The organism is Natronoarchaeum rubrum (genome assembly GCF_024494695.1).
In genome coordinates this window covers 1-54,649 of record NZ_JANHDP010000004.1, presented here as the reverse complement: position 1 = coordinate 54,649, position 54,649 = coordinate 1, and the positions used below count along the sequence as shown (strand labels likewise).

The 54,649-nt window shown below is 67.0% G+C and carries 57 protein-coding genes, 2 tRNA genes, 1 rRNA gene and 1 pseudogene (1 of these 61 cut by a window edge); 28 read left to right on the top strand and 33 right to left on the bottom strand.

Annotated features, from left to right (window positions below):
• The 10 genes and pseudogenes from NO931_RS10945 to NO931_RS10900 form a co-directional block, all read left to right on the top strand.
• Positions 1-367: the 3' portion of a NuoI/complex I 23 kDa subunit family protein gene (locus NO931_RS10945; RefSeq protein WP_256392373.1), read on the top strand. It extends 95 nt beyond the left edge of the window; the window shows 367 of its 462 coding nt (coding positions 96-462); its start codon lies beyond the left edge, outside the window; its stop codon occupies positions 365-367.
• Between the two features lie 141 nt (positions 368-508).
• Positions 509-583: pseudogene (locus NO931_RS10940) on the top strand (NuoI/complex I 23 kDa subunit family protein); the annotation flags it as partial.
• A gap of 282 nt (positions 584-865) precedes the next feature.
• Positions 866-1,141: an NADH-quinone oxidoreductase subunit J gene (locus tag NO931_RS10935; protein WP_256392372.1), complete on the top strand. Its 276-nt coding sequence runs from the start codon at positions 866-868 to the stop codon at positions 1,139-1,141.
• Between the two features lie 33 nt (positions 1,142-1,174).
• The gene (locus NO931_RS10930; RefSeq protein WP_256392371.1) at positions 1,175-1,525 is read left to right on the top strand and encodes an NADH-quinone oxidoreductase subunit J; all 351 of its coding nucleotides are present in this window, start codon (positions 1,175-1,177) and stop codon (positions 1,523-1,525) included.
• Positions 1,522-1,827, top strand: a complete 306-nt coding sequence (gene nuoK, locus NO931_RS10925) for an NADH-quinone oxidoreductase subunit NuoK (protein WP_256392370.1) — start codon at positions 1,522-1,524, stop codon at positions 1,825-1,827. The genes NO931_RS10930 and nuoK overlap by 4 nt, the downstream gene beginning before the upstream one ends.
• Positions 1,828-1,830: 3 nt before the next feature.
• The gene (gene nuoL / locus NO931_RS10920) at positions 1,831-3,879 is read left to right on the top strand and encodes an NADH-quinone oxidoreductase subunit L (protein ID WP_256392369.1); all 2,049 of its coding nucleotides are present in this window, start codon (positions 1,831-1,833) and stop codon (positions 3,877-3,879) included.
• Positions 3,876-5,417, top strand: a complete 1,542-nt coding sequence (locus NO931_RS10915; protein ID WP_256392368.1) for a complex I subunit 4 family protein — start codon at positions 3,876-3,878, stop codon at positions 5,415-5,417. The genes nuoL and NO931_RS10915 overlap by 4 nt, the downstream gene beginning before the upstream one ends.
• A gap of 2 nt (positions 5,418-5,419) precedes the next feature.
• The gene (locus tag NO931_RS10910; RefSeq protein WP_256392367.1) at positions 5,420-6,952 is read left to right on the top strand and encodes an NADH-quinone oxidoreductase subunit N; all 1,533 of its coding nucleotides are present in this window, start codon (positions 5,420-5,422) and stop codon (positions 6,950-6,952) included.
• Positions 6,953-7,153: 201 nt separating this feature from the next.
• Complete coding sequence (locus NO931_RS10905) at positions 7,154-8,713, top strand: DHH family phosphoesterase (RefSeq protein WP_256392366.1); 1,560 nt, start codon at positions 7,154-7,156, stop codon at positions 8,711-8,713.
• 73 nt (positions 8,714-8,786) lie between these two features.
• A complete protein-coding gene (locus tag NO931_RS10900; RefSeq protein ID WP_256392365.1) occupies positions 8,787-9,584 on the top strand; it encodes a CBS domain-containing protein in 798 nt (265 codons plus the stop codon).
• 29 nt (positions 9,585-9,613) lie between these two features.
• Here NO931_RS10900 and NO931_RS10895 read toward each other — a convergent pair whose 3' ends face one another.
• The 3 genes from NO931_RS10895 to NO931_RS10885 form a co-directional block, all read right to left on the bottom strand.
• Positions 9,614-10,870: a Glu/Leu/Phe/Val family dehydrogenase gene (locus tag NO931_RS10895; RefSeq protein ID WP_256392364.1), complete on the bottom strand. Its 1,257-nt coding sequence runs from the start codon at positions 10,868-10,870 to the stop codon at positions 9,614-9,616.
• A gap of 243 nt (positions 10,871-11,113) precedes the next feature.
• Positions 11,114-11,974 (bottom strand): HpcH/HpaI aldolase/citrate lyase family protein, encoded by an 861-nt coding sequence (locus tag NO931_RS10890; RefSeq protein ID WP_256392363.1) that lies wholly within the window; start codon positions 11,972-11,974, stop codon positions 11,114-11,116.
• A gap of 92 nt (positions 11,975-12,066) precedes the next feature.
• Complete coding sequence (locus NO931_RS10885; protein ID WP_256392362.1) at positions 12,067-13,146, bottom strand: S1C family serine protease; 1,080 nt, start codon at positions 13,144-13,146, stop codon at positions 12,067-12,069.
• A gap of 107 nt (positions 13,147-13,253) precedes the next feature.
• On the opposite strand from NO931_RS10885, the gene NO931_RS10880 reads away from it, so the two are divergent.
• From NO931_RS10880 to NO931_RS10870, 3 genes are all read left to right on the top strand, one after another.
• Positions 13,254-13,433, top strand: a complete 180-nt coding sequence (locus NO931_RS10880) for a DUF7331 family protein (protein ID WP_256392361.1) — start codon at positions 13,254-13,256, stop codon at positions 13,431-13,433.
• Positions 13,434-13,523: 90 nt separating this feature from the next.
• Positions 13,524-13,838 (top strand): DUF7322 domain-containing protein, encoded by a 315-nt coding sequence (locus tag NO931_RS10875; protein ID WP_256392360.1) that lies wholly within the window; start codon positions 13,524-13,526, stop codon positions 13,836-13,838.
• 103 nt (positions 13,839-13,941) lie between these two features.
• Positions 13,942-14,367 (top strand): DUF7346 family protein, encoded by a 426-nt coding sequence (locus tag NO931_RS10870; protein WP_256392876.1) that lies wholly within the window; start codon positions 13,942-13,944, stop codon positions 14,365-14,367.
• 28 nt (positions 14,368-14,395) lie between these two features.
• Here the strand turns inward: NO931_RS10870 and rad50 are convergent, their stop codons facing one another.
• Both rad50 and mre11 read right to left on the bottom strand, forming a co-directional pair.
• Positions 14,396-17,110 carry a DNA double-strand break repair ATPase Rad50 gene (gene rad50 / locus NO931_RS10865; protein ID WP_256392359.1) on the bottom strand — a complete coding sequence of 905 codons (2,715 nt, stop codon included), beginning with the start codon at positions 17,108-17,110 and terminating at the stop codon, positions 14,396-14,398.
• Positions 17,107-18,534, bottom strand: coding sequence for a DNA double-strand break repair protein Mre11 (gene mre11, locus NO931_RS10860; RefSeq protein ID WP_256392358.1), 1,428 nt, complete (start codon positions 18,532-18,534; stop codon positions 17,107-17,109). The genes rad50 and mre11 overlap by 4 nt, the downstream gene beginning before the upstream one ends.
• A gap of 252 nt (positions 18,535-18,786) precedes the next feature.
• Here mre11 and NO931_RS10855 point away from each other — a divergent pair, with 252 nt between their 5' ends.
• Positions 18,787-19,977: a hypothetical protein gene (locus NO931_RS10855; protein ID WP_256392357.1), complete on the top strand. Its 1,191-nt coding sequence runs from the start codon at positions 18,787-18,789 to the stop codon at positions 19,975-19,977.
• A 120-nt stretch (positions 19,978-20,097) separates the two neighbouring features.
• On the opposite strand, the gene NO931_RS10850 is transcribed toward NO931_RS10855, so the two are convergent.
• Entirely contained in the window at positions 20,098-20,367 is a 270-nt protein-coding gene (locus NO931_RS10850; RefSeq protein WP_256392356.1) for a MarR family transcriptional regulator, read from the bottom strand.
• 174 nt (positions 20,368-20,541) lie between these two features.
• Between NO931_RS10850 and pan1 the strand changes: the two genes are divergently transcribed.
• Positions 20,542-21,756: a proteasome-activating nucleotidase Pan1 gene (gene pan1 / locus NO931_RS10845; RefSeq protein ID WP_256392355.1), complete on the top strand. Its 1,215-nt coding sequence runs from the start codon at positions 20,542-20,544 to the stop codon at positions 21,754-21,756.
• Between the two features lie 296 nt (positions 21,757-22,052).
• Complete coding sequence (locus NO931_RS10840) at positions 22,053-23,486, top strand: hypothetical protein (RefSeq protein ID WP_256392354.1); 1,434 nt, start codon at positions 22,053-22,055, stop codon at positions 23,484-23,486.
• A 20-nt stretch (positions 23,487-23,506) separates the two neighbouring features.
• Here the strand turns inward: NO931_RS10840 and NO931_RS10835 are convergent, their stop codons facing one another.
• The gene (locus tag NO931_RS10835; RefSeq protein ID WP_256392353.1) at positions 23,507-23,647 is read right to left on the bottom strand and encodes a hypothetical protein; all 141 of its coding nucleotides are present in this window, start codon (positions 23,645-23,647) and stop codon (positions 23,507-23,509) included.
• 194 nt (positions 23,648-23,841) lie between these two features.
• Here NO931_RS10835 and NO931_RS10830 point away from each other — a divergent pair, with 194 nt between their 5' ends.
• Together NO931_RS10830 and NO931_RS10825 are read left to right on the top strand one after the other, a co-directional pair.
• Positions 23,842-24,393, top strand: coding sequence for a GMP synthase subunit A (locus NO931_RS10830; RefSeq protein ID WP_256392352.1), 552 nt, complete (start codon positions 23,842-23,844; stop codon positions 24,391-24,393).
• Positions 24,394-24,551: 158 nt separating this feature from the next.
• Entirely contained in the window at positions 24,552-25,043 is a 492-nt protein-coding gene (locus tag NO931_RS10825; protein WP_256392351.1) for a hypothetical protein, read from the top strand.
• Positions 25,044-25,121: 78 nt separating this feature from the next.
• Here NO931_RS10825 and NO931_RS10820 read toward each other — a convergent pair whose 3' ends face one another.
• The 11 genes from NO931_RS10820 to pth2 all read right to left on the bottom strand — a co-directional run bounded on the left by NO931_RS10820 (position 25,122) and on the right by pth2 (position 32,613).
• A complete protein-coding gene (locus NO931_RS10820; RefSeq protein ID WP_256392350.1) occupies positions 25,122-25,361 on the bottom strand; it encodes a DUF3194 domain-containing protein in 240 nt (79 codons plus the stop codon).
• Between the two features lie 7 nt (positions 25,362-25,368).
• Positions 25,369-25,761 carry a prefoldin subunit beta gene (locus NO931_RS10815; protein ID WP_256392349.1) on the bottom strand — a complete coding sequence of 131 codons (393 nt, stop codon included), beginning with the start codon at positions 25,759-25,761 and terminating at the stop codon, positions 25,369-25,371.
• A 213-nt stretch (positions 25,762-25,974) separates the two neighbouring features.
• Complete coding sequence (locus NO931_RS10810; RefSeq protein WP_256392348.1) at positions 25,975-26,253, bottom strand: KEOPS complex subunit Pcc1; 279 nt, start codon at positions 26,251-26,253, stop codon at positions 25,975-25,977.
• Complete coding sequence (locus NO931_RS10805) at positions 26,254-26,388, bottom strand: DNA-directed RNA polymerase subunit P (protein WP_256392347.1); 135 nt, start codon at positions 26,386-26,388, stop codon at positions 26,254-26,256.
• 2 nt (positions 26,389-26,390) lie between these two features.
• Positions 26,391-26,672, bottom strand: a complete 282-nt coding sequence (locus tag NO931_RS10800) for a 50S ribosomal protein L37ae (protein WP_256392346.1) — start codon at positions 26,670-26,672, stop codon at positions 26,391-26,393.
• Between the two features lie 101 nt (positions 26,673-26,773).
• The gene (locus tag NO931_RS10795) at positions 26,774-26,986 is read right to left on the bottom strand and encodes a DUF8015 family protein (RefSeq protein WP_256392345.1); all 213 of its coding nucleotides are present in this window, start codon (positions 26,984-26,986) and stop codon (positions 26,774-26,776) included.
• Positions 26,987-27,520: 534 nt separating this feature from the next.
• Complete coding sequence (locus NO931_RS10790) at positions 27,521-28,753, bottom strand: orc1/cdc6 family replication initiation protein (protein ID WP_256392344.1); 1,233 nt, start codon at positions 28,751-28,753, stop codon at positions 27,521-27,523.
• 641 nt (positions 28,754-29,394) lie between these two features.
• Entirely contained in the window at positions 29,395-30,114 is a 720-nt protein-coding gene (locus NO931_RS10785; protein WP_256392343.1) for a DUF2103 domain-containing protein, read from the bottom strand.
• Between the two features lie 159 nt (positions 30,115-30,273).
• Positions 30,274-30,765 carry a zinc ribbon domain-containing protein gene (locus tag NO931_RS10780; RefSeq protein ID WP_256392342.1) on the bottom strand — a complete coding sequence of 164 codons (492 nt, stop codon included), beginning with the start codon at positions 30,763-30,765 and terminating at the stop codon, positions 30,274-30,276.
• A 142-nt stretch (positions 30,766-30,907) separates the two neighbouring features.
• Positions 30,908-32,275, bottom strand: coding sequence for a tRNA pseudouridine(13) synthase TruD (gene truD, locus NO931_RS10775; protein WP_256392341.1), 1,368 nt, complete (start codon positions 32,273-32,275; stop codon positions 30,908-30,910).
• Positions 32,275-32,613: a peptidyl-tRNA hydrolase Pth2 gene (pth2, locus tag NO931_RS10770; RefSeq protein ID WP_256392340.1), complete on the bottom strand. Its 339-nt coding sequence runs from the start codon at positions 32,611-32,613 to the stop codon at positions 32,275-32,277. Before pth2 ends, truD begins: the two co-directional genes overlap by 1 nt.
• Positions 32,614-32,864: 251 nt before the next feature.
• Between pth2 and dcd the strand changes: the two genes are divergently transcribed.
• Positions 32,865-33,452, top strand: a complete 588-nt coding sequence (dcd, locus tag NO931_RS10765) for a dCTP deaminase (RefSeq protein WP_256392339.1) — start codon at positions 32,865-32,867, stop codon at positions 33,450-33,452.
• Between the two features lie 194 nt (positions 33,453-33,646).
• On the opposite strand, the gene NO931_RS10760 is transcribed toward dcd, so the two are convergent.
• The gene (locus NO931_RS10760) at positions 33,647-34,543 is read right to left on the bottom strand and encodes an ABC transporter permease subunit (protein ID WP_256392338.1); all 897 of its coding nucleotides are present in this window, start codon (positions 34,541-34,543) and stop codon (positions 33,647-33,649) included.
• Complete coding sequence (locus NO931_RS10755) at positions 34,540-35,601, bottom strand: ABC transporter ATP-binding protein (protein WP_256392337.1); 1,062 nt, start codon at positions 35,599-35,601, stop codon at positions 34,540-34,542. Before NO931_RS10755 ends, NO931_RS10760 begins: the two co-directional genes overlap by 4 nt.
• 162 nt (positions 35,602-35,763) lie before the next feature.
• On the opposite strand from NO931_RS10755, the gene NO931_RS10750 reads away from it, so the two are divergent.
• The 4 genes from NO931_RS10750 to NO931_RS10735 all read left to right on the top strand — a co-directional run bounded on the left by NO931_RS10750 (position 35,764) and on the right by NO931_RS10735 (position 39,948).
• A complete protein-coding gene (locus NO931_RS10750; protein WP_256392336.1) occupies positions 35,764-36,660 on the top strand; it encodes a thiamine-phosphate synthase family protein in 897 nt (298 codons plus the stop codon).
• Positions 36,661-36,663: 3 nt separating this feature from the next.
• A complete protein-coding gene (locus NO931_RS10745; protein ID WP_256392335.1) occupies positions 36,664-37,410 on the top strand; it encodes a class I SAM-dependent methyltransferase in 747 nt (248 codons plus the stop codon).
• Between the two features lie 121 nt (positions 37,411-37,531).
• Positions 37,532-38,851 (top strand): hypothetical protein, encoded by a 1,320-nt coding sequence (locus NO931_RS10740; RefSeq protein ID WP_256392334.1) that lies wholly within the window; start codon positions 37,532-37,534, stop codon positions 38,849-38,851.
• Between the two features lie 68 nt (positions 38,852-38,919).
• On the top strand, positions 38,920-39,948 hold the full coding sequence (locus tag NO931_RS10735) for an LLM class flavin-dependent oxidoreductase (RefSeq protein WP_256392333.1): 1,029 nt from the start codon (positions 38,920-38,922) through the stop codon (positions 39,946-39,948).
• Positions 39,949-40,011: 63 nt separating this feature from the next.
• Here NO931_RS10735 and NO931_RS10730 read toward each other — a convergent pair whose 3' ends face one another.
• From NO931_RS10730 to NO931_RS10715, 4 genes are all read right to left on the bottom strand, one after another.
• Positions 40,012-40,935 (bottom strand): sulfide-dependent adenosine diphosphate thiazole synthase, encoded by a 924-nt coding sequence (locus tag NO931_RS10730; protein ID WP_256392332.1) that lies wholly within the window; start codon positions 40,933-40,935, stop codon positions 40,012-40,014.
• A gap of 124 nt (positions 40,936-41,059) precedes the next feature.
• Positions 41,060-41,635: a DUF7978 family protein gene (locus NO931_RS10725; RefSeq protein ID WP_256392331.1), complete on the bottom strand. Its 576-nt coding sequence runs from the start codon at positions 41,633-41,635 to the stop codon at positions 41,060-41,062.
• Between the two features lie 68 nt (positions 41,636-41,703).
• Complete coding sequence (locus NO931_RS10720; RefSeq protein WP_256392330.1) at positions 41,704-42,456, bottom strand: 4-phosphopantoate--beta-alanine ligase; 753 nt, start codon at positions 42,454-42,456, stop codon at positions 41,704-41,706.
• Positions 42,457-42,529: 73 nt separating this feature from the next.
• Positions 42,530-45,340 carry a DUF1508 domain-containing protein gene (locus NO931_RS10715; RefSeq protein ID WP_256392329.1) on the bottom strand — a complete coding sequence of 937 codons (2,811 nt, stop codon included), beginning with the start codon at positions 45,338-45,340 and terminating at the stop codon, positions 42,530-42,532.
• A gap of 185 nt (positions 45,341-45,525) precedes the next feature.
• Between NO931_RS10715 and NO931_RS10710 the strand changes: the two genes are divergently transcribed.
• On the top strand, positions 45,526-46,299 hold the full coding sequence (locus NO931_RS10710) for a YihY/virulence factor BrkB family protein (RefSeq protein ID WP_256392328.1): 774 nt from the start codon (positions 45,526-45,528) through the stop codon (positions 46,297-46,299).
• A 129-nt stretch (positions 46,300-46,428) separates the two neighbouring features.
• On the opposite strand, the gene NO931_RS10705 is transcribed toward NO931_RS10710, so the two are convergent.
• Positions 46,429-46,501, bottom strand: a tRNA-Arg gene (locus NO931_RS10705).
• 21 nt (positions 46,502-46,522) lie between these two features.
• Positions 46,523-46,816 (bottom strand): twin-arginine translocase TatA/TatE family subunit, encoded by a 294-nt coding sequence (gene tatA, locus NO931_RS10700; RefSeq protein WP_256392327.1) that lies wholly within the window; start codon positions 46,814-46,816, stop codon positions 46,523-46,525.
• 220 nt (positions 46,817-47,036) lie between these two features.
• Between tatA and NO931_RS10695 the strand changes: the two genes are divergently transcribed.
• Both NO931_RS10695 and NO931_RS10690 read left to right on the top strand, forming a co-directional pair.
• A complete protein-coding gene (locus NO931_RS10695; protein WP_256392326.1) occupies positions 47,037-47,531 on the top strand; it encodes a redoxin domain-containing protein in 495 nt (164 codons plus the stop codon).
• 108 nt (positions 47,532-47,639) lie between these two features.
• A complete protein-coding gene (locus NO931_RS10690; protein ID WP_256392325.1) occupies positions 47,640-48,449 on the top strand; it encodes an HD domain-containing protein in 810 nt (269 codons plus the stop codon).
• A gap of 21 nt (positions 48,450-48,470) precedes the next feature.
• Here the strand turns inward: NO931_RS10690 and NO931_RS10685 are convergent, their stop codons facing one another.
• Positions 48,471-48,713 carry a TrmB family transcriptional regulator gene (locus NO931_RS10685; protein WP_256392324.1) on the bottom strand — a complete coding sequence of 81 codons (243 nt, stop codon included), beginning with the start codon at positions 48,711-48,713 and terminating at the stop codon, positions 48,471-48,473.
• A 373-nt stretch (positions 48,714-49,086) separates the two neighbouring features.
• A tRNA-OTHER gene (locus tag NO931_RS10680) sits at positions 49,087-49,184 on the bottom strand.
• 113 nt (positions 49,185-49,297) lie between these two features.
• Between NO931_RS10680 and NO931_RS10675 the strand changes: the two genes are divergently transcribed.
• On the top strand, positions 49,298-49,495 hold the full coding sequence (locus tag NO931_RS10675) for a XapX domain-containing protein (protein WP_256392323.1): 198 nt from the start codon (positions 49,298-49,300) through the stop codon (positions 49,493-49,495).
• On the opposite strand, the gene NO931_RS10670 is transcribed toward NO931_RS10675, so the two are convergent.
• From NO931_RS10670 to NO931_RS10650, 5 genes are all read right to left on the bottom strand, one after another.
• Positions 49,489-51,318 carry an FAD-binding protein gene (locus NO931_RS10670; protein ID WP_256392322.1) on the bottom strand — a complete coding sequence of 610 codons (1,830 nt, stop codon included), beginning with the start codon at positions 51,316-51,318 and terminating at the stop codon, positions 49,489-49,491. The two genes, NO931_RS10675 and NO931_RS10670, sit on opposite strands and share 7 nt — an antisense overlap.
• 15 nt (positions 51,319-51,333) lie before the next feature.
• A complete protein-coding gene (locus NO931_RS10665) occupies positions 51,334-52,221 on the bottom strand; it encodes a succinate dehydrogenase/fumarate reductase iron-sulfur subunit (RefSeq protein WP_256392321.1) in 888 nt (295 codons plus the stop codon).
• Positions 52,218-52,589, bottom strand: coding sequence for a succinate dehydrogenase hydrophobic membrane anchor subunit (locus tag NO931_RS10660; RefSeq protein ID WP_256392320.1), 372 nt, complete (start codon positions 52,587-52,589; stop codon positions 52,218-52,220). The genes NO931_RS10665 and NO931_RS10660 overlap by 4 nt, the downstream gene beginning before the upstream one ends.
• Positions 52,589-52,984, bottom strand: coding sequence for a succinate dehydrogenase, cytochrome b556 subunit (sdhC, locus tag NO931_RS10655; protein WP_256392319.1), 396 nt, complete (start codon positions 52,982-52,984; stop codon positions 52,589-52,591). Before sdhC ends, NO931_RS10660 begins: the two co-directional genes overlap by 1 nt.
• A 162-nt stretch (positions 52,985-53,146) precedes the next feature.
• A complete protein-coding gene (locus tag NO931_RS10650; RefSeq protein WP_256392318.1) occupies positions 53,147-53,728 on the bottom strand; it encodes a transcription initiation factor IIB family protein in 582 nt (193 codons plus the stop codon).
• A gap of 609 nt (positions 53,729-54,337) precedes the next feature.
• Between NO931_RS10650 and NO931_RS10645 the strand changes: the two genes are divergently transcribed.
• A 16S ribosomal RNA gene (locus tag NO931_RS10645) occupies positions 54,338-54,649 on the top strand; the annotation flags it as partial.

Here is a 54,649-nt window from a genome sequence, read left to right as displayed (position 1 = left end):
GTCGCCGCGGTTCCGCGGCGTCCACAAGTTCAGCCAGGAGCGGTGTATCTGGTGTCGACAGTGCGAGAACGTCTGCCCGAACGACACCATCCAGATCGTCACCGACGAGCAGCGCAACGGCGAGCAGTACAACCTCCACATCGGGCAGTGCATCTACTGCCGGCTGTGCGAGGAAGTCTGCCCCGTCGACGCGATCCTGTTGACCCAGAACTTCGAGTTCACCGGCGACACCAAGGACGACCTGGTGTACAACAAAGAGCAGCTCAAGTCGGTGCCGTGGTACAAGGACATCGACCCGCTGAACTCGCGCGAACCCGACCGGGACGCCTGGATCGGGGAAGGCGAAGGCGAAGTCGACTACCAGTAGCGTTCGCCCGGAAGTATTCGCGAACGAAGTGAGCGATTCGCCGCGCCGAACGGAGTGAGGCGCGGGGTTTTTGGCCCAGATTTTTCGAGGAGCGGTGCCGGAGCGTAGCGACGGCACCCGACGAAGAAAAAGGTGGTATCCGACCCGCTGAACTCGCGCGAACCCGACCGGGACGCCTGGATCGGCGAGGGCGAGGGCGAAGTCGACTACCAATAGCGCGGTCCCGTTTTCTCACCAGAGTAGTGCGGTTTCGTTTTTCTCACCAGTACCGACGCCATCACGTTTTCAGCCTCGGCTCTTCGAACGCGAGATAGGACTGTTTTAGCGCGCGCGAGCGACGTCGAGGGGCATCGGCATCGCTCGGCCGACCTGACACGGCGATATCGCCCCCGAGTTCCCGCTCTGAGCCGGGACAGTCGACCGAAACTCGGCCGTCGCGGGGTCGCTCTCCGAACAGTCTCGAAATCTTCAAAGGGCATCCGCGACGAGAGGGTACTAATGGCACTTGATTACATCGCGTTCGCGCTGTTCGCGCTCCTGACCGTCGGGAGCAGCGCCGGGGCGGTGCTGGTACGTGACGTGTGGCACGCCGCACTGTTCCTCGGCGTCGCGCTGGTCAGCGTGGCGGGGTTCTACATAATGCTGCAAGCCGAGTTCCTTGCAGTGATCCAGATCCTCGTGTACGTCGGCGGCGTGTTGATCCTGATCACGTTCGGCGTGATGCTGACCCGCGGGCGCGAATCGGACGAGGAGGTGATGCGGCATGGTAGCTGACGGGACCAGCGGCCGCCGCCGGAGGTGGTGTCGGTGACAAAGCCCGAGTTCCGCGTCGGCTCGCACCTGCTTCCGGGCCTCGTCGCGGTGGCGCTGTTCGCCGTCATGGCGACGGTGTTTCTCACCGCCGGCTTCGCGGCCCCTGCCGGGTTCGGCGACGCCTCGGTGATGGAAGCGATCGGCTACGCGCTACTGAACATCGACGTCGACAACGGCATCCCCGTCGAGGGGTTCCTGTTCGCGTTCATCCTGATCGCGGTCGCGCTCGACGCCGCGCTCGACGGCGCGATCATGCTCGCGCGCCGCGAGGAGGACGACTCGCTCACCTCGGCGCTGCAGACCGACGGTGGCGACGACCGCACCGAGCGGGGTGAGGATCGATGACGGTTCCGATGAACTACTACCTGGTGCTGTCGGCCGCGGTGTTTTGCATCGGGCTGTTCGGCATCCTCACGCGCGAGAACGCGCTGATGTTCCTGATCTCCGTCGAGCTGATGCTCAACGCCGCGAACATCAACCTGATCGCGTTCTCGTACTTCCACGGAAACCTCACCGGACAGGTGTTCGCACTGTTCACGATCGGGCTGGCCGCCGCGGAAGTCGCCATCGGCATCGGGATCATCCTGGTGCTGGTGCGGAACTTCCGCGACGTGGACGTCACGAAAGCTACGACAATGAGGTGGTAACAGATGGCTTACGAATACGTTCCGGCGATCGCCGCGCTCCCGTTCGTATCGTTCCTGCTCGCGCTGGTCGCGGGTAAGTACATGCCCAAAGGCGGTGCGTTCGGGGGAATCGCCGCCACGGCCGGGTCGCTCGTGCTGTCGGTGCTAACGTTCGTACAGGTTCGAGGGAACGGCTCCCACCAGGAAACGCTGTACACGTGGGTTAGTCCGGACGCCGCCGGCGCGCCGGAGTTGACCTTCGGCATCCTGGTCGATCCGCTGTCCTCGCTGATGCTGGTGATCGTCTCGCTGGTCGCGCTGCTGGTCCACGTGTTCAGCCTGGGCTACATGAACGACGAGGGCGAGACGGGCCTGCCCCGGTACTACGCCGGGCTGGGCCTCTTTACGTTCAGCATGCTCTCGTTCGTGTTCGCTGACAACCTGCTGATGGCGTTCATGTTCTTCGAGCTGGTGGGCCTGTGCTCGTTCCTGCTGATCGGGTTCCACTTCCGGACCGAGAGCGCACCGTCGGCCGCGAAGAAGGCGTTCCTGGTCACCCGCTTCGGTGACTACTTCTTCCTGATCGGCGTCGTCGGCATCCTGGCGACGTTCGGCACGACGCAGTTCGCGGGCGCCGAGTCGTTCCCCGCGCTGGCCGAGCAGGCGCTGAACGGTGAGGCCGAGGGAATCACCACGTTCCTCGGCTTCGACGTTCAGACGTGGTTCACGATCCTCGGGCTGCTGGTGCTGGGCGGCGTGGTCGGCAAGTCCGCGCAGTTCCCGCTCCACACCTGGCTCCCCGACGCGATGGAGGGCCCGACGCCCGTCTCCGCGCTGATCCACGCCGCGACGATGGTCGCGGCCGGCGTCTACCTGGTCGCGCGGATGTACGGCTTCTACGCGCTGTCGCCGACCGCGCTGGCGATCATCGCCTTCGTCGGCGGCTTCACCGCGCTGTTCGCGGCGACAATGGGCGTCGTCAAAAACGAGCTCAAGCAGGTGCTGGCGTACTCGACGATCTCGCAGTACGGGTATATGATGCTCGCGCTGGGATCGGGCGGCTACGTCGCCGCGGTCTTCCACCTGATGACCCACGCGTTCTTCAAGGCGCTGCTGTTCCTCGGCGCCGGGTCGGTGATCATCGCGATGCACCACAACGAGGACATGTGGGACATGGGCGGTCTCAAGGACAAGATGCCCGTGACCTACGCGACGTTCCTCGCTGGCTCGCTCGCGCTCGCGGGCATCTTCCCGTTCTCGGGCTTCTGGTCGAAAGACGAGGTGCTCTACGAGGCGCTCGCCCACGGGCTGGGCGGCTCGCCGCTGCTGTTCGCCGCCTGGGGGATGGGCCTGCTCGCCGTATTCTTCACCGGCTTCTACACCTTCCGCATGGTGTTTCTCACCTTCCACGGCGAACCGCGCTCGGACACGGCGCGTGATCCCCACGGCGTTCGCTGGAACGTCAAGGGTCCCCTGACCGTGCTCGGGACGCTGGCGGTCGTCGCCGGCTTCGTCAACATGGTGCCGGTCCAGAAGGTTCTCGGCATCAAGGGCATCGACTACCTCCACGGGTGGCTCGACAGCCAGTCCGGCGAGTTCGCCGCGCTGTCGGCCCACCACTACGGGGACCTGCTCCACGACTTCGCGAACTATTCGTCCGGCACGATCCTCGGTGGCGTGGTGCCGACCGTGCTGATCTCGGCGGGACTCTCTCTGGGACTCGCGCTGGCCGGCGTCGGTCTGGCGTACTTCCTGTACAACGTCGCCAGCCCCGATCCCCACACGGAGAACCTCGGTTCCGTCCGGGAAGTGCTCTTTAGCAACTACTATCTGGACGAGTTCCAGGTGTGGCTCGCGGAGGGTGTGACCCTGTCCGCGGCCCGCAGCGCTGACACGTTCGACCAGGGCGTCGTCGACGGCGTCGTCAACGGCGCCAGCAGCGTCAGCCTGTTCAGCGGCGAGCGGATCCGTCGCATCCAGTCCGGTATCGTTACCAACTACGCGGCGCTGCTCGCGCTGAGCCTCGTCGTGCTTGTGGTCGCCTTCGGCCTCGCCGGGGGGTGGTTACTATGATGATCGAAGCGCTCATCGCAGTCTGTCTGGTCGGCGCGGCCGCGGTGTTCCTGGCTCCGGATAGGTACGCCGGCCGGCTGGCCTTCGGAATCAGCGTGCTCCCGCTCGTCGGGAGCCTGTTCATGTACAGCCAGTTCGACGCCAGCGGGAACGCCCTGCTCGCGTCGTCCGAGAACGTCGCGTTCTACACGCGCACGACCTGGATCGAGGTGGGCGAGCTGTTCCGGCTCGACTGGCACGTCGGGCTGGACGGCATCAGCATGCCGCTGCTCGCGCTCACGACGATCCTGACGACGCTTGCGATCGTCAGCGCGTGGACGCCGATCGACGAGCGCCAGTCCCAGTTCTACGGGCTGGTGCTGTTCATGGAGGCGGCGCTGATCGGCGTCTTCTCGGCGCTCGACTTCTTCGTCTGGTTCGTCTTCTGGGAGGCCGTCCTGATCCCGATGTACTTCCTCATCGGCGTCTGGGGCGGCCCGCGCCGGAAGTACGCCGCGATCAAGTTCTTCGTCTACACGAACATCGCGTCGCTCGTGATGTTCATCGGCTACGTCGCGCTCGTGATCGGGCTCGGCATCGACACGTTCGACATGGCCGACGTGGCGACGGCGCTGGTCGTCGACGGCGCCGCGCCGAGCGCGTTCCCGGGCGTCTCCGCGGACGCGCTGAAGACGATCGCGTTCTTCGCCATGTTCGCCGGGTTCGCGGTGAAGGTCCCAGTGGTTCCGGTCCACACGTGGCTGCCCGACGCTCACGTCGAGGCGCCGACCCCGGTGTCGGTGCTGCTGGCGGGCGTCCTCCTGAAGATGGGGACGTACGCCCTGCTCCGCTTCAACTTCACGATGCTGGCGGACGTGGCCACCGAGTTCGCGTGGCTGCTGGCCGGCCTCGCCGTGATCTCGGTGATCTACGGCGCGATGCTGGCACTGGCCCAGCAGGACCTCAAGCGGATCGTCGCGTACTCCTCGGTCTCCTCGATGGGGTACGTGATCCTCGGACTGGTCGCGTACACGACCTACGGCGTCGGCGGCGCGACGTTCCAGATGGTCAGCCACGGCCTGATCTCCGGGCTGATGTTCATGGCGGTCGGCGTCATCTACAACACGACGCACACCCGGATGGTCACGGACATGTCCGGGCTGGCCGACCGGATGCCGATCACGACGGGCATCTTCCTGGCCGGCGCGTTCGGCTACATGGGTCTGCCGCTGATGAGCGGGTTCGCGGCGGAGTTCTACGTGTTCGCCGGGGCGTTCGAGGCGACCGAGTCGATCGGGACTTACGCCCCGATCTTCACCGCGCTGGCGATGTTCGGCATCGTCATCGTGGCGGGCTACCTGCTCTTTGCGATGCAGCGGACCCTGTTCGGACCGTTCAGTCTGGAGACAGACTACGAGGTCACGCGAGCGCCGGTCCACGACGTGTTGCCGCTGTTCGCGCTGCTCGGGCTCGTGATCCTGCTGGGCGTCGCGCCCGAACTGGCCTTCGAGATGATTCGTGACGCCGTCGGGGCTATCCCGGCGGTGGGAGGTGCATAACAATGGCTGAAGTCGCAATCACAGACCTCGACACGTACAGGGTGCTCGCCCCGGTGTTGCTGCTGGTCGGGACCGCCTTGGTGGCGTTCCTGATCGACAGCATCGACCCCGATTCGACGAACTACCGCCTGATGGCCGGCACGTCGATCGCCGGCACGCTCGCCGCGCTCGGCTACGCGATCTGGTATCTCGCAATCGGCGTCGGTATCGCCGGCGACCCCGCAGAAGAGGGCGTCCAAGGCCTGTTCGAGCTGTTCGGCGGCGCGCTGGTCGTCGACCAGATGGCGCTGCTGTTCATCGTCGTGGTCACCAGCGTCACCGCGCTGGTGCTGATCGCCAGCTACGACTACCTCGAAGACCAGCCCCACGCCGGCGAGTTCTACTCGCTGGTGTTGCTGGCCGCGACCGGGATGGCGACGATGGCGATGGCCGACAGCTTCGTCACCGCCTTTATCGCGCTGGAGCTGGCGAGCCTGCCGTCGTTCGCGCTGGTCGCGTTCCTCAAGGACAACCGCGGCAGCGTCGAAGCAGGACTGAAGTACTTCCTGATCGGTGCGCTGTCGTCGGCGATCTTCCTGTACGGCATCAGTCTGGTGTACGTCTCGACCGGTCGACTCCAGTTCGGCGACGTCGCGACGTCGGTCGCCGAGGGTGGGTTCGATCAGGGCATCTTCGCCATCGGCGTGCTGATGATCGTCGGCGGGCTGGCCTACAAGACCGCCTCGGTGCCCTTCCACTTCTGGGCGCCGGAGGCCTACGAGGGCGCGCCCGCGCCGATCAGCGCCTTCCTGTCCTCGGCGTCGAAGGCCGCCGGCTTCGTGCTGGCGTTCCGCGTGTTCGTCGAGGCGTTCCCGATCGCGTCGGTCGCGAACGGGATCGAGTGGATGCTCGTCTTCCAGGTGCTGGCCGTCGTGACGATGGTGCTCGGTAACTTCGCAGCGGCCGTCCAGGAGAACGTCAAGCGGATGCTGGCGTACTCCTCCGTCGGCCACGCCGGCTACGCGCTGATCGGACTGGCCGCGCTGACCAGCGGCGGCGCGTACAACGAGGCCGTTCTCGGCGGCGCCATGCTCCACCTGCTGGTGTACGGCTTCATGAACACGGGTGCGTTCCTCTTTATCGCGCTGGCCGAGCACTGGGAAGTCGGCCGCACGTTCGAGGACTTCAACGGGCTGGCGACGAAGGCACCGGTCGCGTCGCTGGCGATGACGGTGTTCCTGTTTAACCTCGCGGGGCTACCGATCGGTGCCGGCTTCCTCAGCAAGTACCTGCTGTTCGGGTCGGCCGTGTTCAACGGCGTCTGGTGGCTCGCCGCGGTCGGCGCGATCACGAGCGCACTGTCGCTGTACTACTACTCGCGGCTGGCCAAGGCGATGTGGATCGAGGATCCCGCCGACGACCTCCGGATCGAGAGCCAACCGGTCGGTCTCTACACCGCGGTGATCGCCGCGGCGGTCGTGACCGTCGTGCTGCTGGTGGCACTCAACCCCGTCGTCTCGACGGCCGTCGACGCCGCCGGCGCGCTGCTGGCCTGACGCCGCCGGCGCGATTACGGCGTTTCGTCGCCGCAGTCGGTTATTTTTGCGGTCGGTTGTTGCCTGCACGGTCGGCTTCGCGCACTGTTGGAGATTCCGCAGTCGGGCGTCCATCGTTGCGTCGAATCGGGGACCCCGTGCAGGCAGTTCGTCGCCGCGGGAGACGGTAGGTTTTAACGACAGGCCCGGATACGACCGGGTATGGTCACCCGGCTCGTCCTGGGGAGCGGCGCCGTCTGTCAGGCGCTCGTCGAACGAGCCGTCGAGAGCGGCCGGTCCCTCCACATCGTGACGGACGACGCCGGCCGCACGGACACGCTTCGAGGGGACGATCGGCGCGTCACCGAGCGCGATCCGACCGATCCCGACGCGCTCGAAGCGGCGCAGCCGACCGCCGACGTGGTGTTCGTCGGCAGCGACGAGCCGACCCGGAACGCCGCGATCGCGCGGGCGGCTCGCACCGTCTACCCGGGCGCGATGATCGTCGCGTACACGGGCTACCGGCCGAGCGACGCCGACCGCCGACGGGTCGAGCGCCACGCCGACCGGCTGATCGATCCCGGGTCCGCCACCGCGGCACGGGTGCTCGACGTCGTCTCCGGGGAAACGGGCGAGCGCACTCGGAAGCTCCGTCGCACGCTGCGGGCCGTCGACGGCACGGTCGCCATCGTCGCCCACGACAACCCAGATCCGGACGCCATCGCCAGCGCGCTGGCGCTCGCCCGGCTTGCCGATGCCATCGGCGTCGACGCGCAGGCCTGTTACTACGGCGAGATCACCCATCAGGAGAACCGCGCGCTGGTCAACCTGCTCGAGTTGGACCTGCGTCAACTCGACGCCGACGACCCGGACCACTTAGAGGAGTTCGCCGGGTTCGCACTGGTCGATCACAGCCGGGCGGGCGTCAACGATCAGCTTCCCGAGAACCTGCCGATCGACGTCGTCGTCGACCACCACCCGCCGCGAGGGGCGGTGAACGGGGACTTCGTCGACATCCGGAGCACCGTCGGCGCGACGAGCACGCTGCTGACCGAGTACTTCGCGGACTTCGGCGTCGAGATCGACGACACCGTGGCGACCGCGCTGCTGTACGGCATTCGGATCGACACCTGGGACTTCTCGCGGGAGGTCGCCCAGTCGGACTTCGAGGCCGCGGCGACGCTCGTCCCCCACGCCGACGTGGGACTACTCGAACGCGTGGAGTCGCCGAGCATCTCGGGGGAGACCCTAGAAACCGTCGCCGGCGCGATCAGGAACCGCGACCGACGCGGGTCGATCCTGACGAGCTTCGTCGGCGACCTGTCGGACCGCGACGCGCTGGCCCAGGCCGCCGACAGACTGCTCGACATGGATGGCGTGACGACGACGGTCGTGTTCGGGCTGCTCGACGGCGTCGTGTACGTCTCCGCGCGAGCGCAGGGATCGGAGCTGGACCTCGGCGAGACGCTCCGACTCGCGTACAATCGGATCGGAAGCGCCGGCGGTCACACCGACATGGCCGGCGCGCAGATCCCCGTCGGGATGCTGGCGACGGCCGACGAGGACGGCGAAGCGACCCACGACGCGATCGAGTCCGTGTTGCGGGATCGCTTTTTCGACGCGTTGCGGGAACGCCCCTTCGAACTCCCCAACGAGTACCTCTCGGCGGTTTCGGAGTTCGAGTTCCCGCTTCGATCCGAGGACGGCCACGGGGAACTCGCCCCAGAGGAGTCCGACCGGAGCGGCACCGAGGCCGCGGGCAAGCGATCCGACGGCGAGTGAGCGCCGGGGCCCACCGGCGGCGGTCCGCCGAGCCCGAGACAGGTTTTTCGGTCGTGGAGTCGTGATGCCGGGCATGGGCGTAGCTGGCACCACCGGAAACGCGCGGGTGCGCGAGTACATGACTCAGGACGTCGCGACGGTGACCCCCGAAGACACGGTCGGGGAGGTCTCCGTTCGCATCGCCGAGAGCGACGAGCACAGCGGCTTTCCCGTCTGCGAGCGTCGTCGGGTGGAGGGCTTCGTCAGCGCCAGAGACCTGTTGCTGGCTGACGACGACGCGCATCTGTACGAGGTGATGACGACGGATCTGATCGTCGCCCACCCCGAGATGAAAGTCAACGACGCCGGGCGCGTGATCTTGCGATCGGGGATCCAGAAGCTCCCGGTCGTCGACGACGCGGGCCACCTCGTGGGGATCATCAGCAACGCCGACGTGATCCGCAGCCAGATCGAGCGCGCGACGCCCGAGAAGGTGGGCAAGCTGATGCGGACCTTAGAGAACATCCACGGCGTCGAGCTGCGACAGGAACGCCGCGAAGTGGCCCTCGGCGCCCTGACGCCGACCCAGGGAAAGGTGTACGCCGACGAGCTAGAGGGGCGGCGCTACGAACTCGAACGCGGGCTGGCCGAACCGCTGGTCGTCATCGACAACGCCGGCGAGCTGCTGCTCGCCGACGGCCACCACCGCGTGCTCGCGGCCCACCGGGTCGGCGTCGACGAGATGGACGCCTACGTGATCGTGATCGACGACGAGCTCGATCTGGGGATGCAGCGAACGGCCGATCGCGAGGGGCTGGCCTCGCTCACTGACGTCGAGGTCGTCGACTACGCGCGGCATCCGCTGGTCGAGACCACCGAACGGCTGCAGTAAAAACGGGATCCGCCGGTCGAGAGCCGAACTCAGGGCCAGTTGCCGGACTGTTCGTAGGAGTCGACGACGCGCTCGATCGCCACGACGTACGCGGCGACGCGCAGGCTCGGGAGGTCGTGGTCCTCGTAAGCGTCGACGAGGGTGTCGAACTGGTTGACGATGATGTCTTCGAGTTCCTCGTTGACGCGCTGCTCGTCCCAGTAGAAGCGCTGGCGGTTCTGCACCCACTCGAAGTAGCTCACGGTGACGCCGCCGGCGTTCGCGAGAATGTCCGGCACGATCAGGACGTCCTCGTCTTCGAGCACGTCGTCGCCCTCGGGCGTGATCGGGCCGTTGGCAGCCTCGGAGATCACGTCGGCCTGGATGTCGTGGGCGAGTTCCTCGTCGATGGCGTTTTCGAGCGCGGCGGGGACCAGCAGGTCGACGTCGAGCGTCAGCAGTTCGTCGTTGCTGATCTCCTCCCCTGCCTCGCTGTAGCCGACGACGCTGCCGGTCTCGCGCTTGTGCTGCTTGGCGTCGACCGGGTCGAAGCCGTCGGCGTTGTAGATGCCGCCGCTGGAGTCGGAGACGGCGACGACGTCTGCGCCCATCTCGTCGATGAGCTTCGCGGTGATCCAGCCGGCGTTCCCGTAGCCCTGGACGGCGACGGTGGCGCCCTCGACGTCCTTGTCGAGATAGTCGAAGGCCTCGCGGGCGGCGATGACCGTCGAACGGCCGGTCGCCTCGACGCGGCCCGCGCTACCGCCGCTGGAGATGTCCTTGCCCGTGATGACGCCGGGCTCGGTCGTGTTCTCGAGGGTCTCGTAGGTGTCCTTGATCCAGTTCATCTCCCGCTGGCCCGTGTTGACGTCGGGCGCGGGGACGTCCTTGTCCTCGCCGATCAGGGGCGTGATCTCCTCGGCGAACGCACGGGTGATGCGCTCGAGCTCGCTCTCGGAGTACTCGTCGGGGTCGATGATGATGCCGCCCTTGCCGCCGCCCAGCGGGATGCCGACCGTCGCGGTCTTGTAGACCATCCAGCCCGACAGCGCGCGTACCTCGTCGCGGGAGACCTGCGGATGGTAGCGGATGCCGCCCTTGTAGGGGCCGCGGTCGCCGTTGAACTGCGAGCGGAACGCCTTGAAAACCTCGATGGAGCCGTCGTCCATCTCGACCGAGAGGTTCGTCTCCAGCACTCGCTCGGGGTGCTTGAGACGCTCGATCACGTCGTCGCCGACGTCGAGGTACTCGGCGGCCTCGTCGATCTGTTCCTGCAGGCTCTCGAACGGGTTGACTTCCTCTGCCATACGTTCGGTTCTTCGGAGACGAGGGTTAAGCCTAGCGGTGTACAATGCTCCTTGATAGTATATATATACCCAAAGAGGGTATTATGATATATGCATATTCAAAGATCTAAAGCCCGGTTATACACTACCCATGACTTGCCACCGGGACGACTCCAGAACTGTCGGCGCTCTCGCTGGATGCGGCCGTAGGGTAGTTCCCGAGACCGGCGGTGCGAAGAGGGAGCGTCTGTCGTGTGCGGAGTGTCACGGATCTTCGCTGACGAAGTCTTCGGGGGCTCGCTCCAGAACGCGCTCGGCCTGACGGAGCAGCGGCGCGTCGATCATCTCGCCGTCGACCTCGAACGCGCCGACCCCCTCGGCGTCGTCAGGTCGCTCGTCCAGAATTCGCCGAGCCCACTCGATTCGATCGCGGTCGGGCGTCATCGCGTCGTGGATCGTCCCCACCTGGTCGGGATGGATCGCCAATTTTCCGTCGAACCCCAGTTGTCGGGCGACGGCGGCGTCCTCGCGCAGCCCCCGGTCGTCGTCGATCGCAGTGTAGAGCGTATCGATGGCGTCGACGCCGCCGGCTCGCGCAGCCACGACGACGCGCTCGCGGGCGTACAGCACCTCAGTCCCCTCCTCGGTCCGGGTCGCGCCGAGGTCGGCGGCCAGATCCTCGGCGCCGAATAGCAGCGCGTCGGTCGGCTCCGCGCTGGCGATCGCCGGCGCCGCCAGGACGCCGGCAGCGGTTTCGACGAGCGCCAGCACCGGCAGGTCGCGCCCGCGGTCGGCGGCGGCCGCGGCGAGATCCGTCACCGACGCGGCGTCCGACGCTTTCGGCAAGAGGAGAGCGTCGACCGACGCCGCGCTCTCGCCGTCGAGGACGACCTCCAGATCGGTCCGGCCCTCCGGGAACGGATTCACGCGGACGCAGACCTCGCAGTCCGGATCGAACTCGGGATCGGCCAGCGTTTCGGCGACCGCCCGTCGGGCCTCGTCCTTGCGCGTCGGTGCGACGGCGTCCTCCAGATCGAACACGACGGTGTCGGCGCCCGCCGCGGGCGCCTTCCTGAGCATCGACGGTCGATCGCCGGGCGTGAACAGCACGCTCCTCCGAGCCATGCCCCCAGTTGACGCGGAGCGGTGAAAAGTGTGCGTTCGGTCGCCGCGACGACCGACCGGATACGGCGTCCGTCGCCGGCGTGTCGAGTCGGCTACAGAGCGTCGGACGGTCTCGCGGGGCGAACGCCGAGTTCGACCTCGACCGTCCGCTCGGCGCCGTCGCGGAGGAGCCGGCAACTGACCGTGTCGCCGGGAGCGGCGTTCAACGCGAGGTAGCTCCCGAGATCTTCGGCGGTCACGACCTCGACGTCGTCGACCCCGACGAGCACGTCGCCGCCCGTCCGGACGCGGGCACCGTCGACCACCGTCGTCCCGGTCGGTGGCTGGAACGTCCCGGCGGCCGGACCGCCCGGGGCAACGTCGGTCACGAGAATCCCGCGGGGATCGTCGAGTTCGTTCGCCGCGGCGACGGCCGGCGTGACGGCGGCGAACGCGGCGCCTATATACGGATGCCGATAGCTTCCCGACTCGATCAGCTCGGGAACGACCCGATTTACGAGCGGCGCCGAGATGCCGAAGGCGATGTTGTCGCCGCCGCCCGAGTTGACGACCGCGAGCACGTCGCCGTCCAGCGACACCAGGGGACCGCCGCTGTTGCCCGGGTTCACCGCGGCGTCGGTCTGGATCCCGTCCGGAATCCGGAATCCCGTCGGCGCCGGGATCGAGCGGTCGACGCCGCTGACGATGCCGGCCGTGACGCTCCCGTCCAGCGAGTACGGGCTACCGATCGCGACGACTTCCTGACCGACGACGGCGGGCTCCTCGGCCAGCGAGAGCGGTTCGGTGCCGTCGGGGAGATCGTCGAGCGCGATCGCTGCCAGGTCGCTGTGCGGATCGATGCCGACCACCTCGCCGGCGTGCCACTGCCCGTCCTCGAACTGCACGTCGGCCGAATCGGCCGATCCGACGACGTGGGCGTTGGTGACCAGATGTTCGTCGTCGTACGCCCACCCCGTCCCCTGTCCGCCCCGCGTCCGGACCAGCGCGACGGCGTCAGCGACCTCGCGGTACACCTGGCTGTAGGGGCTGTCTACCGACGGCTGTGCCGTCTGTCCGGGTTGATCGGGAGGCTGTTCGGCCTCGGTCCTCGATCCACACCCGGCGAGAGCGGTCGTCAGCGCGACGCCGCCCAGCGTTAGAAACTGTCGCCTGTCGAACGTCCGCTCGGACATTTCAATATTACTAAGAATTTCTGATACTAAAACGCTGTGCGGATTGGTTGTCACGGCAACAAAGCATATATTGTGGTACTACATACCAAGGCCCAGAGGTGACGCCAATGTCCGACCACCCGGAAGCCGGCCAGTGGGACAGTGCGACGACCGGAGCGAGCCAGCCGCGCGGCGCCGAGAACGTCGAGCGCTACGAGACGGACGACGGAACGGTGTTCTTCGACGCGCAGAACCCGCTCGCGTGGGTAGAGGCGTCCGTCACACTCTCGCTCGCCGATCAAGTCTGACGGAACTGTTCGATTTTCACCGTTCGTGGGGCCGATCGCCCCTCGACGTTACGGGACGCTTTTTGCCGTCGACCCCGAACGTACACGATAGTGTTCGACGAACCGGCCGACGAGGAACCCGAGGAGGAAGAGCTGGATTTCGACGTGCTCGACTCCGAGTCGACGCTCGGTCCGGAGATTCCGCAGGCGCCCGAACCGCCGCCGGCGTCGGAAGCCTCGGAGGAACTGCAGAAGATGTTCTGGAGCGTCGTCGTGCTACTGAACATCGCCATCCTCGCGGCCAGCCTCGGCGTCATGTACGTCGTCTTCCGCGGCCGACTCCAGTTTGGCGGCGGGCTAGTTCTGATCGGTCTGCTGGGCGGCCTCCACGCGTATCGGATCTACCGCCGGTGGGAGTACGAGTAGCCTCCGACGCGCAACGAGCGTTTGCCACAGTACGACGCGTTCGGTGGGCCACCACAGCGTGACACCGGTGGGCCTAACCGGGCTGGACGCCAACGTCGCACCGATGCGAACGGTCCGCGACGAGTCCGGCAAGCGCTACGTGCTCCTCAAAGAGTCGACCGACAGCAGTCTGGTCCGCGATCCCGAGACGGGCGACAGCCGCTACGTCGAGAACGACCGGATCGAGCCGGTCGACGGCGAGGAGCCACTGGAGACGGCCGCCGCGGGCGTCGCCGAACCGGTCCGGCGCGTCGTCTCGGCCGTCCACGACGACGCCGGAATCGGACTGCTGGCGGATCTCGTCGACCGCGGTCCCGTCGCCGTCCGGGACATGCTCGGCGCGTACGATCAGTGCGAGAGCGACCTCCACGGCCGGCTCGCCGAGCTCCGCGCGGCGGGTTTGATCGAGGAGGCGCGGGTCGCCGACGAGCGCGGCTACGACGCCACCGAGACGGCGCGGGCCGCACTGGCGACGCTACGCGAGCAGTAAAGTCGAGTTCACTCCGCTTTCGACCGCGCTACTCCGCCAGCAGCGCGGGCGTCTCGCCGCGCTCGACGGTCGAGCGGTTCGTCGTCGGGTCCTTCCGAACGTGGACGACGGCGTCTGCAGCGCCGACCAGTTCCTCGTCGTGGCTGACGACGACGATCTGCTCGACGCCGAGGTCCCGCATCGACCCGACGAGTTCGACCAGCTGGGCGACGTGGCCCGAATCCAGAAACACGGTCGGCTCGTCGAGGATCAGCGGCGGCATCGGCGCCGCGCCCTCGATCCCCTCGGCGAGCAGCCGGTAGATCGCACAGCGCAGGCTGAGGTTGAACAGCGCGCGCTCGCCGCCGGAAAGCTGCTCGGGATCGAGCGGCTCGCCGTCTTTCTGATAGACCGTCAGCTCGTACTCGCCGTCGAGTTCGATGTGCGAGTACGAATCGTTCTGGTAGACGAGATCGAACGTCTCGTTGAGCATCCGTTCGAGAGTTTCGACGTTGCGCTGGCGCAGCTCGGCGCGCAGGTCGCCGTAGGTCTCCTGCAGCTCCTCGGCTTCCTCGTACAGCGAGTCGAGCGCGTCGCGGCGCTCGACGAGTTGTTCGCGGCGCTCGCGGAGCGATTCGAGCTCGTCGAGTTCGTTTCTGACGCCGCCGATGCGGTCGATCAGATCGTCGCGCTCCTCGCGCAGTTTCTCCAGGGTCGACTCGGCCTGCTCGATGTACTTCGTAGCGCGCTGTTTCTCCGAGCGGGCTTCCTCGACGCGGTCGGCGTCGAAATCGGCCTCGAGGTCGCGCTTGCGCTCTTTCTTCTCGGAGAGGCGCTCGCGGCGCTCGTCGTTCAGATCGGCCTTCGCGGTGCGCTTCTCGCGCAGGTCCTCGATCTCGGACTCGACGTCGTCGAGGTCGTCGAGCGTGTCGGCGAGCGATTCGAGCCGGTCGCGGCGCTCGCGCAGGTCGCCGCGCTCGGCGTTGATCTCGGCGATCTCCTCGCGGCGTTCGTCGGCGCGGTCCTCGGCGTCGGCGGCGTCCTCTCGCTTCGCTTCGGCGTCGGCGTCGTGCTCGTCGGCCGCCTCGCGGAGCTGCTCGACACGCTCGCGGCGGTCCTCCAGAGCGGTCTCGCGCTCGTCGATCAGCCGTTCGACGCTGTCGCGGTTCTCCTCGAGTTGGGCGACCTCGCGTTCGGCTTCGACGAGTTCGGTCGCGGTGTCGAGATCCGATTCCACAGCTTCGAGTTCGGCCGCCAGTTCGTCGCGCTCGGCGTCAAGTTCCTCGACGCGCTCTCGGTCGTCAGCGAGCGCGTCGACGTGGGGCGAGTCCTCGACGGGCTGACCGCACTCGGGGCACTTCCCTTCGTCGAGTAGCGCCTCGGCCTCCTCGACCTTCGAGCGGGCGGTCTGGAGTTCGGCGCGCACGTCGGCGAGGTCGTCTTCGAGATCGGCTTTTTGCTCCCGGAGCTCCTCGCGATGGGCTTCGGCGTCGCCGAACGCGACCGGCGCATCATCGAAGCGATCCTTCGCGGCCTCGATCTCGTCGTCGATATCGTCGAGCTTCTCGCGGCGTTCGGCCAGCGTCGCCTCGTCGTCTTCGAGGTCGGCTTCGAGCTCGTCGGCCTCGTCGCGCTTCTCGGCGGCCGTCGCTTCGAGCTCGTCGGCGCGATCGCGGGCGTTCTCGGCGTCGCTGGCGTGCTCTTGGATCTCGACGTTGAGCGTCTCTAGTTCGTCGCGGAGCTGTTCGTCCGCGTCCCGGAGCTCGTCGAGAGCGTCCTCGACTGCTTCGACGAGACCGTCGTCGCCGTCGCTGTCGGACGCCGATGCGTCCGCGTCGAGGTCCTCGGCGTCGCGGGCTGCGACGAGGAGTTCGTCGCGCTCCTCGCGCAGGTCGTCCCGGCGCTCGCGCGTCTCGGCGAGTCGCTCTTTGAGCCGGTCGCGCTCGGACTCGGTCTCGCGGATCGTCTCCTCCAGCTCCTCGACGTCGTCGGCGAGCTCGTCGATCTCCTCTCGTTTCTCCTCGAACTCTTCGAGGATCTCCTCGGCGCTCTCTTTCGTCTCGCGGGCGGTGTCGAGCTGGTCCTCGATCCGCTCGATCTCGGCGGTCGTCTCGTTGCGCTCGCTCTCTAACTCGTTGAGCTGCTCGTGGAGGCCTTTTTCTTCCTTGGCTTCGATCTGACCGTCGATCTCGTCGACGTTCCCGCGAAGTTCGCTCAGCACGTCCTTGACCGCGAGGCGGGCCTCGCTGGCGCGCTCGCGGTACTCTTCGAGTTTACCGAGCTGGAGCAGGTCGTCGATCATGTCCTGGCGGTCGCTCGGCGAGGCGTGGATCAGCTTGTTCACCTCGCCCTGGCGGACGTACGCGCAGTTGACGAACGCCTCTGCGTCCATCCGGAGCAGGTCGGCGACGTAGCCACGCACCGCGCGGGCACCCTCGATCGTCTCGTCGGGCGCTTCGAGAACGCACTTGGCGGTCTGGGCGCGCTCGCCCGAGAATCGAATCCGGCGCTCGATCCGGTAGGCCTCGCCGCCGTGGTCGAAGGCGAGTTCGATTTCGGCGTCTTCGGCGCCGTTCGTGATGACGTCGTCGAGCGTCCGATCGTCGAGCGCCTTCGAGCCGTACAGCGCGAAGAAACAGGCCTCCAGCAGCGAGGACTTCCCGCTGCCGTTGACGCCGTGGATCACCGTGACGCCCTCGTCGAGCCGGAGTTCGGCGTCGGCGTAGCACTTGAAGTTCTCCAGGCGGATCTCGCGGAATTTCACAGGTACTCCTCCATGGACGACTGGGAATCGGTCTGCGCGCTCTCCGCGGGCGATTCGGCGTCCGGCTCGTCGCCGGAGTCGGTCGCGGCGTCGGCGTCCGGCTCGTCGCCGGAGTCGGCTGCGGCGTTGGCATCCGAGTCGTCGGCGTCCGCGGGGTTGGCGTTCGCGACATCGACCGCTGCTTCCTCGTTCGGATCGGCGACGTCACCTCCATCAGCGGCCGCGCCGTCGTCGCTCGTCTCGGCCTCGCTGTCTCCGGCGTCGCCATCGTCCTCGACGCCCTCGAACGCGTCGAGGCCGTCGCCGAGCCGGTCGCGGATCTGCGTCTCGACGGTCTCGCGGACGTTCGAGTCGGCGACCTTGCTCTCCCGGACGGCTTCGTCGATGTCGCGGGCGGCGGGGCTCAGCCCCAGCTCGCGCAGGCGCTCGCGGACGGCATCGTCCGGGTCGGCGAAGCTCACGCTGACGTCGGTCTCGCTGTCGATCTCCCGGCGGTCGTTGACGCGAGCGACGAGCGCGTCGCGCTCTAAGGCGAGTTCCTCGACGGCCGCGGGGGTGATCTCCTCGCCGTCACCCTCGACGGTGACGATCACGACGGCGTCCTCGACGTCGTACTCGCGGACGCGCTCGCGGACGCGCTCGGTGCCCTCGCCCTCGACGAGTTCCACGTCGACGAACCGGAAGTTGCGAGTGTCGGCGACCGCGCGGCGGGTGATCGAGACCGCGTCGGTGCCCGTGGCGTCCGCCTCGGCATCGGCGGCGTCGCCGAACCGGACGATGTTGTAGCCCCGGTCGTCGCGCTCGTCGGCGCTGGCGCGCTCGGTCGACCCGCAGTAGGTGACCCACGCGCCCTCGACTTCGCGCTTGCCGGGCGCGTGGTTGTCGCCCAGCAGGACCGCGTCGAAGGCGACGTCGGCGTCAGTGAGGACCTCCTCGGTGTCCCAGTCCGCGTGGGCGAACGGCTCGAACAGGCCGTGACTGACGAGCGCGCGGTGGTCGGCGTCGGTCGGCTCGAACTCGTAGTCCAGATCGTCGCGTCGGGACTCGGGAACGAAGTCGAGGCCGTAGAAGGCGGTGTCTCCGATCACCTCGGGGCTGGCACCCAGGCGGGTCGCCAGGCCGAGGTCCTCGAACAGGTCGAGCCACTGGCCGTCGCGCTTGGTCTCGTGGTTGCCGACGACGGCGAGGAAGGGAACCCCGGCGTCCGCGAGCTCCCGCAACGCCGAGACGGTTCCCTGGAGATCGAGCAGTTCCGGCCGGCGGTCGTGGAACAGGTCGCCGGCGTGGACGACAGCGTCGACATCGGCCTCGATGGCGTCGTCGACGACCCGTTCGAAGGCCGCCAGAAAGTCCCGACGACGCTCCGGTGAGTGGTACTGCCGGTACCCGATGTGGGTGTCGCCGGTGTGGATCACCCGTGTCATTGCCGGGACTTGACGGCGGCGTCTTAAATCGGTTCCGCGACCGGGGTGAAAGTGAACGCCGGCCGGGGATGGCTACGATCAGTTCGCAGGAACTGAAGCGGGACCGGTCCGGTGCAATCAGCTGAGCCAATATATTACACTGTCCTGAAACAGAATTATTCTAACATTCCGCGGTCGCCGATCGTCGTGGGGAAAACCATATGGAAATATTATGGAGAAATAATTAAGAGAGTGGACAGTGACCACCCGACAGTGGCTACCCAGTCGATCCGCCGCTCGACGGACGAGGTCACCCACTGGTGCGGGAACGTCCTCGAAGCGTTCGCCATTACCGTCGAGGACGCCGCCGAGTGCCACGACGAACTCGACGGCGAGTGCGTGGGATCGGTAGCCGATCTCGTCGGGGCCGTGCGGCGCCATCCCTCGGCGTTCCCGAATCCGGTGACGTTCGTGCGCGACACGCTGGTGGCGTCCGCCCGCGGCGTCGACGCTCCGGTACGGTACTGGGCGAACGCGCCGGAGGTCCACCTCGACGCCCTGTTCGCGCCGTTCGACTGTCGAGTGACCGTGGAGTGGCGTCGCGACGACACCCGTCGGATCGTGCTCGAAGACGCCGACGGCGCCGAGTTTCGGGCCACGCTGACGTACCCGGATACGCCGCTCGAGCGGGACAACTACCCCGCGCTGCTCGACGCGGTCAACCGGGACCTCCTCGCCGGCACCGGCGTCGAACTGGTGTTGCTCGACGGGCCCGATCGACGCTGGCAGTTCGCGCTCGGCGAGACGGCGGCGCTGGAGCACCTTCGCGGCCGGTACGGCCAGACGGTCCGCTTCGGAAATCGGGGACTTCTCGCCGAGCACCAGCCTCCCGAGTACGTCCACGACGGCGATGACGACGGCGGTCGCGACGACGTGCCGGTTCCCGACTGGGCGTCCGAGTCGCGGGCACGACTCGACGCCCGGGTTTCGTTCCGGAGGGGCGGCGAGACGTTCGCCGATCTGGTCGAGCGGATCGACCGTTCGACCGACTCGTTCGCCGATGTCGACCCGGAGGCGCTCTGTACCGGCGACGCGAAACCGAGTCGAGAGCCCCAGCCCTCGGCCGACGTCGCCGCGCTGCTCGACGATCTCTCGGAGGTCTGGCCGCCCGGGACGACGTGCGATCCGGAGCGAGCAGCAACACCAGCGACGCCGGTGCTGGGCACGTCCGCGCGGGAGTCCGCCGAGGCGACGGCGGCGATCGACGAACTATTCCGTCGGCTGGAGCGCGACGTCGCAGCGCAAGGGCGGGACGGCGTCGACGACGCCGCCGACCCGACGCGGCAGTCCGATCCGGACGCGACGCCCGAAGCCGTCACCGGGTCTGTCGCGTCCGAGGACGGGTGTTCGGAGTTCGTCTGGCTCGACGAGCGGCGCGTCGGCTCGCGAGCCAGTGAACCGTAAGTGCCGGGTCACCGAACGGTCGGTAGAGTGAGGCGCGGGACCGGCCCGAAAGAGAACGGTCGGGACGCGGATCTTCCGTATCGGTCGAATCTCCGATATCGGCTACTCGATCGTGAGGGGCTACTCGATCGTGAGCGTGTAGAGGCGCTTTCGCGCGTCGGAGAAGGAAAACCGGGAGTCGACGACGCCTTCCTCTTCCAGTCTGTTCAGGGCGTACCGGACGGTTCGGGCCGGTAACAGCGTTTCCTCGGCGAGTTGGCTCTGCGTAAGCGTGTCGTTGTACTCGAGGACTTTCGCGACGAGCTTGGCGCTCGGAGGGAGATCGCGAACGTCGTCCCAGGTCGCCTCGGCGTCGTCGGCATCCAGCCGCGCTGTCTCTGATGCGCTCATCGTACTCCGAGGTAGCAGATACAGTCTAATAATATTGTCCCTTCGTGATTATTACCTTCGCTCATTTGACTGTTCGGGCCTCCGCGAAATCGGAAGCCTCAGCGGCGACGGCGTCGGTCCAGTAAATCGACCCTACCCGAAGCCTCTTATGAACCAACGCCCTAGGCCCGGGTGATGAGCGATACTGTGGACGACGTCGACCTCCCGTACGACGAGGAGGACACGTCAATGCAGGAGAAAATAGAGGCCCTCCGCGAGCGTCTCGAAGTTCTGGAGTCCCAGAACGAGGAGATGCGCGACAAGCTGCTGGACGCCAACGCGGAGAACAACAAGTACCAGCAGAAGCTGGAACGGCTCACTCACGAGAACAAGAAGCTCAAGCAGTCGCCCCTGTTCGTCGCGACCGTTCAGGAGCTCACCGACGAGGGAGTCATCATCAAGCAGCACGGCAACAACCAAGAGGCCCTGACCGAGGTCACCGAGGAGATGCGCGACGGCCTCGAACCCGACGACCGCGTCGCGGTGAACAACTCGCTGTCGGTCGTCAAGTCCCTCGAAGACGAGACGGACGTCCGCGCCCGCGTGATGCAGGTCGACGAGTCGCCCGAGGTCACCTACGAGGACATCGGCGGCATCGAGGAGCAGATCAACGAAGTCCGCGAGACCGTCGAGATGCCGCTGAAGAACCCCGGCGCGTTCGACGAGGTCGGCATCCAGCCGCCCAGCGGCGTCCTGCTGTACGGGCCACCCGGCACCGGCAAGACGATGCTCGCGAAAGCCGTCGCCAACCAGACCGACGCCACCTTCATCAAGATGGCCGGCTCGGAGCTGGTCCACAAGTTCATCGGCGAGGGCGCGAAGCTGGTCCGGGACCTGTTCCAGGTCGCCCGCGACCACGAGCCCGCCGTGATCTTCATCGACGAGATCGACGCCATCGCCGCCAAGCGGACCGAGTCCAAGACCTCCGGCGACGCCGAGGTCCAGCGCACGATGATGCAGTTGCTCTCGGAGATGGACGGCTTCGAGGACCGCGGCGAGATCCGCATCATCGCGGCGACGAACCGCTTCGACATGCTCGACCGCGCGATCCTCCGCCCCGGTCGGTTCGACCGCCTCATCGAAGTGCCCAAGCCCGATATGGACGGCCGCGAGATCATCTTCCAGATCCACACCCGCGACATGAACGTCGCAGACGACGTCGACTTCGCGGAACTGGCTCGCATGGCCGACGAGGCGAGCGGCGCCGACGTCAAGGCGATCTGTACCGAGGCCGGGATGTTCGCCATCCGCGACGACCGCACGGACATCCGGATGGAGGACTTCGAGGAGGCCTGGCGGAAGATCCAGAAGGAGACCGAGGAAGAGGACGTCTCCAAGACGTTCGCCTGATCGGTCGACGGCGTCGTCCACAGCGTCTTTGCGGCTCGAACTGCGGCAACGTTTTGCGGCGCATCGCTTCTACGAGCATCGACAACCGTCAGTGCGGAGTCCGGTCGGAACGTGTCTCGTCGGATAGCGACGTGTACTCGCGGACCCCGACGCCACGCTCCGCTGGATGCCGACGCCGCGCTCCGCTGGATGCCGACGCCACGCTCCGCTGGATGCCGACGCCGCGCTCCGCTGGATGCCGACGCCGCGCTTTCGTGGCGAGTAACTTACATTACCTCTCGGTGTGACGGTGGCGTATGGTCCCGCGGAGATCCCTCCGAGTAGCGCTCTGTGGCTTGCTCGTCGTTTCGCTCGCGGCGGTGATCGCGCCTGCCGGAGCGGCGCCGCCGCCCGAACCGCTCTGCGACGCCTGTGGAGAGAGCTTCGAGGAACGCGTCGAAGAGCGCGGCGTCGCCGTCGACGACGAGTTCGTCACCTACCCGATCGATGTCGTCCGGAGCACGGCGGAGGTTCGGGTCCGCGAGAACGGCACTGCGACGTGGACCGTCCGAAACCATCTCGACGACTCGGACGGAACAGATCGGCTGCGATCGAACGCGAGCTACCGCCATCGGATCGCGGACGGCGCGTTGGACGACGCCGAGTTGCTCGACGCGACCGTCTCCGAGAACGACGTGCTGGAGTTGCGCTACCGCGACGACGGCTTCGCCGAGCGATCGATCCGCGGGACGCTCCGATCGAGCGAGTTCACCGACGCGTACGGGCACCGGAATCTCGATGGATTAGGTTCCGATCGGCTCGTCGTTTCCGTGCCCGAGGAGTATCGGGTGGGCTGGACGGTCTCGGACGCGACCGTATCGGAGGGCGGCGATCGGATGACGCTCACGGAACTCGACGATCAGGGCGTCGTGACGTTCGTCCCGCGTGACGTCGCGCTCGGGTGGCTGTGGAGCTTACTCGCGGTCGCGGAGCTCGTCGCCCCGTCGACCGCGGCTAACGCCCTCGTGATCGCGGTGACGCCGGCGCTCCTGTTCGGCGCAGTGGTCGGCGCCGTGGTCCCCCTGTTCGGGCGGCGAGAGGATCTCGTCGCGGCGATCGACCGAGCGCTCGCGCGCGTCGGGCTGACCGTCGATCGGGTGCTGGACGCCCCCGGCGTCAGCCTCGCCGCGGTGGGGGCGGCGACGACGCTCGCGATGCTCGGAATCGGCGCCGTTCGAGCGGTCGGGCCGTCGCTGCTCCCCCTGTTCGGCGTGGGGACCGCCTACGTGATGCTGGGCGCCGGGATTCAGCGAGAAGGCGTTCGAGAGCGGGCGTCGTACCGAACGCTCGTCGGCCTCGCGGGCGTCGGTGCCGTCGTCGCCGGCGCCATCACGCTCGGCCTCGCGGCGCTCGCGTCCGGGTCGACGCGCTGGCTGGCAGCAGGCATTCCGACGCTCGTCCCGGTCTTCTCGCTCCTTCCTGCGGGGTACGCGCTGGGACGAGGAAACCGCCGTCTGTGCGTCGCGACGGCCACGGTCGGGTTCGGCGTCGCCGCGCTGTCGGTCTCCCCCGTGGTGGCGACGGGGCCGTTCGGCGGGCCGTACTCGGGCGTCGCTGCGGTCGTGCTCGTCCTCGGTACCGCGGTCGGGAGCGTCATCAGCGTCGCGGTGGTCGGGGCGCCGCTGCTCGTCGCGGGTGCGGTACTCGGGAGTGGTCGGTCCGTCGGGGCCGCCGATACGCGCGAGCGCTAATCGCGCAGCGTAGATGCCGGTCAGAGCAGCGTAAATAGCGCGTACGGAACGAGAAACAGCGCCGCGAACATGATCAACAGCACGACGCCGTAAGCGACCGCGGTGCTCGCCGCGGTCAGCCAGGCCGGGTGATCGAACTCGTCGAGCGCGTCGATCGGCATACGAGTATAGCTCGCGTGCGGGGAGTTAACAGTGTTGGCACGCCGGGAAACTGGCAAGCCGTTGGTCTCACAGAACACGGTCGACGCGGACGACGAGTTGCAGACGCCGCGTTCCGGTCGCCGTTCGGGGCGTGCGTGGCAGTTTTCGGTGCGTTCCGGACGCCTTTTAACGACCGCGCGACTACGACGCCGCAATGACGAACATCGACGTGGTCGACAACCACGGCCAGTTCACCCACCTGGAGCAGCGCGCGCTCCGGGACATGGGCGTCGACGTGGAGTTGATCGACAACGAGACGCCGCCCGAAGAGATCGACGCCGACGGGCTCGTACTCTCGGGAGGCCCCGACATCGACGACATCGGCCGGTGCAGCGAGTATCTGGATCTGGACGTGCCGGTGCTCGGCATCTGTCTGGGCATGCAGATCATCGCCGACGAACTCGGCGGCCGCGTCGGCGGCGGCGAGTACGGCGGCTACGCCGACGTCACGGTCGAAGTGCTCGACGAGGACGATCCCCTGACGGGCTCGCTCGCGCCCGAAACCCGCGTCTGGGCGAGCCACGCCGACGAGGTCAAGGAACTGCCCGAGGGCTTCACGCTCACCGGACGCAGCGACGTCTGCGGCGTCGAGGCGATGAGCGACGCCGACCGCGATCTCTACGGCGTCCAGTGGCACCCCGAAGTCGCCCACACCGAGGAGGGCGAGGAGCTGTTCGAGAACTTCGTCGACATCTGCAACCGCTGAGGACCACGGGCCGGCCGTGCTCGGATCCAGTCGGCGCGAGATCGGCTGCGTTCGCCGGATTTGAACCGACTGTGCGTGTCCGGTCTGAAGGTTTGGGCCAAGCGGGACCGAAACCGGTCGACGCTATCTTTATTTTTCTCGTTCTCGAAGTTGACTCTATGACCGAGTCCGAGCGAAGCACTGCAGTCGTCGCCGCAGTGTGGATCGGGTCGCTGTTACTGTTCGCTCTCCCGGCGTTTCTGGCGACGGTCCATCTCGTCGACGCCGTTCTTGGGTTCACGAATCTCTCCGTTCCTCCCGCCGGTTGGCTGCTCGTCAACGCGGTCGCGTTTCTGGTAGCGGTACAGACTGCGACCGAGATCGCCGCCTGGCGACTCCACGGCGGCGGCTGGTTCCGGCGCGGCGGCCGGCGACTGCGGGCCGTGAGGATCGCGGTCGCGACGGGCATCTGCGTCGGCGCACTGACGCTGATCGCACTCGCGACGATCTGGCTGGTCGCGGCCGTAGCGACCGCCGAGACCGGGGGCGTCTTCGTTGCGGGCGTCGCGCTGGCGTTCGTGATGGCGTTTGGGGCGAGCGCGGTGCTCACGGGGCGGGCGTTTCTGCGCGGCTATCGCGCTGACGGCCGCCTCGGCGGGCGTCCCGACTAGCGGTCACATCGGAGCAGGTGTCGAAAAAGACGATCGTCGCCACGACATCTCGGTGACGGCATCACCGAGACGGCGGCGTCACGCGTCGTCGAACAGGTCGTCGACCGCCGAGCGCGCGGCGAGCGCGGCGTCGTCGGCGACTCGATCCTCGTCGGCGTCGACGTCAGGCGCCTCGACGTAGACGTCGACTTCGAGGACGCCGTCTTCGAAGGTCACTCGCACGTCGTAGTCGTCGACCGCGGAGCGCTTCATGCGCGAGAAGATCACGCCTTCGGCGGCTTCCGCGGCGGTCTGGACGACCGTTTCGTCGGTGGGCATCGGACGCTTACGCGCCGCCGGGGCCCATGCCGCCGCCCATCGGGCCGCCGCCGCCACCGCCGCCGAGCATCTCCTGGAGCTCTTCCTGGAGCTCCTCGAACTGCTCCTGGACGCGCTCTTCCTGCTTGTCCAGCGTCTCGACACGGATCTCGAGGTCGTTGACCGTCTCCTCGAGGTCGTCCTCGGCCTCGTCGTAGTCGGTCTCGACGAGCAGCTCGCCGACCTCGCGGTACATCACGGTGTCCTCGTCGATGTCCTCGAGCTCGTCGAGGGCCGTCTGGGACTCGCTGAGCTGTGTTTCGGCTTCTTCCTTCTGGACGGCGACTTCCTGAGCCGTCTCCTGAAGGTCCTGAAGCTGTTCGAGCTTCTCCTGCGCTTCCGGCGGCAGATTACCCTGCATACGTGCGAAGTGGTGACCCGGACTGAAAAACCCCTGCATTGTGGTCGGGCAGTCGGGTCGCCGATAGGACACAGTAGTGGACGACCGACGTCGAACCCCCTGCAGGCGACGGTGACGCGCGGAACGCTTTACGAGGCGATTCTGCTGTGCGGGCGCCGACTCTGCAGACGTGCTGGGTAGAACCGTCTGCAAAGACGGTTCTACAGGAGAGTTCTACACAGATCGAGCCCTGCTGCGCTCGGCCCCGGCCGAGCGAACGCCCTCCGCGACGTCGATCAGCGACAGCCAGGTGTTGGTTGCCGCCCGAAGCGCGACGAGATCCGCGGCCTCGACGCGAACCGTGAGTGTCCGGCCATCGCGTTCGAGGGCGACGCCCGAGCGGTCGTCGTCGATCTCCCCGATCTCCCGCCGGAGGCTCCGCTCGACGATCGATGCCGCGTCCGCAGAATCGTATTCGAAATCGTACGTCGCCTCGTGGACGGGGGTGTCCATCTAGTTGACGTCGACTTCCTTCACGTCGCGGCTCCGCTCCTTGAGGAGCACCCGGTGCCCGCAGTAGGGACAGCGAACGCCGCCGTACTCGTCGAGTTCGACGTCGCGTTTGCAGCGCGAGCACTTGTACGCCATCGTTACTCCTCGTCCTCGGCGAGCGCGGCGCGGATCGATCGCTCGACGCTCTTCCCGCCCGGCGTCTCGGGGCGGTAGGTACCGCCGGCAAACTTGTGGCCGCAGCGCCGGCAGCCCCAGATGCCCGTCCCCTCGCGGTCGATGGTGTCGCCGCCGCACTCGGGGCAGGTGTGGTCGTCGTTCATATCGCTCTCGATCTCGGCGACTCGCTTGCGGGCGACCCGGCCGTAGCGCGCGCCGAAGCGGCCCGCGCTTCCGGTCCGTCCCTTCTTGCCTTCGGCCATAGTACCGTGTGATAGCTCAACGGCACGGATAAACCCTTTGAGTCGAGACGGACACGGCGCCGACGCGCTCGAAACCGGCGACACACTCGCGGGGTCGACGCTCAGTGCTCCTCGGCGGTCGGCGGCGAGATCGTCAGTTCGTGACCGACCAGCGCGGCCGCAGCGAGGGCGCCGAGAATCACCAGCGGCAACTGTTCGACGCCGCCGCCGATGCCGGCGACGTGTTCGATCGCTCCCGCGAACGACTCCACGACGACGCCGCTCAGGATCAGGAGCGGCAGCACCGCCAATACCACGTCGTACCTGGAGGCCATCGCTAATTAGATGTAATTAGGACGTTCCTTGTAAAAGTAGCGTGTCGTGACGTGCCGAGCTGTCGAGGGACGGTCGACGGAGCGATTCTATAGTTCGGGACCGGCAGCGCTCGGATGTGACACGCCAGCCCCACCCCACCGTGTCGCGTGTTCTACGGCCGAAGGGTGTACCCCTCGAAACCGCTACGTCGAGCAGCGTCTTATCGGCACCCCCACCCCACCGTGTCGAGTGTTCCGGAGAGAAGGCGGGAGGGGGGTAGTGTGAGCGTGAACGCTCGACTCTTGGACCGAGATATAACTGCGTCTCGTCGTCCGCACACATCGTATCGTCGCCCAGAATTCATCGTCCCCTAGAATTGCATCGCCCCCGATCGTTGCCTCGTCCGCAAACCCTCGTCTCTGGTCGCTACGTACCCTATTTCTCACCGATGCTCGCCATCGCCATGCAAGACGATGTCACTTAGTTCTCGATCGCCTCAGAACTGTGAACCGATCACATCCCCCACCGTGTCGTGTGTTCGCTACGAGTTCTATTCAGTGCGCTGTAAGGTCAGTCTGTTCGGCCTGGCGAACGACGGTCGGCGGCAGGTCGACGGTTTCGAGGTCGTCGACGACGTCCATCACCATCTCGACGGCGACGTCGAGATCGTAGACGTAGTACTTCCCGCCGGCTCGCCCCTCGTTGCGCGTGTTCCGGTGGAGGATACCCTGCATCGCCAGGTCCGAGAGATGGTCGTGCATCCGGCGTCGAACCAGCGGATTCGTCCCGACGTACTCGGCGGCCGAGCGGTATCTGGGGTAGATTTCGCGAACGCGCGCCGGCGTCTCCTCTTCCAGTGCGAGACTCAGCACGGCGACCAGCGAGAGGTGGCCGTGCTGCGTGAGTTCGACCATCCCCTGCTTGATCCGGCCGCGTTCGAGCGCGCGCTGGGCGTCGCGCACGTGTTTCTCGGTCACTTCCGTCACGTCCTGAGAGCGAGCGAGGTCGCCAGCTTTGTAGAGTAGGTCGAGCGCCTGTCGAGCGCTCCCGGTGTCCTGGGCGGCCAGCGCGGCACACAGCGGCAGGACGCCGTCGGCGAGGACGTCGTCGTGCAACGCCTTCGCGGCGCGCTGTTCGAGGATCGACTCGAGTTCGCTGGCGACGTACGGCGAGAAGTGGATCTCCTCCTCGCAGAGCGCGTCCTTGACTTTCGGTGAGAGCCCGCTGCGGAAGCTGAAGTCGTTGCTGATGCCGATGATACCAGGTTTTCCGGACGAGAGGTAGCCGTTCGCACGCGCTCGCGGAAGCTCGTACAGCAGGTCGTCGTCGTCTCCGATGTGATCGATCTCGTCGAGTACGATCAGCACCGTCCCGCCCAACCGCTCTAACTCGTCGTAGAGCATGTCGAAAATTTTCTGCTGGGGATAGCCCGTCGTGCTGATCTGCTCGTTGGCCGGTCGTAGCTCGTTGACCAGATTGGCCGCAACTTGGTAGGAGCTGGTGAGGTTGTTACAGTTCAGCCAGACGATCGACAGGTCGACGTCGTCGTACTCCTCGACGTCCCGGCGAAGGTGATCGAGCAGGAAGCGCGTCGCGACGGTCTTGCCCACACCTGTCTTCCCGTAGAGGAAGACGTTCCGCGGCTGGGCGCCGTTGACCACCGGCTGCAGCGCGGTCTTGTACGCGTCGAGCTCCTCGTCGCGCTCCTGGATCGAATCGGGCTGATAGTCTTCCCGCAGGACATCCTCGTCGCGGAAGATGGTCGTGTCCCGATCGAACAGCGGCATTGACGAAATTCTAGGACAGGTCCTACATAAAACCGGCGTGTCGAGTGCGTCGTGTGATATAAACTTTTATTTACTAGAACACCCCTCCCCGTCGAGTGTTTGCGGAGCGGGCGGATCGCGGACCGTCGCGGCGTCGACCGATCACCGCTGATCGGTGCCGCCGTCGTTTCTGCTGGCCCCACCGTGTCGCGTGTTCGCTGATCTGTGGCCGCTGATCTGTGGCCGCTGATCCGTGTTCACTGATCCGTGGCGCATGTACCACGACGAGGCAACGCCGTGAACCTCTCGCACCGGACTGACCGCTGTTGGGGTTCGAATTGCTTCTAGCGGTTACCTACGTTAAGTAACGTTCGAACCGAGATCGCTCCCTCGTCGACCCCCTCCCCACCTCCTGACCGGAACACTCGACACGGTGGGGTGAGTGACCGGAACGAGATCACATTCCCGCCCCGCCGGTACTCGGCTAACACTCGACAACGTGGGGTGACTCCGTCAGACGATTCCTCGACGAACGAGAAGAAATCGCCTGCAGGAGCCGGCACGCTCGCCCGAGGAACACTCGACACGGTGGTGTGTGGGTCGGCGTCCCGTTCCGTGTCACGTCGTCAGTTCCGGCGACGTTCGTGCCACCGTCAGCGCCATCAGTACAGATCAGCGTCGTCGAGCGCCTCGTTGAGATCCTCTCGAACCCGCTCGCCGCCGTCGATGTCGCGGGCGGTCGTCACGATGCGGTTCTCCTGGACGCTGGAGCCGTCCCGCAACAGTAGACGGACGTTCCCGTTCCCGTCCGCCCGCGTGACCTTCGCACGCAGTCCGGACTGGGAGCCGGTGCCGCCCGCGTCGATCGGCCCCGGGATCACCTTCTTGACGTGGGGGTGTTCCGCGACGGTCTGGACGGCCCGGCGCCCGTCCCGACTACCGATCAGCGTCGTGTGGGAGCCGCCGAGTTTCTCCATCGGCGGCAGGTCGACGACCTCCAGCGCGCGCTCGCCGCGGCGTTCGATCACCGTCTCGACCGGATCCTCGCCAGTGACGCGGTAGAACTCGTGGTGGGACTGGCCGCGGATCGCCCGCAGCACCTCGCGATCGCCGGTCGCGTACACTTCGTCGGGACGCTTGCGCCGGATCTCGTCGGCGATCTTCCCCGCGTAGTTCCGGAGTTCGATCACCGCGCTCTCGCCCTCCTCCTCGGGCATCGTCGTCACCGTCGTCTCGCCGAGCACGTCGTCGTCGTCGAGCATCGTCACCGTCGCCCGGTCGCGATCGAGGTCGAGTACCACGGTGTCGGCGTTGCCGGTGTTACAGACCAGACAGTAGTCTCCCGGCCGCTCGAGCGAGCTGGCGCAACGCCCACACTCCATGTACGCCGCAACGGCGTCCACCCGGTAAAGCGGCGCGCTTTCCGTTCGGCTATCGCCCGGCCGCTCGTCGGGCGTTCATTCTTTGCTCGTCAGGAGTTCGCCCGTCGGTTACTCGTCGCTCGACCTATAACTCGTTCGACTCATCACAACTCGTCCGACTCACCCCTCATTCGATTCGTCGCGCCGACTGGCTGCCGTCTCGGCCAGTTCGGCGCCGCAGTTCGGACAGTAGCGGTCGCCGTCGTCGACCACCGCATCGCACTGGGGACAGCTTCTCGGCTCGCCCGCCGTCTCGCCAGTCGCCCCTCGATCAGCAGCTCCTCGACCGATAGCCCCTCGGTCGAGGTCCGCACCGCACTCTCGGCAGAACTCCGCGCCCGGGCGCGACGCCGCTCCGCACTCGGGGCAGACCTCCTCCGACGGCTCCCGCAGCACCCGCCGCTCGGACTCTTCGAGATAGGAGTAGCCGGCGTACAGCAGGTTGAACACGGCGAACGACCACCACGCGGTGAACACGGCCAGCAGGATGTGGATGCCGACGCTGCCGTAGCTGCGTCGGACGAGCACGACCCGGTCCGGCGTCTCCCGCTCGATCTGCCACCCCTCCTCGATCGCGGCGTCGAGTCGCTCCTGAAGCCGGCGGCTGTGCATCACGTGGTGTGACCACGACGCGGGAGATAAGGCTTCGTGCGCCGATCCGGCGGGATGGTGTACCGACACCCGAAGAGGAGCGGCGCCGACCTGCGGAGACGTCATCGCTCGATCGCTCGACGACAGGTCAGGAATCGCCGTGCTATCCGAGGTCGATCGGATCGGCCTTCAGGAACTCCCGGAGCACGACCGTCGCGTACGATCCCTTCGGCAGCGCGAAGTTCACGCCGACATCGTCGCCCTCGACGCTCACGTCGAGATCGGTCCGGACGAGGATCGCCCGTCGCGTCCCCGTCGAGTCGAACTCGCCGGGTAGATCGAAGTCGGCGGGGTCGAGATCTAACTCGTCTAAGACCTCCCGCTCGATCTCGCCCTGCTCGCCGTCGGCCAGGTCCGTTTCGGTCCCGACCAGCGGCGCCGTCACGAACGCTCGCCCGCGCTCGCAGTGGCGCGCCATCGTCTCGACGCGCTCTCCGGTCACGCGCTGGAGCCGGTCGGTGTCGGGGACCACCAGCTCGCCCGGCGCCGAGCGATCCGAGAAGCACGCCACGTCGCCCTCGACCGGGCGGTCGAACGGCAGCCCTCGTTCGAGGCGCTCGGAGAGGATCAGATTGAAGACGTACGACTGGGCCGCGTGGACGAACAGCCGCTGGAGGTTGCTGGGAACCGTCTCCAGCGCCTCGCGGAAGTGCTCGGGCTCGGTCCCGCCGCTCTCGGCCAGCGAGTGCAGCATCGAGCGCTCGTAGCGCAGTCGCCGGGGGTAGTCCTCTAACACTCTCCCCCAGTCGCGATCGCCCGACGCCGCGTCGTCGGCCCGCGCCCGCGCTTCTTGGGTCCCCTCCGGCTCGCTTTCGGATGGGTTGCCGACGTACGACAGCACGGCCTCCTCCCACTCGCCGCGCACGACGTGGAGGCCGACCTCGTGGGTGACCGGGCGCTGGCTGCCGAAGCGCTGCTGGCCGAAGTAGTTCGGGACGCCGATCTGCGTCTCATCCCCGCCGAAGGAGCGAAGCTCCGACGCCACGGCCTCCGCCTGCTCGGGCCGGTCGGCGTCGCTGACGACGATCTCGAACTCGTTGCCGACCAGGTCGCCGAATTCGATGCTCCGTCCCGCGCGCCCGAGCACCTCGACGTCGGCGTCGCGGATCTCCGACGCGGCGTCGCGAAACGCCGTGACGGCGTCGGGATCGACGTCGCGGACGCTGAACAGCTGTGTCGTCACGGCGTGTTTGTCCTTCGTGCCGGCCCAGGAGACGCGCTCGCGGCTGATTCCCAGCCCGTCGGACAGTCGGGCGGCGAAGTCGTTGGTGTCCCACCCGCGCAGCTCGGCGCGCAGGACGACGTGGGGGTAGCCGCCGGGATCGGCGTCGACCGACTCGGTCTCGAAGCGCTCGATCTCGCGCACCCGGAAGTCCTCGTCGGCGTCGCGCAGCCGGCCGCCGGTACCGTCGGCGTCGCTCACGTACCACGCCATCCCCACCGCGCGCTCGGTCGGGTGTGCCTCGCGCATCAGTACAGCGAGAGGTCGCCGGTCACTTCGTCGATCAGTTCCTCGTCGCCGGGGCCGATCGCCAGCGCCGTCACCGTCCCCGGGTCGAGCTGGGTGTGGCCCGCGTCGCGAATGATGGCGTGCGGGAGGCCCTTGCGCTCCGCGATGTCGGCAAGTTCGAACAGCGCTTGCTCGCCGGCCTCCTTCAGCACCACTTTCTTCTGGCCCTCGCCTTTCCACTCTCGTCGGGCTCGTTCGCCGGTGTCCTCGTAGGCCGACAGCGACGCGTGGGCGACCTGCGCCGCGAGTTTCCCTTGCCCCATGTCGATGTCAGTCCGCGCGACGATCGCCTGTTTCATGCTCGTGACTCCCGCGCGGATCCCTATATGATTGCTCATCGCGCCCGCGCGAGGCAGGCGCGACTGACGACGCCAAGCTCGCCCCGACGTAGCCGATGTCACGTTGGCGCGGTCACGGCGGCGTCGTCGGCGTCGACGCGGAGTCGGGGCGCAGCAGAGCGCGGAGCCGGCGTCGGGACGCCGCGGCGTCCGCGCCAACCCGACGCCGAGAGTCGGGAAGAATTTTAGCCCCCGGTGCGCTCCTACCCGGTATGATCCTCTCGGACGCGGACATCCTGCGGCGCCTCGAGGACGGCGACCTCGTGGTCGAGCCGCTCGACGACCCGGACATCCAGATTCAGCCCGCCAGCGTCGACCTGCGGCTCGGCCGCGAGTTCCTGGAGTTCCAGCGCACCAACATCCCCTGTATCCACCCCGATAGCAGCCAGGAGGTCGACGAGTACGTCTCCGAGACCGTCGTCGACGAAGGCGGCGAGTTCATCCTCCATCCCGGCGACTTCGTGCTCGGGACGACCAAGGAACGCGTCGAGATCCCGAACGACCTGATCGCTCACGTCGAGGGCCGGTCCTCGCTCGGGCGACTGGCGATCGTGGTCCACGCCACGGCGGGGCTGTGCGATCCCGGCTACAAGGGCCAGATCACGCTCGAACTCTCGAACCTCGGCGCCGCGCCGGTCGCGCTCGCGCCCGACATGCGCATCTCGCAGCTCACCTTTACCGAACTGTCGACCCCTGCCGAGCGCCCCTACGGCGCCGAACGCGGCTCGAAGTATCAGGACCAGTCCGGGCCGCAAGCGTCGAAGATCGGCGGCGATCGGGAGTTCGGCGGGGATCAGTGAGGCGTATCGCGGAGTGATCGCCGAACCTTCGCGGCGAAGGACGTGGAGTTCGGCGGAGGGCCGAAGCGTGGAGGTCTGCGGAGGGCCGAAGCGTGGAGGTCTGCGGAGGGCCGAATTGCGCGGCGTTCAGCGGGTTTCTGTGCGACGTATCGCGGCGCGGATTCGGCGTCTCGCCGCGATCGCTGATGCTGTTTTCAGTTCAGGTCGGCCCGCTGGAACCGCCAGTAGCCCAGCGCGACCGGGACGACGACCCAGGCCAGCAACACGACCGCGCCGAACCACTCGGTGAGGTAGAACGGCAGGTCGCCGGCGACGCGGTTCGTCAGCAGCAGGCTGTCACCGCCCGCCTGTTCCGCGGGGATGTCCTCGACGATGTTCGTCCAGCCGATCAGGGGCCACTGGTACTGCTCGGTCAGCGCGCTGATCGACTGCCGGTAGGCCGTCATCGGGTCCAGGCGGAGCAGGAGGAAGTACCAACCCGGCGCGTCGAGCCCGGCGAGTTCACCCTCGACGAGGTAGTGAACGCCCGCGACGAACGGATGCCACAGCAGCGCGAAGCCGACGTAGCTACCGATGGCGCCGCCCATCGCCTGCATGCGCGTGTCGGTCATCGCGGAGACGCCGACCGCCAGCGCCGTGAACGCCGCCGCGAGCAGCACCGTAAGGACGAGGAACGGCCCGAACGTGCCGAGCGGGAGCGAGCCGACGATGCCGAGGATCATCACCGCGGCGACCGAGAGCGTCACCAGCGCGACCAGCACCATCACCGAGATCCTGCTGGCGTACTTCCCGGCGACCACGTCTCGCCTGCTGTGCGAGAGGCCAAAGAGCACGCGCAGGCTGCCGGACTGGCGCTCGCCGACGATCGCCATGTAGCCGACGACCAGCGCGGTGACCGGGATCAACAGGTTGCCCGCCAGCGAGACGAACAGTCCGATCACGTCCGACGCGGTCGGATCGCCCGACCCGCCGGCGGTCGTGCCGACGCCGACGATCCCCATCAGCAGGACGAACACCGCGACGATCGACCAGATCATCTTCGAGCGCACCGTGTCCTCGAAATCTTTGCGGGCGACGAGCTGCCAGCTCATTCGCCACCACCTCGGATTCCAGCTGCGACGCGTCCTGTGGACCCCTCACCGCTCGCCTCGCCGCTCTCCTCGCCAGCCTCGCCGCTCTCCTTGCCTGTCCCGCCGCTCTCCTCGCCAGCCTCCGCGTCGGCGTCCTGCACCGCCGCGGCGTCCGTCCCGGTGTAGGCGGCGAACAGGTCCTCCAGGGTCGCCTCCTCGGTCGAGAAGTCCAGCACCTCGACGCCGGCGTCGACCAGCCGGTGGATCGCCGCCGCCTTCGCCGCGGCGTCGGTGTAGGAGACGACGAGGTTCCCGTCCTCCCGGTCGACTGCGGTGACGCCAGAGAGCGCCGTCAGATCGATGTTTTCAGCCCGCCCACCGCCGCCGACCTCCACCACGAGCCGCGAGCCGACGCCGGCCTCCTCGCGCAGCCCCTCGATCGTGTCGACGGTCACGAGTTCCCCCTCGTCGAGGATGCCGACGCGGTCGCAGACCGCCGACACCTGCCCGAGGATGTGGCTGGAGAAAAACACCGTCGTCCCGCTCTCGGCTTCCTCGCGGACGAGCTGTTGCATCTCGCGGATCCCGATCGGGTCGAGTCCGCTGGAGGGTTCGTCGAGCACGAGCAGGTCGGGGTCGCCCGCGAGCGCCATCGCCATCGTGAGGCGCTGGGTCATCCCCTTGGAGTAGCCGCCGACCGGTCGCTCGGCGGCCTCGCGGTCGAGCCCGACCCGGTCGAGCAGTTCGTCGGGCGTCTCCGAGCCGCCCTTGGACTCGATCGCGAATTCGAGGTGGCGATAGCCCGTCGACCGGTCGTACAGCCCGACGCCGTCGGGCAGGATGCCGACCCGCTGGCGCACCGCGTCGGTCTCGGACTGGGCGTCGTACCCCAGCACCGTCGCCGAGCCCTCCGTCGGCCGGATGAAGTCCAGTAGCATGTCGATCGTCGTCGTCTTGCCGGCGCCGTTCGGGCCCAAGAACCCGAACACCTCGCCCTCCTCGACCGTGAGGTCGATGCCGTCGACGGCGACGACGTCGCCGTACCGCTTGGTCAGACCGCTGGTTTCGATCGCTGCCATCTCGTTTTGACGAATACGACCCACCACATTAACTCCGGAACGACGGTTTCACGCGCTGAAACTGTGCCGACCCTCTGGTTCTTCCGAACCGCCGCCTCCGCTTCCCGGTACGACCGCAGAGCCGCAGAGTTATGCCCCGGGAGCGCCAACTTCTGACAGAGAATGCGATTTATCGAGGAGATCGTCGTCGACGAGTTCCTCCCCACGTTCCGGTCGATGCTCGCCGAAGCGCTCCGGGAGCGGGGACTGACGCAGAACGAGGTGGCCGACGTGCTGGGGATCAGCCAGAGCGCCGTCTCGAAGTACGTCCACGGTGACGTGAGCCTGAACGAGCGCGTGCTCGACGACGAGCGCGTCGTCGATCTGGTCGAGGAGATCGCCGACGGGCTGTCCTCGGGGGACATGCGTCCCGTGCAGGCGCTCGTCGAGGTCGAGGTGCTGATCCGCCGGCTCGAAGACGGCGACCTGCTCGCCAAGCTTCACGAGGACGCCATCCCGGAGCTGGCCGACCACGACTCGACGATCGCGGTCCACGATCCGGACAACGAACTGCGGTCGACCGAGCGCGTGCTCGCCGCGCTGCGCCGCGGGCTCCGCAAGATCGAGACCACGAGCGGGTTCGCCGGCCTGATCCCCAACGTGGGCTCGAATCTGGTCGCGTGCCTGCCCGAGGCGGAGGGCGTCGACGACGTCGCCGGCGTCCCCGGCCGGATCTTCGACGTCAAGGGCCGGGCGACGATCCCCAGCGACCCCGAGTTCGGCGTCAGCGAGCACGTCGCGTCGGTGCTGCTGGCGGCCCGCCGCCACGACAGCGACGCCCGCGCGGCGGTCAACCTCCGCTACGATCCGGAGATCGTCGATCGGCTCGCGAACGCGGGCTATCGAACGGTCGAGTTCGACGCCGAGGCGGACGTCGACGCCGCGATCGGGGCCGCGATCGAGGAAGCGCCCGACGCGACCGTCCTGTACCAGACCGGCGGCTTCGGCGTCGAGCCGATCGTCTACGTGCTCGGCGAGGACGTCGAGTCGGTCGTCGAGGCCATCCGGACGCTGGTCTGACCGATGACCGATCCGGATCGTCGATCCGCGTCCGACGAACGCCGATCCGCGTCCGGCGACTCGTCGGCGGCCGGCGCGCAGTCGTTCTACGGTCGCTGGGCGGCGCTGTACGACGCGCTCGCTCGGTACACGCCCGGCATCGGCTCGCTCCGCGAACGGGCGGCCGCGGCGCTGGAACTCGATCCCGGCGACACTGTCGTCGAGATGGGCTGCGGAACGGGCGCGAACCTGCCGTACCTCCGCGAACAGGTCGGTCCGGAGGGAACCGTCGTCGGCGTCGATTTTACTCGTCCGGTCCTCGATCGCGCGCGCGAGTCCGTCGCGGCGTACGACAACGTTCACCTGATCCGCGGCGACGCCGCTCGACCACCGATCCCGGGTGCAGTCGGCGAGTCGGAACCTGAACCGATCGACGGCGTCCTCGCGACGTTCGTCGTCGGGATGCTCGACGACCCCGCCGCAGCCGTCCACGACTGGTGCGACCTGCTGACAGCGGGCGGCAACGTCGTTCTGGTCGATGCCGCCAGTAGCGACCGGGCGTACGCCGCGCCGGTCAACGCTCTCTTTAGAGCCGTGGTCCTCCTCTCGACGCCGCCGACCACTCGGCTTCGCTACGACCGCGATCCGCAGGCGACGCTCGATCGGCGGGTCGACGCCGCGCGCGACGCGCTCCGGAGCAGGTCGAGCGCGATCGCCCACGAAACGCACGCGCTCGGCGTCGTCCGACTGACCAGCGGTCGGATCGACTGAGCGCGTCGCCCATCACGCCCCGTCTCGCTGTCCGACTGCCACGTTCCGTCTCGTCGCCCGCACCGTTCCCGTCGCCCGGTCGAGGGGCAGCTTTATTCCGCATCCGTCCTATCTGAACGACATGAACGGTCGCCGACTGCTCGCGATGCTTGCAGTTCTCTCGCTCGCGTTCGCGGGCTGTACCGCCCCGGTATCCCCGCCGAACGACGCCGAAGTGGCCGCGAACTCCTCGGACGTCGATTCGTCCCCGGCGTCCGACGATGGAGAACCGGCGTCGAACGACGCCGGCGACGCTGACGACGATGCCGCTGACGACGCCGAGCGGTCGCTGCCGATCGAACCCGATCCGGTGTGGCATCGCGTCGCGACGATGATGGATTCCGACGCCGAACAGCCCGACCTCACGGTCGGGGTGCCGACGGCGACCGCCGGCCAGGCGTTCGCGACCGACCGGTCGACGTTCAAGCAGGCTCTGAACGCGTCGGCAGCCGGCTCCGTCTCGGACGGCGGCGCCGGGCCGCGCGGCGTCACGACGCCGTTCGGCGTCTACGTCGAACCGGCCGACGGGCCGCCCGTGGTCGTCGAGCAGGTGCTGGCCCACGAGTACGCCCACGCGGTCCAGTACGCCGAGTCGATGTTCGGCGCGTGGCTCATCGAGCCGACGGGGCCGACCGACCGGCAGATGACCAAGACCGCGCTGATCGAGGGCGGGGCGACCTACGTCGGCGACGAGTACACCGAGAAGCACCTCTCGGACGTCCCGCTGCAGTCCGAGCAGATGCGCCGCAGCTACGAGCGCTCGGCGTCGGGCGATCGGTTCTTCGTCGCGCCGTACTACTTCGGCGCCGAGTACGTCGACGACCGCCTCGACTCGCCCGCGAACCTCCAGACTGTGTACGCGGACCCGCCGGCCAACACCGCCGAGCTGCTTCACGGCGAGTCCGCGGGCGAGCAGCTTCCGATGTCGATCGCGGTCGACACCGCGGACGGCGAGTGGACCGCGACGAGCCGCGATCGCAAGGGCGAACTGTTCACCCGGATCGCGCTCCGGGCCTCGCTCGACGACGACGCCGCGGCTGCGGCCGCGGCGGGCTGGGGCAACGACTCCGCGATCGCCTTCGACAGCGACGGCGGGGGCGCCCCCGAGGCGTTCGTCTGGACGTTCCGGTGGCAGACTTCGGGGGAGGCCGACGAGTTCGTCGCCGCGTTCGAGGACGGTCTCGACGGCCGGACCGACGACTGGGCCGACCGCACGAGCGTCGAGCGCGTCGACGATCGAACCGTCGCGATCGCGATGGGTCCCGACGAGTTCCGAGAGCAGACCACGATCTCGGGATCGGACGGCAGCGTCGCGATCGACGTCGACGCGCAGGTCGAGGACGACGGCTGGTTCCGTATCGAGGACAGGGTGGCGACGACCGGCGCGGCCGCGGCGTCCTGACCGATCGTTTCACGGCGAGAACCGACCACGAGCCCAACCGTTTTCTCCCGAAATCCCCGAGTGAAGTCATGGACCTCTCTATCGTCGATCTCTCGCCCGTCCCGGAGGGCGGCACTGCCACGGAAGCGTACGAACACACGGTCGAAGCCGCGCAGCAAGCCGAACGGCTCGGCTACTCGCGATTCTGGGTGGCCGAACATCACGCGATGGCCGAACGGCTCGCGGGGACGACCCCCGAGGTGTTGCTCGGCCACCTCGCCGCCGAAACCGATCGGATCCGGCTCGGCTCCGGCGCGGTGTTGCTCAACCACTACAGCCCGTTCAAGGTCGCCGAGCAGTTCGGCGCGCTGGACGGACTCGCGCCGGGCCGCGTCGACGCCGGACTCGGGCGAGCGAACGGCTCGCCGGCCTCGGACCGCGCGCTGGGGACCGAGCGACACGTCGAGAATCCCGACGAAGATCACGCCGAGAAGATTGAGAGCGTGATCAACCACCTGTACGACGACTATCCGGAGGAACACCCCTACAGCGAGCTGTCGGTGCCGCGCTCGGGCGCCGAACCGCCCGAGCCGTGGGTGCTCGGATCGAGCACGTCGAGCGCGGCCATCGCCGGGAAGCTCGGACTGCCCTTCTGCTTCGCGGCGTTCATCCGCCCGCAGTTCGCCACCCACGCGTTCGAGGAGTACCGCGAGCAGTTCCGGCCGTCGGAGCTGGCCGCCGGCGTCGACGAGCCGGCGGGGATGGTCGCGGTGAACGCGGTCGCCGCCGAAACCGACGAGGACGCGGCGCGGCGCCGGGCGGTGGCCGAGGCGTCGTTCAAGCGGATGCAGCGCGGCGTCGTCGGCACGACGCCGACGGTCGAGGAGGCGATCGACGAACTCGGCGGCGTCCCCGAGCCGACGCCGGCGACGCTCGACGACGACGAGTGGCCGCGCGCGATCTCGGGCAGCCCGGAGACGCTGGCGGGCCTTCTGGAGCAGCTCGCCGACCGCGTCGGCGTCGAGGAGATGATGATTCAGCACGTCCTCGCGGACCACGAGGACGCGCTGCGCTCGCACGAACTCATCGCCGAAGGGGTCGGTATCGATCCGCGGTGAAAACGGGGCTACGGGACTTGACAATGCAGGACGGCGCGCTGAGGGCCGAATGCGTCTTCCGGTTTAGTCGTCGGCGGGCGTCGCTTTGCTCGCCGTGACGTCGACCGGGTCGGCGTCGACGCCGAGTTCGTCGAGCGCGACCTGCGCGGCGCGCTTACCGGAGACGAGCATGGCGCCGAAGGTCGGGCCCATGCGCGGGAGGCCGTAGGTCGTCGCGGTCGCCATCCCGGTGACGACGAGCCCGTCGTGGGCGAGGCCGGTGTGCTCGACGACGGCGTCCTCGGACTCGCCGACCCACATCGAGTCGTGGCCGGGCGAGTCGTGACCGGGCGCGCCGTAGGTGTCGTCGTCCGTGTTGTCCATGCCGCTTGCCTCCTCCGCGAAGCCGGGCGCGTCGAGCACGCCGCGCTCGTCGAGTTTCTTGACGGCCATCCCGTCGTGGCCCGTCGCGTCGATGACCAGCTCGGACTCGACGGCGATCGGGTCGACGCAGGTGATCTCGCGGGGCAGCGCGTGGACCGGCGTCCAGTTCATCACGATGCCGCCGACGCGGTGGTCCTCGCGGATCACGATGTCGGTGAACTCCGTCATGTTCTGCATCTTCGCGCCGGCGTCGCAGGCGGCTTTGATCAGCCCGGAACAGGCTTCCGGACCGTTAGCGACGTAGAGACCGTCGCTCTCATCGGACTGCTTGTGATCGACGTCGAGTTCGTCGAGGATCTGCTGGGCCGGGTCGCGGACGGTGACCTTGTTCATCAGGAACCCGCCGAGCCAGAAGCCGCCGCCGAGGTAGTTGTTCTTCTCGACGACCATCGTCTGAACGCCGCGCTCGGAGAGTTCCTTGGCGGCCATCAGCCCCGACGGGCCGCCGCCGACGATGATGACCTCCGTCTCGGAGAAGTCCATGAACTCCTCTGACCACTCTTGACCGATCGCGCGGGTGACTTCCGCCTCGCCGACGTCGCTGAACTGATCGAAGTCGCTCATACCACTTGGTGATACCACAAAGTAATTGAAAGCGTTTCCGGTATCGCTCGGCGTCGGATCGCCGCGGCTGCTGCTCGATGTCGACCCCAAAAATCGGCGTGCCGTCGCTCGCGCTCCTCCGTCGTCACTCGTCGGTGCGCGCCGCCAGCGCGCCGCCGAGCGCGCCCAGTGAGATCGGGACCACCACGCCTGCGAGCACGACCGCACGCAGTACTGGGAGTTCCATGACCAGCGTCTCGGCGTCGCCGAATCTCGGGCGCATCGTTCGCTCGTAGGCGAATGCCGTCGCACCGAAGGCCGCCAGCGGCAGGTAGCCGGCGACCAGCGTCGCGCCAGCCATCGCTCCCGAGCGCGACGATTCGAGTCCGTCGGCGCTGCCGAGGTAGTATCCGGTCGATATCAGAACTATCGCCACCAGCAGCAGGTACAGCGCTCCCTGGTTGGCGGCGTCGAGCGCGAAGTTGAGCGCCGATCCGTCGCCGAACTGGACGGGAACGAGGTGACCGCCGTAGAACGCGAACCCGATGCTCGTCAGAAACGGCGGGTTCGACGCCGACAGCACGATCTCCAGCACCGGTTTCAGTCCGAACACCGCGAACAGTACGAACGATCCGATCAGTCCGGCCGCGTACGCAAGCGCGCCGTTGACGACGCCGGCGAACAATGGGAGTCCGGCCGTCCGTGTCGCTCTGAAATCCATGTAACGACCGAAAACATCAGCGTTCGAGCTTTAATTTTACCCATTCGACCCGGAACTGTTCGGCGGCGTTACTCCAGTTCGCCGCCGCGGATCGCGTCCTCGGCGGCCGCCAGCGCGGCGTCGGCGTCGAACTCGTCGACGATCTCTCGGAGCGTCGCCGCGTCCGCGTCCGCCAGATTCCGGGCGTGACTCGTGATCCCCGGCACCGCGCGGACGGCGTTGTCGACGATCGGGATCGACGCCACCTGCGCCGACCGGGAGAGCGGGTTCAGATCGATCACGATCTCGGTCTTGTCCATCTCGCCGAGCGCCTCGGCGCGGTCGCCGTCCTCCAGTGGAACGAGCACGACGTCGGCCTCGTAGATCCCGTCCTGATCCACCTTCGCCCGTTCGTGGCTCAGCCCCGGGATCTCGGCGTCGGCGGCCAGTCCCTTGACGTCCTCGGCGCCGTGCTCGCGCAGGTGGTCGGCGATCGCCGCCATGCGCTCCTCGGTGCGGTTGAACAGGTTCACCTCCAGGTCGGCGTCGACGGCGTCGGCGATCTCTACCAGCTCCTCGGGCACGAGCGCGGCGACGTTGCCGTTGACCGAGAGAACGGGGTGGTCGGCCAGCAGCAGCGCGGCCGCCGCGGCGCGCTCGGCGTCGTCGGCCCTGGGGATCGTCTGCTCGCCGAGCAGGTAGTCGAACGCCTCGCCCCGGCCCTGGGCGATCAGCCCCTGCCGGCTCGTGATGCCCCGATCGACGCCGTCCTCGATCCGATGGCGGGTGACGAGCGAGTCGTGTCGGGGGTGGTCCTCGGGAATCTCGGCCTCGTCGGTCATCGGATACGCGTCCGCAGTCAGCCGTAAAAATAGCGTCGCCTCGCCCCGATCCTCGGCGATCGGGCGGCCCTCGTCAGCCCGCGACCGAGAGCGCGCCCGAGGGCGCGTGCTCTTTGAGCGTGTTCATCCGCTCGCGAGCGGCCGAGCGAGTCGGATACGTCTCGACGCTCTCGGCGAGCGCGTCGCCGTGCTCGTCGACGAGCCGCCAGATCCAGCCGCCGTCGCGCTGGTGGACCTCGAACGTCGGGTCGTCGATCTCCAGCACGCTCGCGGTGCCGAGCATCTCGCGGAGCCGGTCGATGGCGTCGACGGCTTCGCCGCGGTCCTCGTAGCCGGTCGACCCCTCGGCGACGACCGTCTCGTCGGCGTTCAGTAGCTGCCAGTACCACTGGCCGTCCTCGCGGACGAGCTCGAAGCCGGCGGTCTCGAAGTCGAGCTCGCCGGCCTCGGGCGCCAGCGAGCGCACCTCGTCGATGACAGTTGCCGCCCGCGCCCGGACGTCGTAGCTGCCCGCGCTCCGGGCGTAGACGGTGCGGTCGCGGTCGATCAGCTCCCAGCGCCACCCCTCAGAACCGCCGCTGAGCCTGATCGCGGCCTCGTCGATCGCGAAGATCGTCGCGTCGCCGCCCTCCGAGCGCAGCCGCTCGATCGCCTGCCGCGCTTCTTCGGCGTCGGCGTACTGCTCGCGCCCCTCGACGAGCGTCTCGCGGTGCCGGTCGATGACGTCCCAGCGCCGACCGCGGCCGGGATCGACCTCGAAGGCGACGTGCTCGACGGCGTTGATCGCGGCGTCGGCTGCAGTCGGGCGCACTTCGTCGACGCTCGCGGCCGCCTCGTCGCGGGTCGCGTGCCCGTCGGGGCTGAGCGCCAGCACGTCGTTGCTTTCGTGGACGCACCGCCAGCGCCAGTCGTCGGCGTCGTCGGTGTAGAGCTGGAACCCGGCGCCCTCGACGGTCCGCACGTCGGCGTCGGGCGAGTGATCGACGAGGAAGTCCATCGCCTCCCGGGCGCCCTGCTTCGTCGCGTGTCTGTCGGCGCCGTCGGCGACGAGCCGGCCGCCCTCGTCGATGAGCCGCCAGCCCCAGTCGCCGCCGTCGTCCTCGAACAGTTCGAACGCGGCGGTCTCGATCTCCAGCAGGTCGGCGTCGGGTGCCTTCTCCTTGAGCGTCGCCATCGCGTTACCGGCGTCGTCCTTCGAGTCGTACGCCTGGCCGCTGTCGGCCAGCACGGCGCCGCCCTCGTCGATCAAGCGCCAGCGCCAGTCGCCGGCGACGGTCTGGTACTGCTGGAACGCGGCGGTCTCGAACTCCAGCAGGTCGGCTTCCAGCGCCTGCTCGCGAACGCGCTCGATCGCGTCCTCGGCGTCTTCGGGCGTCTCGTAGCCGCCCGTCCGGTCGGCGATCACCCGGCGGTCCTCCGCGACGAACCGCCAGTGCCAGCCGTCCGCGCCGGGGTAGATCTCGTAGTCGGCGTCGTCGATCTCGAACGCCTCGGCGTCCTCGGCGGCCGCGGCCATCCGCTCGGCGCCGCTCCGGACCGCGGATCGATCGGTCGCTTCGGGGTTGCTCTCGGCGACGATGTCGTCCTCGTCGTCGAGCAGACGCCAGCGCCAGCCGCCGTCGTCCTCGTACAGCTCGTAGCCCGCGCTACCCTTCTCGACGACGGTCGCGTCCGAGAGATGGCCGAGCAGTTCGTCCGCGTCGGCCTCGGCCTCGCGTCGGGAGTCGAACGTCGGTTCGCCGACCGCGACCTCGTCGTCCTCGGCGTCGAGCAGGCGCCAGCGCCAGCCGTCGCCGTCCTCGTACAGTTCGACGCCGAAGGGATCGACAGCGAGCACGCGCGCGTCGCCGATCCGGTTCGCGACCTCGTCGGCGGCGTCGTCCGCGCTCGCCTCGTCGCCGTACGCTTCGGCACCCTCGGCGATGACCGACCGATCCTCGTCGAGCAGGTTCCAGCGCCAGTCGTCCCCGTCGCGGTAGACGTCGAACGCCGCGCCGTCGATGTCCAGCACCGGCGCCGAGGGGCCCTGGTCCTTGGTGAAGCTCACGGAGTCCTCGGTGGCGTCGCGCGAGTCGTAGCGTTCCCCGCTCTCGGCGGCGACGCTGCCGTCGTCCCGGAGCAACACCCAGCGCCAGACGCCCTGCTCGTCCTCGTAGAGCCGAAACGCCGCCGTCGTGATCTCCAGCAGGCGCGCGTTGCTCACCTTCGACTTGAGATCGCCGACGGCGTCCTTCGCGGCAGTTCTGCTGTTCGCGGCCTCGACGCTCGTCGCGATCGCGCTCTGCTGGACTGCCCGCCACGTCCACTCCTCGCCGGGACGCCGGAACACGCTGAACAGGGTTCCGTGGTTCTGCTGGCCCACCAGCACCGGCGGGTGGGCGTCGAGACCCCGCACCTCGTCTTCGACGAGCATTCCCTCCTTCCCGGTGAGGATCGGCACCAGCACGACGACGCCCGCGATGACTGCAAGCCCGGTCGCGTACACAGCGATCACCGGGATCGTGTAGTCCTGCCCGACCCCTGCCCAGTTGCTCGGATACGCGACGTTGAATCCGAAGATCCCCAGCACCGTGATCGCGAGTCCGCCGAGCGTCGCGTGGATCGCGCGTTCTCGGACCGGCAACAGCAACACGATTCCGAAGATCGCAATCGGGAGTCCGAGTCCCGCAAGCGTGTACGCAAGCCTGGCGGTAAAGGATACCTCGAGGTCGTTGCCCGTCGACGAGTTGATCGTCGTGATGAACAGGGCCACCCCCGCGAATCCGATCAGACACCCGATCAGAAACAGCCAGTAGCCGTAGACCTGCTTTTTCGACTTCGGTTCCCCGATATACTGCTCGTACAGCGAGAACATGAACCCGCTGCCTGCGGTAGCCTGTGACATCGTTGCTGGCGGATACCACACAACTATGTATAATAAGATTTGGTGGTGAATGTAATCGATGACACATGATGAAATAAATATCAGTACGGAGAGCGAGGACGGCGCGCTGGGATGGTCGATCCCGGTCCGGTGCGAGCCCGTCCGCTCGATGAAAGGTTTGTGGTCGGGGAGGATCTACTTCGCGTATGGACGTGGCCTCGACGACCCGATCGGTGGTCGATCGCGCGCGCGACGAGCAGATCACATTCCTCGCCGCGAGCATCGCGTACTACGTGTTCTTCTCGATCCTCCCGCTGTTGCTGCTGATCCTCGCCGTCGGCTCGCTCGTCGGCGGGCAAGCCTTCGCCGATCGCATCGTCGCCGCGATCGGCAGCAACCTCTCTGCGCAGGGGGAGTCGATCGTCGCCGAGTCGCTCTCGAATCCGCAGGGTCGAGCCGGCGCGTCGCTCGTCGGGATCGTCGCGCTGCTGTGGAGCGCGCTCAAGATGTTCCGCGCGGTCGACATCGCCTTCGACGAGGTGTACGGGCTGGACGCCGAAATCTCACTGCTCGGCCAGCTCAAGGACGGCATCCTGACGCTTCTGTTGATCGCCCTGGCGGCCGGCTTCATGATCGGCCTCGGCGTGGTGATCGGACTCGCCGAGTCGTTCGGCGTCCCGTTCCTGAACGTCATCGGCTGGCTCGCGCTGCTGGCCGGCCTGCTCGTCGTCTTCCTCCCGGTGTTCTACGTGATGCCGCCGATCGACGTGACGGCTCGCGAGGCGCTTCCCGGCGCCGCTTTCACCGCCGTCGGTTGGCTCGTCCTGCAGGTCGGCTTCCAGATCTACGCCTCGCAGGCCGGCAGCTACGATGCCTACGGCGCGCTCGGCGGCATCCTGCTCTTCCTGACGTGGCTGTACTTCGCCGGCGTCATCGTTCTGCTCGGTGCGACGATCAACGCCGTCACCGGCGGGCACTGACGCGTCTCGCTCGCGCTCACACGGCAGCGGGCGTGGCGGGTCGAATCCGGTGCGGGACTCACTACGCTCGTCTCGCGTGATTCGAATCCCTGGGCCCGTACGCACGGCTCACTGCTGTTCCCCGGCGTACGGGCGTGGCGGGAGTCGAACCCGCGATCGAAAGGTTAGGAACCTTTCGCCCTATCCGCTAGGCCACACGCCCAGTCGACGCGAGAAAAAACGATTAGTTGCTCGACCGCTCGGTGTCAGCGTCTTCGCTGGCGACGTGGTCGGTCTCGACGAACTCGTCGTCGTCGGCCATCTCTGGATCGTTGTCGGTGCCGGGGCCATCGCGCATTTCCTCAAGTTCCTGCTCGACTTCCTCGCGGCCCTTCTGGAACTCACCCATTGCCTCGCCGGTCGATCGGGCGAGCTTGGGGATCTTGTTTGCGCCGAACAGGAGGACGGCCAGGAGCAAAACGACCAGCATCTCCGGACCGCCGGGAATGGCGAACAGCGGTGTGGTTTCGAGTGCCATCTCTACCTCTTGCTTGCTCTCTCGCAATTATAGGCTTTTTGCTCCTGCCGGTCTCGCTCGACGCTCGATTCGAACGTTCGTCCGCGTCGATGCTGGGCACCGGGATCGGGAGATAGCGTCGATCCAGGTCGGCGGTACGGCCGGCCTACTCGCTCCCGCGGGACGGCTGTCGTAGACAAACGTAACTACCATGGTGCTATCCGGAAAACGTTCGGTCGTAATGGTCGACACAGGCGACACCGCGCCAGACTTCACCGCACCGCTCGCGAACGGCGACGTCGATTCGATCACGCTCTCGGAGGAGCTCGGCGACGGGCCGATCGTGCTCGCGTTCTTCCCCGGCGCGTTCACCAGCGTCTGCACCGACGAGATGTGCAGTTTCCAGGACCAGCTCTCGGCGTTCGAGGACGTCGGCGCGACGGTCTACGGCGTCAGCCGGGACACGCCCTTCACCCTCAACGAGTTCCGCGACCAGAACGACCTCAACTTCGGGCTGATCAGCGACCTCAACAAGGAGATCATCGACGCCTACGACGTCGAGATGGACTTCTCCGATCTAGGCGTCTACGGCGTCGCGAAGCGCTCGGTGTTCGTCGTCGACGACGACGGCGAGGTCACCTACGCGTGGGTCAGCGACGACCCCGGCGTCGAGCCGGACTACGACGAGGTCCGCGAGGCCGCCGCCGAGGCCGAAGCCGTCGAAGCCGCCGACTGAGCGTCGCGACCGACCGAACATCCCCGGGCTGATCGCAGCGTCCCCCGGCTGATTGCAGCGATACGTCACGCCCGGTGGGCTTTTTCCGCCGCGGCGTCAGTATCCCCTATGGCCGAGACCGATACTGCGGGCCGCATCTACGATCCGGACGGCGATCACGCCTTCCCCGACGGGCGCGTCAACGAGGTGCTGACGTTCGTCGCGAACGACGAAGAGATCCAGGCGTACCTGGAAGCCCAGAACGTCAACCCCGTCGACAGGAAGCGATACAACGATCACGGCGCCAAGCACATCGAAATCGTCCGCAACCGGGCGCTGTGTCTCTACGATCTGCTCAAGGACGCCGGCGTCGAGTTCAACGGCGCTGCCCAGCAGGGCCTCGACGAAGCCGACGAGGCGGTGATCGTCGTGCTGGCGGCGACGCTCCACGACATCGGACACGTGGTTCACCGCGACGACCACGCCTACCACTCGCTGTGGCTCGCGGCCGACGTGCTCGATCGGATTCTCCCGGAGTTCTACGACGTCGCCGATTCCGTCCGGATGAAAGGCGAAGTGCTCCACGCGATCCTCTGTCACCACACCGAGGAGACCCCGCTGACCACCGAAGCCGGCGTGATTCGCGTCGCCGACGCGCTGGATATGGAGCAGGGGCGCTCGCGGATTCCCTACGAGGAGGGCGGCCGCGGCATCAACACGATCTCCAGCCAGGCGATCCACAACGTCTCGCTGAGGCCCGGCGACGGCCGGGCAGTTCTCGTCGAGATCGAGATGACCAACGCGGCCGGCGTCTATCAGGTCGACAACCTGCTCAAACACAAGCTACGGGACTCGGGCCTCGAGGACGACATCCGTATTGTCGCTGTCAACGAACACGCCGACGAGGACGAGTCGCTGGTCGAGCGGATCGAACTATAAGCACGCGATCGACAGCAGAACTTACTGCGCGTCGACGGCCGGTCGGTACTCCCCGTCGTCCTCGCGGACGACGCCGCGACTCCGGAGCGTTCGCAGGATGCTGTGCAGGGTGAGTTTGCTCAGCCCGACGTTCTCGCGAAGTTCGTCCACGCTCGCGCCCTTCGCCGTTTTGAGACTGAGATACACGAGCTTCGCCTCCGCAGACTCCAGTTCTTCTGGGACCGCGGCAGTCGCCGCGTACCCGTCGTGGGACGCCACTGTCATCGAGCGTAGCTATTTCTTCGACGATAATAAAACCCTCCTACAACGATTGTCGATAATCGGTCCCCGTCCCGGGACTTCGTTACGACAGTCGTGCAAACCGCCCCGATTTTCGGCACCGCTCAGGGTACTGATGTGGTTCGGAAGAATCCGCTCTCGATCGACAGTTGGGCCCGGGAAGATATTCGTCTCGCATCTGCGTGCGGAAGGGGCGGGAGTGAGCGAATGCCCTGCGTTCGCGAACGCCGATCGACGGCGTCGATCGGAATTTGAACCACCCGGAGACGTTCCTGCTCACTACGCTGCGCGGGCTGCGACTTCCCTGCTCAAATCCCTTGGTTTGCGCTTTGCTCGTCGCGTCCGCTCCTCGCAAAAGCGGAAGGGGCGGGATTTGAACCACGCGAAGCCTTGACGTCACACCGCCGACGTATTATTCGCCGGCGTGACGGTGCTCTACCACTGAGCTACCCTTCCTCGTGGACCGCTACGAGGGGGGCACTTGTAAATCCTCTCTCACCGTCGTATCGTCGGCCGGTCGGCCGCGACCCAACCGTTTTTCTCTCCGCTCGCAGATGTGTCTCCCGGGAATGGACCTCACTCTCACGATCCTGGCGCTGCTGACGGGCGTGCTGGCCGGCGGGCTGTTTAGCTTCTTCCAGATTCCGATCCCGGCGCCGCCGGAGCTGCCGGGGCTGATGGGGATCGTCGGCATCTACCTCGGCTACAAAATGATTCAGTGGCTGGACGTCGGGATCGATCTGCTCGGAGCGCTGGGCGTTCAGTAGCTGCGCTCTTTCGGCTCGTAGGTCTTGTCCTCGCCTTCGAGCACGACCGGCTTGTACCACAGGTCCGGCGAGCCCTCGTCCCACGAGATCAGCGTGTGCTTGAGCCACTCGTCGTCCTTGCGCTCTTGGTGCTCCTGGCGCCAGTGGGCGCCCCGGAACTCGTCGCGCGCGAGCGCGCCGAGCGTGATCGTCTCCGCGATATCGATCAGGTTCCGGGTCTCGATCGTCTGCTGGAGATCGGTGTTGAACGTGCGCGAGGGGTCGTCGACGTAGACGTCCTGGTAGTCCTCGCGGGCCTTCCGGATCTCCCGGAGTGCGGTCTTGAGGCCTTCCTCGTTGCGGAACACGTTGACGTTCTCGGTCATCGCCTTCTGGAGGCGCTCGCGGATCTCGGCGTGCTGGACGCCGTCGTCCTTCTCGAGCAGATGGTTCACACGCTGGCGCTCGGACTCGACGGCGTGCTCGACGATCGAATCGGCTTCGACCGCCGCACCGTCGGCCGCGGCGTCCTCGTCCGCCGTGTCGACCGCGCCGAGAGAGACGGGTGAGTCGACCTCGCCGGGTTCGGTTTCGTCGGTTCGCCCGGTCGTGATCTCGGCTTCGCCGAGGTCTTCGCCGGCAGCGTGCTTACCCGCGCGCTTGCCGAACACGATCAGCTCGGGTAGGGCGTTCCCGCCGAGGCGGTTGGCGCCGTGAACGCTCGCGCAGGCGCATTCGCCGGCAGCGTACAGTCCAGTGATGCACGTCTCGCCGTTCTCGTCGGTCTCGATGCCGCCCATCTCGTAGTGCTGGCCGGGCTTGACCGGCATCGGCTCGACGAGGCCGTCGACGCCCTCGAAGTCCTCCGCGAGGTGGAGGATATTTTCGAGCCGGTCCATGATGCGATCCTCGCCGAGGTGGCGCATGTCGAGGTGGACGTACTCGTCGTTCACGCCCCGTCCCTCGTTGACCTCGGTGAGCTCGGCTCGCGAGACGACGTCGCGGGAGGCGAGCTCGCCCTCGTTGTTCGCGTAGCCGTGTTCGAACATGAAGCGCTCGCCCTCTTCGTTATAGAGGATGCCGCCCTCCCCGCGGACGCCCTCCGAGATCAGGACACCTGTCGAGGGGAGCGTCGTGGGGTGGAACTGAACGAACTCCATGTCCTCCAGGGGTGCGCCGGCGCGGTAGGCCATCGCCTGTCCGTCGCCGGTACAGGACACGGCGTTGGTCGTGTGGTCGAACACCTGGCCGGGGCCGCCGGTCGCGAGGATGACTCCCTGATTCGCTTTGAATCCCTCGATCTCACCGGACTTGACGTCGTAGCCGACGACGCCGTGACAGCGTCGATCTTCGGGGTCGTCGTGGTCCGTGACCGCGAGCTGGGAGACGAACCACTCGTCGTACACCTGCACGCCGTGCTTGACGACCTGCTCGTACATCGTATGCAGCAGGTGGTGGCCCGTCTCGGCGCCCGCGTAGGTCGTTCGCGGGAAAGAGAGGCCGCCGAAGGGGCGCTGGGAGACGCGACCGTCCTCCTCGCGGGAGAACGGCATCCCCCAGTGTTCGAGGCGGATCACGTCCTCGGGCGCGTCCTGGGCCAGCGTCTCGATGGCCGGCGCGTCGCCGAGGTAGTCCGACCCCTTCATCGTGTCGTAGGCGTGTAGTTCCCAGTCGTCGCCCTCGCGGAGCGCGGCGTTGATGCCGCCTTCCGCCGCGCCGGTGTGGCTGCGCACCGGGTGGAGTTTCGTCACGATGGCCGTGTCGGCCCCCGCTTTCTGTGCGGCGATCGCCGCTCGCAGGCCGGCGCCGCCCGCGCCGACCACGATTACGTCGTGTTCGTGCATAGTGTGATCTCGTGGTTACCAGAACTTCAGGTTGTTCTTGACCGCTTCGCGCTTGAGCTCCTGGATGTGCTCGGTCAGCGGGATGTCCTTCGGACAGACGTTCGTACAGGAGAACTGCGTCTGACAGCGCCAGACGCCGTGTTCCTGCTCTAGGATGTTGAGTCGGTGTTGCTTGAGGTCCTCGCCCTCGCGGTCGTCCATCGCGAACTTGTAGGCCTTGTTGATGGCCGCGGGGCCGAGGTACTCGTTGTCCCCGGCGGCGATGTTACACGAGGACATGCAGGCACCACACCAGATACAGCGCGAGGACATCTTGATCTTCTCGCGGTTCTCGGGATCCTGGCGCTGCTCCTCTAAGTTCTCGGCGTCCGGGAGGTCCTCCTCCTGGAAGTACGGCTCGACCGCTTCCATCTGCTCGTAGAAGTGCTGCATGTCCACCACGAGGTCCTTGACGACATCTTGGTGGGGCAGCGGCTCGATCCGTACGGGGTCGTCGAGCTCGACGAGCTGGGTCTTGCAGCCGAGTCGCTGGCTGCCGTTGATGAAGAAGGCGTCAGATCCGCAGACGGCCTGTCGACAAGAGTGACGGAAGGTCAGCGACGAGTCGAAGTGGTCGCGCGCGTAGATCAGCGCGTCGAGCACGGTCATCCCCTTCTCGAAGGGGACGTGGAAGTCGTCGAAGCGCGGCTCTTGCTTGCCTTCGACTTCCGGATCGTACCGGAACACCTTGATCTGGACCGTGTTCTCGGCTGCCTCGGCTTCGGCGTCTTCCTCGACCTGCTGGTCGCGCTCGGCCTGTCGCTCGCGCTTCTCGCGCATGCGGCGGTCCTGGTGGCTCGATCCGGAAGGCTCCGTCTCGGGCTGTGCGTCCTCGGTCTCTGCGCTCGTCTCTTGTGTACTCATGCGATCGAAACACCCGCCATGACGGTTGCGACGCGGATCCCCTGGGCGACCAGCACCACGCCGGCGACGATCAGGCCCCACTTGACGGCGGTCTTCTGGGTCCCCTCCAGTCCCTGGTTGACCAGCGCGTTGTAGACTCCGTTGATGCCGTGGAACGCCGCGGTGACGAGGAACAGCACCATCGTCGCGAAGTACGCGGGGTTCTGCATGCGTGCCTCAGTGCCAGCCAGCTCGATCTCGTAGGCGTGGGTGACGAAGTGGAGCTGGAAGAAGTGGAACGCCAGCACGACGATCAGGAACGCGGCCGTGACGCGCTGGAGCAGCCAGCGTGTTCCGCCGCGGTCGAACGAGGAGTAGCGTTCGGCCATCAGGCGCCCACCCCGCTGAGGAACGTCGGAACGCTCGCGACGACGATCACCGCGGTGACGATCAACGACGCGTAGAAGCTCTTGTCCTGCGATTCGAGACCGACACCCAGGTCCACGAGCAGCAGGCGGACGCCGTTGAGGATGTGGAAGACGGCGACCGCGAGCAGGCCGACCTCCAGCACCCGGATGAGCAGTAGGTCCTCGAGCCCGCCGAGCGTTCGGTTGTACGTCGCTGCGCCCTCCGTAGCGGTGCTCAACACCGCGATGTGGGTGAACAGGTACCCGATCAGCACCCATCCCGTAAATTTGTGGAATATCCAGGCCCACATCCCAGCCGAGAACTCCTTCCACCGGCCGAAGTCCTCGACGAGCCCACGATTGTAAGACTGACTCATACTCTCATGACGAGCGTTGGACCGTGACGGTATAGAAGTTACTAACCCGACGTAGGCTTCCAGAGTTGGTATCCAACTCGTGCGTGCGCTCGCACGCCCGACATACGCGGGCGACAGTTGGTCATATCGCAGTCCGTCCGGGAATGCCCCGTCGCGGCGTCGTCACGTCACGTCGCCGACGACTTCGGCCTGCTCCTGATACCGATTTCGGATCGTGATTTTGCTGACGCCCGACACCTCGTGGATCTCGGCTTGCGTACAGCGCTCGTCGCGAAGCGTCGCCGCGTAGTACACCGCAGCCGCCGCGAACCCCGCGGGCGACTTGCCCGAGGCGATCCCCTGATCGATCCCGACGGTGACGACGTTGTGCGCGAGATCGCGCGTCTCGTCGCTCAGGCCCAGCGCGTCGGCGTACTCGTCGACGAACGGGCCGGGATCGAATGCTTCGACGGGTTGGTCGATCTCGGACTGGACCCACTTCGAGCGCCGCAGCAGGTGCGACTCCTGAATGTCGGCGGCGTCCGCGAGCTCCGCGGCCGTCACCGGTACGCGCTCTATCTTGCAGGCGACGTGGACCGCCGCCGCCGCGATCGTCGTTACCGACCGTCCCTGCTGTGTCTCCTCCGTGTACACCGCTTTCAGTATCGCCGTCGCCGTCTCGGCGACCGCACTGTCTGCGGCGAGCTCCGCTGTCAACGTCTCGATTCGGCGACGGCCGCGGTCGTGTAGGGCGTCGATGTCCATCCGTTCCCGTCGTCTCCGTGACGTACCTCCGCTTCTGTGTGAACCGTTATCTATCTTTTGTGGGCACGCAAGCTTCGCCCCTTCCTGGGGTAGGTGTCGCTTACCAATGCGCCTTCGATACGACGGCCTTTTATGTAACTCTCTCCTCGGAATGTAATGCGAAGAACGATACGACGTGATCGCGGGACGTTCGAACCGTCCCGCCATCGCGGACCGAACATGCGAGGTCGATCCGGGGTCGTCCCGGGTCGAAGGGTTTATACATCCCACTCGCTTCCGTTCAGGTCCGAAGGTCGACGGCGGTTCGCCGCCGACGACTCGGGCCGGACGAGCGAGAGTGGATCGGGACAGTCCCGATCCGAAGGGGTTATATGCCCTGCTCGCTTCTGTTCAGGTCCGAAGGAAATGAGGATTCCACCCCTGCGGTCCGCCGTACAGATGGGATCTGATGTTAGCCTTGGTAGTTCGGCGACATCCGGCCGTTCGAGCGATGTCGTCGACCTACGGACCCATGCAATAGACGATCGTGGTCCCTGACGGGGACCACACATTATGGTGTTGCTCCCCTCTGGGGAGCATCCCGCCCACCGCCTCCCACCAGAGAGGCACATTCCGGTTGATCCTGCCGGAGGCCATTGCTATGGGGATCCGATTTAGCCATGCTAGTCGCACGAGCTTAGACTCGTGGCAGATAGCTCAGTAACACGTGGCCAAACTACCCTCTGGACGAGAATACCCTCGGGAAACTGAGGCCAATACTCGATACTACTCCTGCCCTGGAATGGGCGGAGAGCCAAACGCTCCGGCGCCAGAGGCTGTGGCTGCGGCCGATTAGGTAGACGGTGGGGTAACGGCCCACCGTGCCAGTAATCGGTACGGGTTGTGAGAGCAAGAGCCCGGAGACGGTATCTGAGACAAGAT

Excerpts from the sequence above, each read along its gene's own strand:
- NO931_RS10670 (WP_256392322.1), bottom strand. The coding sequence starts at position 51,318 with ATGCACGAACACGACGTAATCGTGGTCGGCGCGGGCGGCGCCGGCCTG.
- NO931_RS10880 (WP_256392361.1), top strand. The coding sequence starts at position 13,254 with ATGTCCGACCACCCGGAAGCCGGCCAGTGGGACAGTGCGACGACCGGA.
- NO931_RS10900 (WP_256392365.1), top strand. The coding sequence starts at position 8,787 with ATGGGCGTAGCTGGCACCACCGGAAACGCGCGGGTGCGCGAGTACATG.
- NO931_RS10805 (WP_256392347.1), bottom strand. The coding sequence starts at position 26,388 with ATGGCGTACAAGTGCTCGCGCTGCAAACGCGACGTCGAACTCGACGAG.
- NO931_RS10800 (WP_256392346.1), bottom strand. The coding sequence starts at position 26,672 with ATGGCCGAAGGCAAGAAGGGACGGACCGGAAGCGCGGGCCGCTTCGGC.
- NO931_RS10885 (WP_256392362.1), bottom strand. The coding sequence starts at position 13,146 with ATGTCCGAGCGGACGTTCGACAGGCGACAGTTTCTAACGCTGGGCGGC.
- NO931_RS10735 (WP_256392333.1), top strand. The coding sequence starts at position 38,920 with ATGGACCTCTCTATCGTCGATCTCTCGCCCGTCCCGGAGGGCGGCACT.
- mre11 (WP_256392358.1), bottom strand. The coding sequence starts at position 18,534 with ATGACACGGGTGATCCACACCGGCGACACCCACATCGGGTACCGGCAG.
- NO931_RS10695 (WP_256392326.1), top strand. The coding sequence starts at position 47,037 with ATGGTCGACACAGGCGACACCGCGCCAGACTTCACCGCACCGCTCGCG.
- NO931_RS10660 (WP_256392320.1), bottom strand. The coding sequence starts at position 52,589 with ATGGCCGAACGCTACTCCTCGTTCGACCGCGGCGGAACACGCTGGCTG.
- pth2 (WP_256392340.1), bottom strand. The coding sequence starts at position 32,613 with ATGAAACAGGCGATCGTCGCGCGGACTGACATCGACATGGGGCAAGGG.
- NO931_RS10665 (WP_256392321.1), bottom strand. The coding sequence starts at position 52,221 with ATGAGTACACAAGAGACGAGCGCAGAGACCGAGGACGCACAGCCCGAG.
- tatA (WP_256392327.1), bottom strand. The coding sequence starts at position 46,816 with ATGGCACTCGAAACCACACCGCTGTTCGCCATTCCCGGCGGTCCGGAG.
- NO931_RS10820 (WP_256392350.1), bottom strand. The coding sequence starts at position 25,361 with ATGCCCACCGACGAAACGGTCGTCCAGACCGCCGCGGAAGCCGCCGAA.
- truD (WP_256392341.1), bottom strand. The coding sequence starts at position 32,275 with ATGCGCGAGGCACACCCGACCGAGCGCGCGGTGGGGATGGCGTGGTAC.
- NO931_RS10840 (WP_256392354.1), top strand. The coding sequence starts at position 22,053 with ATGGTCCCGCGGAGATCCCTCCGAGTAGCGCTCTGTGGCTTGCTCGTC.
- NO931_RS10710 (WP_256392328.1), top strand. The coding sequence starts at position 45,526 with ATGGACGTGGCCTCGACGACCCGATCGGTGGTCGATCGCGCGCGCGAC.
- nuoL (WP_256392369.1), top strand. The coding sequence starts at position 1,831 with ATGGCTTACGAATACGTTCCGGCGATCGCCGCGCTCCCGTTCGTATCG.
- NO931_RS10760 (WP_256392338.1), bottom strand. The coding sequence starts at position 34,543 with ATGAGCTGGCAGCTCGTCGCCCGCAAAGATTTCGAGGACACGGTGCGC.
- NO931_RS10790 (WP_256392344.1), bottom strand. The coding sequence starts at position 28,753 with ATGCCGCTGTTCGATCGGGACACGACCATCTTCCGCGACGAGGATGTC.
- NO931_RS10730 (WP_256392332.1), bottom strand. The coding sequence starts at position 40,935 with ATGAGCGACTTCGATCAGTTCAGCGACGTCGGCGAGGCGGAAGTCACC.
- NO931_RS10915 (WP_256392368.1), top strand. The coding sequence starts at position 3,876 with ATGATGATCGAAGCGCTCATCGCAGTCTGTCTGGTCGGCGCGGCCGCG.
- NO931_RS10935 (WP_256392372.1), top strand. The coding sequence starts at position 866 with ATGGCACTTGATTACATCGCGTTCGCGCTGTTCGCGCTCCTGACCGTC.
- NO931_RS10910 (WP_256392367.1), top strand. The coding sequence starts at position 5,420 with ATGGCTGAAGTCGCAATCACAGACCTCGACACGTACAGGGTGCTCGCC.
- NO931_RS10830 (WP_256392352.1), top strand. The coding sequence starts at position 23,842 with ATGACGAACATCGACGTGGTCGACAACCACGGCCAGTTCACCCACCTG.
- NO931_RS10850 (WP_256392356.1), bottom strand. The coding sequence starts at position 20,367 with ATGAGCGCATCAGAGACAGCGCGGCTGGATGCCGACGACGCCGAGGCG.
- NO931_RS10785 (WP_256392343.1), bottom strand. The coding sequence starts at position 30,114 with ATGGAGTGTGGGCGTTGCGCCAGCTCGCTCGAGCGGCCGGGAGACTAC.
- NO931_RS10870 (WP_256392876.1), top strand. The coding sequence starts at position 13,942 with ATGCGAACGGTCCGCGACGAGTCCGGCAAGCGCTACGTGCTCCTCAAA.
- NO931_RS10725 (WP_256392331.1), bottom strand. The coding sequence starts at position 41,635 with ATGGATTTCAGAGCGACACGGACGGCCGGACTCCCATTGTTCGCCGGC.
- NO931_RS10780 (WP_256392342.1), bottom strand. The coding sequence starts at position 30,765 with ATGCACAGCCGCCGGCTTCAGGAGCGACTCGACGCCGCGATCGAGGAG.
- NO931_RS10815 (WP_256392349.1), bottom strand. The coding sequence starts at position 25,761 with ATGCAGGGTAATCTGCCGCCGGAAGCGCAGGAGAAGCTCGAACAGCTT.
- NO931_RS10895 (WP_256392364.1), bottom strand. The coding sequence starts at position 10,870 with ATGGCAGAGGAAGTCAACCCGTTCGAGAGCCTGCAGGAACAGATCGAC.
- NO931_RS10675 (WP_256392323.1), top strand. The coding sequence starts at position 49,298 with ATGGACCTCACTCTCACGATCCTGGCGCTGCTGACGGGCGTGCTGGCC.
- nuoK (WP_256392370.1), top strand. The coding sequence starts at position 1,522 with ATGACGGTTCCGATGAACTACTACCTGGTGCTGTCGGCCGCGGTGTTT.
- NO931_RS10685 (WP_256392324.1), bottom strand. The coding sequence starts at position 48,713 with ATGACAGTGGCGTCCCACGACGGGTACGCGGCGACTGCCGCGGTCCCA.
- NO931_RS10715 (WP_256392329.1), bottom strand. The coding sequence starts at position 45,340 with ATGTCACAGGCTACCGCAGGCAGCGGGTTCATGTTCTCGCTGTACGAG.
- NO931_RS10755 (WP_256392337.1), bottom strand. The coding sequence starts at position 35,601 with ATGGCAGCGATCGAAACCAGCGGTCTGACCAAGCGGTACGGCGACGTC.
- NO931_RS10745 (WP_256392335.1), top strand. The coding sequence starts at position 36,664 with ATGACCGATCCGGATCGTCGATCCGCGTCCGACGAACGCCGATCCGCG.
- NO931_RS10650 (WP_256392318.1), bottom strand. The coding sequence starts at position 53,728 with ATGGACATCGACGCCCTACACGACCGCGGCCGTCGCCGAATCGAGACG.
- dcd (WP_256392339.1), top strand. The coding sequence starts at position 32,865 with ATGATCCTCTCGGACGCGGACATCCTGCGGCGCCTCGAGGACGGCGAC.
- NO931_RS10720 (WP_256392330.1), bottom strand. The coding sequence starts at position 42,456 with ATGACCGACGAGGCCGAGATTCCCGAGGACCACCCCCGACACGACTCG.
- NO931_RS10795 (WP_256392345.1), bottom strand. The coding sequence starts at position 26,986 with ATGGCCTCCAGGTACGACGTGGTATTGGCGGTGCTGCCGCTCCTGATC.
- NO931_RS10835 (WP_256392353.1), bottom strand. The coding sequence starts at position 23,647 with ATGCCGATCGACGCGCTCGACGAGTTCGATCACCCGGCCTGGCTGACC.
- sdhC (WP_256392319.1), bottom strand. The coding sequence starts at position 52,984 with ATGAGTCAGTCTTACAATCGTGGGCTCGTCGAGGACTTCGGCCGGTGG.
- NO931_RS10890 (WP_256392363.1), bottom strand. The coding sequence starts at position 11,974 with ATGGCTCGGAGGAGCGTGCTGTTCACGCCCGGCGATCGACCGTCGATG.
- pan1 (WP_256392355.1), top strand. The coding sequence starts at position 20,542 with ATGAGCGATACTGTGGACGACGTCGACCTCCCGTACGACGAGGAGGAC.
- NO931_RS10740 (WP_256392334.1), top strand. The coding sequence starts at position 37,532 with ATGAACGGTCGCCGACTGCTCGCGATGCTTGCAGTTCTCTCGCTCGCG.
- NO931_RS10810 (WP_256392348.1), bottom strand. The coding sequence starts at position 26,253 with ATGGACACCCCCGTCCACGAGGCGACGTACGATTTCGAATACGATTCT.
- NO931_RS10690 (WP_256392325.1), top strand. The coding sequence starts at position 47,640 with ATGGCCGAGACCGATACTGCGGGCCGCATCTACGATCCGGACGGCGAT.
- NO931_RS10825 (WP_256392351.1), top strand. The coding sequence starts at position 24,552 with ATGACCGAGTCCGAGCGAAGCACTGCAGTCGTCGCCGCAGTGTGGATC.
- NO931_RS10905 (WP_256392366.1), top strand. The coding sequence starts at position 7,154 with ATGGTCACCCGGCTCGTCCTGGGGAGCGGCGCCGTCTGTCAGGCGCTC.
- NO931_RS10750 (WP_256392336.1), top strand. The coding sequence starts at position 35,764 with ATGCGATTTATCGAGGAGATCGTCGTCGACGAGTTCCTCCCCACGTTC.